Here is a 46,255-nt window from a genome sequence, read left to right on the forward strand (position 1 = left end):
GCCACAAAAACAATTTGGAAGTCCACAAAAACAATTTGGAAGTAGTAGCTGCAGATATAAATTTAAAACTATACGAAGGAGAACTTGTAGGATTAGTCGGTGCGAATGGTATTGGAAAATCTACTCTTCTAAGAACATTATCCAAAGTACAGCCAGCACTTCGCGGAGATGTCTTCTTATCAGATAAAGAAATAAAAACCTATAAAACTTCAGAACTCGCATCACAACTAAGTATTGTATTAACCGAACAAATCGCTTCAAAAAATCTAACGGTGCAAGAATTAGTTGCTTTAGGCAGACAACCTTATACCAATTGGGTTGGAAAGCTGCTTGATGAAGACATCGAAAAAGTTCAAAAGGCAATTGAAGTTACCCATATTTCAGAGTTGGTAAATAAAAAATGCTTTGAATTAAGCGACGGTCAATTACAAAAGGCACTTATTGCTCGTGCTATTGCACAAGACACTCCTTTTATTATGCTCGACGAACCAACTACTCATTTAGATGTGTATCATAAAGCATATATCTTAAAACTTCTTAAACGGTTGGCTTTTGAAACTCAAAAAACCATTCTTTTCTCTACACATGAGATTGATTTTGCCATACAACTGTGCGATAAAATGATCGTAATGAATACGGATGGTTTCGAATTTGGGAGACCTAAAGAACTAATTCAATGTAGAGCATTTTCTTCTTTGTTTCCTGAAGATCTCATACTATTTGATCCAAAAACAGGAAGCTATAAAGTAAGACACTAATTTTTTCTAACCTTTATAGCCTAATGAATATCAGATTCCCTTTTGATCCTTCTATAAAACATCACTTATTGATAGCATTAGGATTAGCTATATGGATATTTATATTCTTGTATTTCACAGAACCATTAGATGTAAATGAATTTGGCCCATCAGAAAAACTTATATATCTCCCATTTTACGGAATAGTTGGTGCCATATGTTACATCAGTCTTTTACCTATTCAACAAGTTTTATTCAAAAAAAACAATGACCATTGGAGCCTATTACAAGAAATAATTTTTTTATCCTTATTTATCATTTTGGGACTTATATTAAGCAGAAGCTTTTATCTATATGTGGTGATGCATGATGAACAAAATCCATATACTTTATGGTATCATCTAAAACGTATTTATGTACCAGCAGTCATTACTATTCTTCCAATTGTAATCATAGGAAGATGGTCTTTTGGAAAATACAAGAATAAAAAACTAGAAGATCAAAAAATAGAAATCAAAGGTGCTGGCAATTACGAAAGCTTAAGACTTTTCTTTAATCAAATTTTATGTATTCAATCTTCTGATAATTATATTGAAATTTCATATTTGGATGCAGATCAAATAAAAAAACAGTTAATCAGAAACAAGCTTTCTTCTATTGCATCTGATTTTCCAGAATTACTACAAACACATCGTTCTTTTTTGATCAATCCATTTCACTTTAAACAATGGAAGACGGAAAAAGGTAAGATCGGTTTACTCTTAACACATCACATTGAAATTCCAATTTCTAAGACGTATCTACCCAAAGTAAAAGACCAGCTAAATTCTACCACAAAATAAACACAACTCACCACAAGCCCATATTTTCAAGGGGATAAATCAATTATAGCTAATAGTTTTGATCATTGAATTAATTTTAAAAAAAATGAAAACTGTAATCATTACTATCATTATTATTAGCATAAACATCGTATCCGCTTTTTCTCAAGAAACAAAACCTGAAATATTTATCATAGGCACTATGCATAATGTTCCTAAAATTGTGAAGCATAGTTATCGTCCACTTCTTAAAATTGCAAAATCGTATAAACCCGATGCCATTTATGTGGAACGACAACGACCAGAAGATACATTAAGCCTAAAAAATTACGAAAGTACTTGGTTCATTCCATATGGAGATRGCATTAATACTATATTTAAAAATGATAGTAGAAGAACTTCTAAGTTACGAAATACTGCTGTCAGCGTTATGAAACAAGATGATTTTGAATATCTAAAAAACTACTATGCAGTAAACCGTGATAAGGCAAACTGGTATTATTATGCTTACCTAACTAAATATGGATTAAACGGAAGTAAGAAACCTGTTAGAAATGAAAATGGAGATTTGACTTCAAAATTAGCAATCGCCATGGATATGAATTTTATCTATGCTATGGATCACCAGCATGAAACCAAGAAATACACTAAATTATCCAGAGCTTGTATCAAACAAAGTAATAAAGATGGCGAGATAAAACTATTAAAAAAACAACACAAAAGAGACTACAATAGAGCGATCATCCCTGCACTTTTTGGAAAATTAGCCTATTATACCAACAAACAAAAAACAGTAAGAGGCTATGAAATATCAAATCGGTTTACTTTTAGAAAAACAGATTGTACTCCTTGCAAAGAAGCTGCCGCGGTTTGGGATCGAAGAAATGCCGGAATGGCAAAAAATATTGGAGAACAAGTCATAAAACAAAATCATCAAAAGGCCATTGTTATTGTAGGAGCTGGTCATCTATTAGGTCTTAAAGAAGCGTTGGAACAACAATATCCTCAATTTAGCATAAAAATAATGGATGAATAGATAGCTATAGTTTAAAAATTGTTGGTTAGTTTTGTTTGAAAACATCAGATCTTGACTAATTTATTATCTATAATTGAACCTATTATTGATTGGGGAACTAGTCCCAAACTAGATATCCCTAATAAAGAACTTGTATTAAAACAAACACTGATATCTTTATATCAGGAATACCTTGCTATAGCTGACAATACTCCAGCAGACGAAAAAGAATATCCTGATCCCCCTGATTTTAATTTCGAAAAAATCTCCAATACTATACGATCTAATTTTCCTAAACTAGGGTTTTATCAGATCATTTTAGATCCTTTTGAAATGACCAAACCCGATACTGAATTAGGTGATGCTAATGATGATTTATCAGATATTATCAAAGATCTCATGGAAGTACAATGGCGATTTCAAAATACAAGTGAACAAGATGCACTATGGTATTTTGAGTTTATCATGCGTAATCACTCTGAACGTCATATTGTAAATCTTTTAAAAACATTAAAAGATCTAGAAGAGGAATTATAATTTTGATATTATATACGCTTCTTATCGTCTTATACAAGCGAAATTTTTATCTTTGAGTATATAACTCTTAAGGTAACTCCTAGAGTAATCATAGTAAACTTATTTATTGTTTTTGGGGTAATTCTCAAGAAATGAAAATCTCGATTATCGAGTAAATTAAAATTACATGTCAGAATACATATTACTGCTTATTGCAGTGGTCGCAATCATCATAGGTTTTTTTATAGGCAAATACGTTTCATCATTAAAAAACAAAAGTGATCAAAGTGCACTTAATGAACGTAGCAACCAATTGCAGTTACAATTAGAAGAAGTAAAAAAAACAGCTTCTCAGCAGTTGGAACTTACAAAACAACAGCAACAAGTCCAAAAAGAAGCCTTAGAAAAGCAGCTTTCTGAAATTAGTAAAGAAAGGGATGAAATTCGACGAGAAAAAGACTTTTTAAATACCGAACTCACAAGACGAAATACAGAATTTGAAAACCTGCAACTCAAAAATCAAGAGCAAAAAGAGGAAGTAGAAAAACTACAGGAAAAATTCACCAAAGAGTTTGAAAACCTTGCTAATAAAATACTGGATGAAAAATCCAACAAGTTTACCGAGCAGAATAAGGAGAATATCAAAAATATTCTGAATCCTTTACAAGAGAAAATCAACACTTTTGAAAAGAAAGTAGAACAAACACATAAAGAAAGTATTGACTATCATGCAGCTTTACGTCAACAAATATTAGGACTCAAAGATCTGAATGAACAAATGAGTAAAGAGGCCACTAATCTTACCAAAGCCCTGAAAGGAGATAGCAAAATGCAAGGTAATTGGGGCGAATTAGTATTAGAACGTGTACTAGAAAAATCAGGACTTGAAAAGGATAGAGAATATTTTGTACAACAAAGTTTTACAACTGGAGATGGACAACGAGTGCTGCCAGATGTTGTGATTCATCTTCCGGATAGTAAAAAAATGGTAATTGACTCTAAAGTTTCACTAACTGCTTATGAAAAATATGTCAATGAAGATGATGAAACATTAAAGAGTACCTTTCTAAAAGAACATATCACTTCGCTAAAGCGTCATATTGATCAATTATCTGGAAAAAACTATCAGGATTTGTATGATATTGAATCTCCGGATTTTGTATTGCTCTTCGTTCCTATTGAACCGGCTTTTGCCATTGCGATTAATGAGGATAACAAATTATACAATCAAGCGTTTGAAAAGAATATAGTTATCGTCACTCCTGCTACATTGTTAGCTACACTTCGTACTATAGATACAATGTGGAATAATGAAAAACAACAGCGTAATGCTATTGAAATAGCAAGACAAGCTGGCGCGCTGTATGACAAGTTTGAAGGTCTTATGAAAGATCTTACCGGAGTAGGCAAAAAGATTGATGATGCAAAGAAAGATTATGCTGCTGCAATGAATAAGTTAGTAGAAGGACGAGGTAATTTGATAACAAGTGTTGAAAAACTAAAAAAGATGGGGGCTAAAGCTAAAAAGGCTTTACCGGAAGCAATCATTAAGAGAGCTTCTGAGGATAACGAAATTTAATTTTTAGAACTATGGAATTAGGCAATTCTCAAGTATTAATTCAGGCAATTCTAGGCCTACTATATGCGATACCTACACTTCTCTTTGTTATTATCAGCATTTATTATATTAGAAAAACAGGTCCCGAAATTGATGCAACACTTATACTAGTTGGAAATGTAATTATCTTCCTATGTATAGTTGTCGGAAAAATTTTATGGATTCAATTTGTCTTTTATCGAAAATGGCCAGGAGAAGCATATTCGTATATGACTGCTGCAATTAGCGTCTTATCCGTTCTTGGCTCTTTATTTTTTGCAGTAGGAACTTTCTTGTTGGTAAAAAAAGTAATCAAAGCAAAAGCCGCAAGCGCATGAGAAGTAAAAACACACAAATCTTAACATTCTTTTTTGGGCTCCTCACTAGCCTTGGAATTACGCAAGAATTATATTTCCCTGATCGTGGAAATTGGGAAGAGAAAAATCCAACAGAATTTAATATTAATGCTACTAAATTAGATGAAGCCATACAATATGCAAATGCTAATGAACACTCTGGATCCAAAGATCTACGAATAGCCATTCTAAAAGGTTTTGAACACGAACCCTATCACCAAATACTTGGTCCAACAAAAAAAAGAGGAACTCCAGCTGGTTTGATCCTGAAAAATGGATACATAGTTGCCAAATGGGGAGATATAAACCGTGTAGATATGACTTTTAGTGTAACTAAAAGTTATCTATCTACTATAGCAGGGTTAGCCTTAGATGCAAAACTAATACAATCGGTCGATGATTTCACTTATCAATATGTTTGGGATCATACTTTCTCTGGCGCTCATAATAAAAAAATTAGTTGGCGCCACCTATTAACACAATCATCTGATTGGTCAGGGCAATTATGGGGAGGATATGATTGGGCAGACCGACCTCCAAAAACAGGTGATATTGACGACTGGAAATTCAGGAAATTACAAGAACCAGGTACCGTTTTTGAATATAATGATGTAAGAGTTAATGTATTGGCATATTCTCTTCTCAATGTTTGGAGGAAACCATTACCTCAAATACTTAAAGAAAAGATCATGGATCCAATTGGTGCTTCTTCCACTTGGAGATGGTATGGATATGACAATTCATGGGTTACAATCGACGGTATGAAAATGCAATCTGTTAGCGGTGGTGGTCATTCTGGTGGAGGACTTTTTATAAACACCTTAGATCACGCTCGTTTTGGATTACTTTTTATGAATAATGGTAGTTGGAATAACCAACAATTAATTTCAAAAAATTGGATACAAGAGGCTATCCAGTCCTCTAAAGCAAATTCGAACTATGGCTTTATGTGGTGGCTTAATAAACAAGGATCACGTCACTGGGAAGGACTACCAGAGCATCTTTATTATGCAGCAGGTTTTGGTGGTAATTTTATTGTTATAGATCAAAAACAAAATCTCGTAATCGTTACCAGATGGTTAGAACCCAATAAGATCGATGAGTTCGTTACCAAGGTTTACAATGCATTTTAAAAAAAATTACGTATATATTTGTAATAACTTAAAACTTATACACATGACATCTTTTGCACTTATTTCTAAAAAAAGTAAATCCGGTCTTATTTGTCTTTTGTTAATCTTAAGTATTTTAAGTTGTACAAAAGATGGTGATAATCTGAATTTGATTGCCCTAACAGAAATTGAAAGTATTTCTCCAACCAGTGGACCTGGAGATACTGAGGTTACCATTAATGGTATCGCCTTTGACACTAACGCTAGTGCTATATCTGTATTTTTTAATGATGTTGAAGCTGTTGTAAATTCAGTTTCAGAAACCGAAATAACCGCCACAGTTCCAAGAGGAGCACAAACAGGTGTTGTAAGGGTTGTATCTAACGGAGAAGATATTGAAGGACCTGTATTTACATATGTTATTACTCCTGCTCAAGTTTCTACGCTTATAAGAAGTGAAATGCCAGGAGATATGGATGGCCCCATTGCGGATGCTAGTTTTTCTGCTTTATGGGGGTTGCTAACAGATCAGGAAGGATCTCTATTTGTATCGGATTATGGAAATAATAAAATACGAAAAATCGATACTGATAATATTGTGAGTACCGTGACAGGTATGACAGGAGTATTGGGGGATATGGATGGAACGTTGGCCGAAAGTACCTTTAATAATCCTAGAGGTTTAGCCATGGACTCCAACAGAAATATTGTTATTGCTGATTTGGGAGCTCAAAAAATAAGAAGAATTAATCTCAGTGCGGGTACTGTAGAGACAATAGCCGGGACAGGAGATTCAGGATTGGTAAATGGCGATGGTAGCATTGCGCAATTTGCTGCTCCAATTAGTGTAGTTGTTGATGCTACAGACAACATTTATGTATGTGAATTAGCAAATGCTACAATACGAAAAATAACTCCTGATAACATCGTTAGCTCCTTGGTTGGTACAGGAATGGTTGGTTTTGTAGATGGTCCTGCGGACACGGCTCTTATCAATTTTGCCGCTGGAATGGCGATCGATGCAAATGGTGATATTATTTTTGCAGACGCTGGAAATCATAGTATTCGAAAAGTAACACCACAAGGTTTTGTTTCTACAATTGCCGGTAATGGAACAATGGGAGATGTAAACGGTACTGGTGACGTAGCTCAATTTAATGCTCCTCTAGACGTAGGCGTGGATTCTCAAGGTAATATCTATGTTGTAGATTTTGGAAATCAAAAAATTAAACAAATTACTCCCGATGGTGTAGTGAGCACGTACGCTGGAACTGGAGATATAGGATCCATGGATGGAATTCCTTCGATTGCAACATTTAACAACCCTAGAAATCTTTTTGTAGATGAAAATGATGTCATCTTTATAGGTACAGATGATGCTATACGACTCATCACTCCTGAATACTAGCGCTACTATAGATACATGAAAAAAATTCTTTTACTTATTATTGCAGCCATCATATTGTTATTTGTAGCATGGTATACAACGGTCTATTTTAGCACTTATAGCGAAGGTGTTCGAAGTGGAGAACTTATTAAATTCAGTAATAAAGGTATACTTTTTAAAACATGGGAAGGAGAAATTAGTCAAGGAATTTCTGGAGCTCAAATATTTAGTTTTTCTGTAGAGGACAAAAATGAGGACGTCATCAAAAAACTAGAAGAATATCAGGGTAGATATGTAAAATTAAAATACAAAGAACGCTTTGCAACAGTATCCTGGTTAGGAGATTCGAAATATTTCGTCATCGGTGTCGAAGAAGAAGAATCTCCTCATTTTAGAAATAAATAATTATCTTATTCATTTATGGAAAAATATAAAACTGCCAAAGAATCTAGAGTTGTTATCTCAGAGTTGATGCTCCCTTCACACTCCAATTTTAGTGGAAAAATTCATGGTGGTTATATTTTGTCCCTAATGGATCAGATCGCGTTTGCTTGTGGATCCAAACATTCTGAAGCGTATTGCGTAACGGCAAGTGTAGATAAAGTAGATTTTAGAAAACCTATAGAAGTTGGAGAACTCGTTACTATGAAAGCGTCTATCAATCATGTTGGTACAACTTCTATGGTTGTTGGAGTTCGTGTAGAAGCTGAGAATATAATGACGGGTAAAGTGAAGCATTGCAATTCTAGTTACTTTACTATGGTTGCAAAAAATGATGAAGGCAAAAGCATTTCGGTTCCTGGGTTAATTCTTGAAAATGAAACTGCTGTTCGTCGTTTTGTAAGAAGTATTATTAGGAAAGAAGATGCCAGTGCTAGAAGAGACCGATTCAAAGCTTCTGAATTTAAGCTAAATGATCATATAGAACTACTAAAAGAATACAATGTAAAAGTAGAATTATAATCAATTTATACCTGGTTTGTAAAGCTTTACAGTATTTGTATTTCTGAGAGATATTTCCCAACCTCTTCAGCCACCTGTCTCTGAGAATCAATGATTAGCCCGTAGATGATAACTGCTAATAATCCTTTTTGGGTTATTCGATTCACCACACTGCTTGGAGGGATCGGATGGATTTCGATGGCACTACCACTAATCAAGTTAATTTTGGCTCCAGCAGTGGCACTTTTTTTAATCACAAGACATTTTTTACCAGGAGTGAGTAGTAAGGAACCATCAGTAACCCACTCGTCAGGTTTGATAGATAATTCATAGTTGGTTTTCGTTTGTAAGTATTTAATGATCTCTTCTAGAGAGTTATATTGGCTTTTTAATTTTTTTTTCATTAAAATTATTTTTAAAAGTATTGTTTTAGCAAACTTATATCTTACTCTATGCTTTCTTAATCAATCTCTTAGCTGAAAATCGTTTTTATTCATAAAATATTCTGAAGATGTATATATCTGCAACTAAATTGATTTTTATACGAAATGAAATAGTACAATACTTAAGAATATATATAGCATTGCTAATACTATAGGCAATCGTATTCTTTCCCACATTCTCTGCACTTTTTGAGTAGTCATTTAGATTGTTAAGATATTGATCGTACCGAGTTTACTAAAACAACCAAATCATTCAATTGCATTCGTAAACTCGGTCTGATAATTATACGCTGTATATTATAAACAGTCTTATCATTTTAACAATCAACATACTGCGGTTTTATTGTTTGATTAACCTTTTAGTAATAACTCCTAATTCTGTTTGTACCTGCAACAAATATACTCCACGACTCAAGGATGAAATATCTACAGTCTGATTTTGAGAAAGATCTTGAACATCCATTAATTTTCCTTCCATACTATATACAGTCACTTCTTTTAAGATGGAGTTTTGTCTAAAAGTAATACTATTAGTAGCAGGGTTTGGAAAGAAAACGACATCCTTAGCATCTAATTCAAAGTCCTCATTACTTAAGGTTGGCGAATATTCTATGCTAAACTGAGATGAAGCTTCATTACCATTCCCTGAGGCATCTGTAACACCATTTTCATTTAGGGTTATCGTTATGGTCTGAGGTTGTCCTACAGTAATGCTCATAGTAAAAGTATAGGTATCTCCAGATCCTTGTATAGCTGATGAATTAATATTACTTCCGCCGATCGTAAGATCCGTAAATTCAAAACCAGTTACCGGTTCAGAGAAGGTAATGGTGATGGGTATGGTGTTTTCTGCTGTTGGGCTACTTAGCGACGATGTTATAGTTGCTGTAGGACGAGTTTGATCTGCAACAGTAATGGTGAAGGTTTGATTAGCAGAAGTGTCTACTCCTCCGTTCACTGTTCCTCCATCATCGGAAAGATTTACAGTTACCGTAGCTATGCCTAAAGTATTTGCTGCTGGAGTATAAGTTAGATTTCCTGTTACTGGATCAATTGAAGGTTGTACACTAAACAAAGAAGTATTGTCGTTAGACACATTAAAAGTCAAGGTTTGTACTTCATTAGCATCTCCATCATCAATTCCTGTGGCAAATGCATTCACAATTTGAGCTCCAGAATTTTCTGCTATAATTTGATCTGGCATTGTTGGTAACGCAAATACGGGCATATCGTTTACTGCATTTACTATGATCGTAAATGTTTGATCGGCTGAAGTATCCACACCTCCATTAACGATACCACCATCATCTGATAAATTAACTGTTACGATAGCAGTCCCAGAAACATCATCGAATGTTATATAGTTTAGATCACCTGTTGCTAGATCAATAGTAGGTTGTACACTAAATAAAGAAGTATTGTTGTTAGAGACATTAAACGTTAATACTTGCGTCACTTCTGCATCCCCATCATCAATATTAGTTGCAAGACCTGGTACTCGTCCAGTTGTGAATTCAGAAGTGGGAACAATTGTTCCTACAGGAATATCAAAAGAAGGTGCATCATTCACTGCATTTACTGTAATGGTAAATGTTTGGTCAGATGATGTATCGACACCTCCATTAACTGTACCTCCATTATCAGATAAACTAACGGTTACAGTTGCCATACCATTGGCATTGTTCGCTGTAGTGTAGGTCAAGTTTCCTGTCGCGATATCAATTGTTGGCTGTACGCTAAACAAGGCATTATTATCATTAGAAACATTGAATGTAAGGACTTGTGTCATATCTGTATCTCCATCATCGATTCCTGTAGCAAATCCATCTACTGTTTGTGCACCTGCATCTTCATTTACAGTTTGATCGGCTACTGCTGGAAGGTTAAATTCTGGGCGATCATTAATCGACAACACTTCGATTGTAAAAGTTTGGTTTGCAGAAGTATCAACACCTCCATTAGCTGTTCCTCCATCATCTGATAAATTAACAGTTATGATCGCAGTCCCGGAAACATCATCTAATGTTATATAGTTTAGGTCACCAGTTACTGGATCGATAGTAGGCTGTACACTAAATAAAGCATTATTATTATTAGAGACATTAAATGTTAATACTTGTGTTATTTCTGCATCCCCATCATCAATATTAGTTGCAAAACTAGGTATTTGTCCAGTTATGAATTCAGAAGTAGTAACAGTTGTTCCTACAGGAATATCAAAAGAAGGCGCATCATTGATAGCATTTATTGTAATAGTAAAAATTTGATTTGCAGAAGTATCCACACCTCCGTTAGCAGTACCTCCATTATCGGATAGACTAACGGTTACTGTTGCCACACCATTAGCATTGTCAGCTGTGGTGTAGGTTAAGTTTCCTGTTACTATATCAATTGTTGGCTGTACGCTAAACAATGCATTATTATCATTGGAAACATTAAAAGTTAATGTTTGCGCTCCAGAATCTCCATCATCCATACCTGTAGCAAATCCGTTTACGGTTTGATCACCTTCATCTTCATTAACCGTTTGATTTGCATTTGAAGGTAAGTTAAATGAAGGCACTGAGTTAATAAATGTAGGATCATACTCTATACTAAACTGAGACGAAGCTTCATTACCATTTCCAGCAGCATCTATCACGCCATTTTCATCGATTACTATAGTTATAGTTTGTGGTGCTTGTGTAGTAATTGTAATATTAAAAGTGTAAATATTACCAGATCCTTGTATATTTGATACAATAAAATTACTAGCTCCAAAAGTGATATCTGCAACTTCAAAATCGGTTACCGGCTCAGAAAATGTCACCGTGATTGGAATGGTATTTTCTACTGTTGGACTACTCAGTGAAGATGTTATGGTTGCTGTAGGACGAGTTCCGTCGAATTCATAAACGCGAACTTGACCATTATTACCAAAACCTTGCGAGTCATAAAATTCAGCACCTACAATGAGTCTAGACCCTTGAGCATTAAGACTAGTTTTACGTCCAAAGAAACTGGATGTTTGATCTCCTAAAATAGCGGAGCCAACTAATATCCATTCGTTACTAGTATCTAATTCATAAACTCGCACTGCTCCTGCATTTTCAAGAGCTGAATCATCATTGAAACTTCCAATAGCAATTCTTGTACCATCACCGCTTATAGATACATCAAACCCTAAACGGTCATTTGCACCTCCATTAAAATCTGAGCCTAATTGTTCCCATTGGTTACTGCTATTTAGTTGAAATACTTGTACTTCACCGGTATTTAATCCTGCATCTCTATTAGCATCTGCTCCAACAATAATTCTGGAACCGTCATTGCTCATTTCTATATCACTTGCAAACCTTGAGTTAACTCCTGTTCCATTTAAATCATTTCCAACTTGTATCCATTGATTGCTTGCATTCAGGTCATATATTTTTACTTGTCCAGAACGGTTAGTATTCCCATCTAACGCGCCAATTGCAATTCGATTACCATCACTACTAATACTTACTGATCGACCTAAATTTTCTTCATCGTTAATTCCATCAAATTGTGTTCCTAATTGTACCCATTGGTTACTACTGTTTAGTTCATATACCCTTGCAAATCCGATACTATTTGGACTTCCGAAACTTGGTCCTGGCGCTCCAATAACAATTCTATTTCCTGTACTGTTCATAGCTACAGAAAAACCAAATTCTGTGTCAGCAGCTTCTGTAATATCTAAGCCTATCTGTACCCATTGATTATTGGCATTTAAGTCGTATACTGATACTGTATTTTGATTTGACTTTCCTATCACTACTCTGTTACCATTTTCTGTGATATCTAAAGATGTGGAATTTCCTATTTTACTAATGTCATTTCCTATTTGTGTCCATAAACCAGAAGTATTTAGTCTATACATACGGATACTATTAGTACTTGCAACCGCTATGGTATTTCCATCATCACTTGCACTTACTGCATTTCCCAAACGATTAAAAGCTCCTACTCCATTTAAGTCTTGCCCTAATTGCACATAATTTTGAGCTATCGTGGTGCTTCCCACTAAAACTGTAGTAAGGAAAACCATTAAAAATTGTAATTTTCTTTTCATTTCTTTCTATTTGTAAATTAAAGTTTATGTTAGACTTAATAATTAAATTCTTCCAATACACCCTGAAGATTATAGGTGAAATGGTAAGCTGTCCCTCCGTTTTTAGGTTCCAAGGTGATATTATATGCTAGTTTTGATAGATCACCATCATTGGGAGCATTGATATTAGAGACACTCAAAACGCCATCAATATCTTTTTCTTTTTTTAGTTGCTTTTTGGCTTGCTCAATCAACTCTCCTAGTTTTACAATGCTGATTTTGTTGTCTACTTGAAACATGAAGTCTTCTGGTTTGCCTCCTGTGATTTCTAAGGTAACTTCTGCCTTTTGAGTCCATTTATTTTGTACCCAATTCCATTCTTCCATTTTTAAGGAAGCAGGATTATTTGTAGTTGTTACATTAAATAGGATGCCTAATTCTTTAGTATAGGATATGGTAATCCCTGTGTAATAAGCGCCTTCTCCAAACTTACCTTTAAGTTCTTCGGCTACCTGTTCAAACCCTGCTTTATCATCAGTCAGTGGTTTACCGCACGAACTGAGGATCAGAGCAACAGTTATGGCAATTATTGTTCTTTTCATGATATATTAATTTAGTTTATATACTTGCTAAAACACTGTGGATATGACTTCTACTCTTTCCAAGATTAAATGTTGATAATCCAAAAAAATATTATAGAAATATTATCATCTTATACTCACATCCAAGCATTTCAAATAAAATCTGATAAGTGTCTATGATATGAACGTACGCTCCAATTTTTAAAAACTAGAACATATCTATGTGCACTCATATCAAAACTCCTTACTTCATTTTGTTCGAAGCAAAACTAAATAGAACGGCAAGTGATAGGTATTACAAATCTAGATTCGTAGAAGTTGAATCAATATTCGTAAAGATGAGATATACCGAAGGATAATAATACTAAAGCTGAAGAAAAATTAACTAACCGATGTGGCAACAAGGTATCATTCTCGATTTAGTAGTCGTACAAGAAATTCTTCCTTTTTACGAACAGATACCGGAATCTTATGATTATCCTTTAGAATAACCATCCCGCTTTTATCATAACGATCTACATAATCAAGGTTCACCAGGATGGATTGATGTGTTCTTACAAACTTTGAACTGGGTAATTGATCGATGAAAAATTTAATGGGTTTTGACGCCATAAACGATTTACCGTTGGCCAAATAAAATGTGGTATATCCCTTATCAGATTTACAAAATTGAAGTTCGTCTATATTAATCACCTGATATCCTTCTTGTAAACTCACCACTAATCTATTGGTATCTAATTGATCTTTAACCAAACGGATTTGTTCTTTTTGGTTTGCGGTTGACAATTGGGTTACTTTATTGATCGCTATTTCGAGCTCTTCGATATCGACAGGTTTTAAAATGTAATCCACCGCTCCCATTTTTAGTGCTTGTAAAGCATATTGATCGTATGCGGTAATAAATATTACTTTAAAATGTAGATCTTTTGTTTGCTCCAAAAAGTCAAAAGCATTACCATCGGGTAGATTAATATCCAAAAAAACCAGTTCTGGGCTACAAGCTTTCACCACTGTAACTGCTTCTTTCACAGAACCACATTCTCCAATAATCATGATATCATTTTCTAATGTATCAAGCAAGGATATTAAACCTTTTCTGATATAGGATTCGTCTTCTATAATGATTGTTTTAAGCATTATCTATTTTTTATATGGTAGTGTTAACGTAACTGTGGTTCCTTTTTGTTGTTTGTACTTTTTATCTTGGATGGTTATGTTGGTTTCCACTTTAAATTCTTTGGCCAACATTTGCAAACGCTCTTTGGTAATGGTGGTGGCTAAAGATTTTTTTTTAGAAAATTCTTTATTTACCTTAGACTCAATCCCAATGCCATTATCCTCAATAATACAAATTAATTGGTGCCCTTCAAATTTTAGAGAGATATTGATCTGTTTATTTATATCATCTTTATGGAAGGCATGTTCAATCGCATTTTCCACGAAAGGCTGAATCATCATCGGAGGTACCCAAATTGCTTTTTCATCTAATTGATCTGCTATTTTTATGGTATACTGATAAGGAATCTCAGCTCCTAAATTTTGCACTACTAGGTAGTTTTCGATAGCTTGTAATTCATTTTTTAGTGATACAATTTTATCTCTGGAGTTTTCGAGCGTGATACGCAGTAGTTTGGAAAATTTAGAAAGATATGTGATCGCTTTTTTAGATTCTTTATTTAAAATAATCCCTTGTAAAACAGATAAAGAATTGAACATAAAATGAGGGGTCATCTGTGATCGCAATAACTTTTGCTCAATCAGGATATTTTGATTGATTGATCTAATATTTTTAATACGATACATTAAAATTCCACCACCCAACATAATTCCTAAGATTAAAACCCCAATTACAGCCCATAGGGTTTGCTTTTGTGATATAGCAAGGTTTTTATCTATTTTTTCAACTCTTTTGGTTAATGTTATCTGTTTTATTTTAGCTTCGTCTAACTCTTTTTGATATTTGTATTTGTATTCTACTTCTGTTAGTTTTCTAATATTGTCTTGATTGTAGATGCTATCATTCAGGGTTTTAAAAATCCGATGATGCGTTATGGACTTTTTATAGTCTTTCATTTGATAATAAATATTTGAGAGTAGTTCATTATTATCATTTTGAATATCAACCTGTTTAATTTCCAGAGCTATTTTTTCACTTTCAAGTATGTTTTTTAATGCCTTATCATACTCTTTTAAAAAATAGTAGACTTCACCTATACCTTGATACGAGATCGCTATACCCCTTTTGTTATTAATTTTTAACCTTAACTGCAATGCCTTTTTGTAATAATCAAGCGCTAACTCATACTCCTTTAACAGTGTGTAAACGCTACCTAAATTACTGTAAATCACACCTATGTGCAATACATTATTTATGCTTTCGCTTATTTTTAAGCCTTCTTTAAAATATTTTATCGCTTTTGAGTATTCGCCTTTTGTTTTATATATAACACCAATATTTCCTTTTATTTGTGCAATACCTCTCTTATTGCCAAGTTGTTGCATAAGTATCATCGATCTTTTATAGTAGGAGATAGCTTTATCGTATTTTTCTTGGTGCCTACACATGATTCCAATATTATTTAGTGATTTAGCTTTTCCTAGACTGTCACCTATTTTTTCGGAAATCACAATTGATTTGTGATGGTATTCTAAGGCACGAGGATAATCTGATCGATCGTGATACAAAGTAGCCAGATTGTTATAAATATTCGCTATACCTCGGTCGTCTCCAGTTTTTTTGGTAATTTCTAAAGCCTTATTATACTGTTCTTCCGCTTCTTCATTTTTACCAATTTCGGTATTGATGGCAGCCAAAATATTTAGAGTTCCCGCTAATCTTTGTTTATCTCCTATTATTTTATATTGTTCGATTGCTTTTTTCGCATATGTTACTGCCTGATCATAATCATCTTTTTGGTAGTATACTATGGCCATCGCCCTAAAACATTTGGCAAAGCTTTTGGGACTATTTATACTTTCATAAGTTAGATATGCCTTGTTAAATTCCTTTAAAGCAGCATCCAAATTTGATTTTGAAACCTGAATCATCCCATTAACATAAAGATATCCTGCTTGTCCTTTTTCATAATTAAGCGAGTCTGCTAAAGATTTTGATATTTCCAAATACTTAGCGGTTTTTTTTATATCGCTTCGATAATATAAGAAAGCCAAATCATTAAGTAGATTAACCTTTGTCGTATCTAATGCTGGATGCTTTGCTAAGACATTTTCTAGACTATCTATTTTACTTGTTTGTGCATTTGTTATGTAGGTATTTATAAGAATAAAGAGCAAAGTGATTCTTAAGATTAAAACAAGACTCCTTTTTACTTTTAGATTAAAATCCATATATAAAGTTGAAATAGATATTCGACAATAAACAACTTGATCAGAAAGAACAATTAATACATTGAGTGGCGAAGATACATTAGTTGATTGATATTCTCATTTTGATTGTAGTAAAATGATCTTACAAGCGTATTCTTGACAAAATGATGTAAGGATCACGATAGCGAAATTTAAAATACTCTTACCTTTAATGCTTGAATTAGAATGTACGTTTCTACACTCCTATATACAATTCCCTACATAATTTTGTTTTAAGAGCTAAAAGTAAGTGAAATAGGGTATAGTAAAGCTCATAAATTTATATTCGTAGGGGTTGAATCAATATTCGTAATGATGATGTTATGATAATTCGGATTGAATAATCAATTCACATATTTCAGGGTAAGCCTGATTAACTAATGTAGTCTTACAAATTTTCAAGTTAAAAATTGATCAGCAAAAAGTAATAAGCTACAATAGAAACTTCTTCTTATACAGAACCATTGCTCTAGTAATGATTAAATCTTTATCCAGTATATTCAATAAGATTGCTAGCTCTTTACTAAAAGCAAAAGGCATGTGTCTAATCCATTTTTTTTATAAGTTACATGATATAAAAAATAAAACTATAATTTATTAGAAAACTCTACGTTATTTCTAACGAAGATTATCCTTATATACTCTTCAGAATTTTGCTATATTGAGAAAAAAATTGAAAATTATGAAATCCCCAACTTTACTAGTATTAGGTCTATTCACTTTTGCTTTGCTAATAGGATGTAGCAGTAGTGATGATGGAGGTGGTGGATCTGATCCTGATGTGACTCCTGTAGATCCAGATCCAATTCCTACACAAACTTCTACATATATTGGTCATGTAAAAACAATTATAGATACTAATTGTTTAGATTGCCATGGATCACCAGTTCAAAATTCTGCGCCAATGGAATTAGTTTCTTATCAACAAGTGGTAGATGCTGTAAATGACAGAAATTTATTTAGTTTTATTAGTACAACGAACGCTTTCAATGTAATGCCCCCATCGGATGAAGGAGGAAGAATGCCACAAGCTACTATTGATATTGTTGAAGATTGGATTGCTGATGGTCTTTTAGAACAATAACCTTTATACTTAGTGTATCAGGCTTATACTAAAAACTGGAATAAATCAGGCTTATCGTTTAAATAATCTCCGAAAAAGCTATACTTCTTCATTCTAGAAATTAATGGCTCTAGATCGTTTTTATCTTTAAGTTCGATTCCAACCACAGCTGGACCATTTTCGCGGCTGGACTTTTTGGAATACTCAAAATGGGTAATATCATCATTGGGTCCTAAAACTTCTCCCACAAACTGTTTTAATGCACCAGCCCTCTGAGGGAAACGAACAATAAAATAGTGTTTCAAATCCGCATATAATAATGCTCTTTCTTTAATTTCTGCAGTACGCGTAATATCATTATTACTGCCACTTACGATACAAACAACATTTTTACCTTTGATTTTATCCTTGTAAGTTTCTAGAGCAGCTAACGTCAAGGCTCCAGCAGGTTCTACCACAATAGCATCTCTATTATATAGATCCAAAATAGTTTGACAAACCAATCCTTCAGGAACAGTTATCATATCCGATAAATAGGACTTACATATATCAAAATTCAGATCTCCCACCTTTTGAACAGCAGCGCCATCTATAAACTTATCAATATCTACGATCTTAGTATTCTTATTTTTCTGAATAGATGTAAGCATGGAAGGAGCGCCTTCAGGTTCAACTCCAATAATCTTTGTCTTAGGAGATAATGCTTTCATAGCTCCACATAAACCGGAAGCCAAACCTCCTCCTCCAACAGCTACAAAAATATAATCAATAGAGTGATCTACTTGTTTAAAAATCTCCAATCCAATTGTTCCTTGTCCTTCTATGGTTTTAGGATCATCAAAGGGATGCACAAAAGTTTTTCCTTCCGTTTCACAGATATTTCTAGCAGCTTTGGAAGCATCATCAAAAGTATCTCCTTCTAATACAATTTTCACCTGATCACCTCCAAACATTTGGGTTTGTTCTACCTTTTGTTTTGGTGTAACAGAAGGCATATAAATCGTACCTTCAATTCCTAAATGATGACAGGCGAAAGCAACACCTTGTGCATGATTACCAGCACTAGCACAAACCACTCCTCTATCTAATTGTTCTTTGGTAAGTGAACTAATTTTATTAAAAGCACCACGAATCTTATAGGATCGAACTCTCTGAAGATCTTCCCTTTTTAATAATATATTAGCATCATATTTCTTCGAATACCGTATACTATTCATCAAGGGTGTAACCATAGAGACCTCCTTAATTGTGGAGGCCGCTTTTTGGATATCTTCTAATTCCGGAAAATATGTGGTTACTTCAGTATCCATATTCATTTTTAAATCATAGTGAATTATCTGCCAGTCTGAGTCCATCAAAGATTACACAATACACATCTCAAAAAAACTTCAACAGACCCAGCTAGACAAATAAAACATACTATTATACTATTGGTTTCATTGCTGTCATAGAAGCTCTTAACTTTGCTCCAATAACTTCAATTGGATGCGTTCTTAAGGCTGTATTTACTTCTATCAACTTTGCATTATCAACACCATTGTTTTTGTCAGCATCAAAAGCTTTCCCTATCACATCTGTATCTATCTTCTTCATAAAATCAGCTAATAATGGTTTACAAGCATGATCAAATAAGTAACATCCATATTCGGCAGTATCAGAAATCACTCTATTCATTTCGAATAATTTCTTACGAGCAATCGTATTCGCAATTAATGGCGTTTCATGTAATGATTCATAATATGCAGACTCTTCAATAATACCTGATGAAGTCATCGCTTCAAAAGCCAATTCTACTCCTGCTCTAACCATCGCAACCATAAGCACTCCATTGTCATAGTATTCTTGTTCAGAAATTTCAACTTCTCCTGCTGGTGTTTTCTCAAAAGCTGTTTCTCCGGTAGCTGCTCTCCAAGACAACAGATTTGCATCACCATTGGCCCAATCTTCCATCATCGTTTTAGAAAAATGTCCTCCAATAATATCATCCATATGTTTCTGGAATAAAGGACGCATGATTTCTTTTAATTCTTCTGAAAGTTCAAATGCTTTTATCTTAGATGGATTTGATAGTCTATCCATCATATTAGTAATTCCTCCATACTTCAAACCTTCTGTAATAGTCTCCCATCCATATTGAATTAATTTTGAAGCATATCCAGGATCAATTCCCTTTTCAACCATTTTATCAAAGCAAAGAATAGATCCCGTTTGTAAAAGTCCACATAGAATAGTTTGTTCTCCCATCAAATCCGACTTCACTTCAGCCACAAATGATGATTCTAACACTCCAGCTCTATCTCCACCAGTTCCTACTGCATAAGCTTTTGCCTGATCTAAACCATGTCCTTGCGGATCATTTTCTGGATGTACAGCGATTAATGTAGGTACTCCAAATCCTCTTTTATATTCTTCTCTTACTTCAGAACCAGGACACTTTGGAGCTACCATGATAACCGTTAGATCATCTCTAACTTGCATTCCTTCTTCTACGATATTAAATCCATGAGAATAAGACAATGTAGCACCTTCTTTCATTAAAGGCATTACGGTATTCACTACTTGCGTATGCTGCTTATCAGGTGTAAGATTAATTACCACATCTGCTTCAGGAACTAATTCTTCATAAGTTCCTACAGCAAATCCATTTTCTGTAGCATTTTTATAAGATTGTCTTTGCTCTTTAATAGCAGCTTCTCTAAGCGTGTAAGAAATATCTAAACCAGAATCTCTCATATTAAGACCTTGATTTAATCCTTGTGCTCCACAACCAACAATTACTATTTTTTTTCCTTTAAGTGCATTAACTCCATCTGTAAATTCATCAGCGTCCATAAATCTACATTTTCCTAACTGCGTTAATTGATCTCTTAATGATAGCGTATTAAAATAATTTGCCATTTCCTTCTTAATTTGTGGTTACTTCCGCTCTCGCGAAAATCTATTTAATTTTGATTTTTAGTTGTTCTTTCTACTTACATCGCTTCTACCGTAAAGCTTTCCAATATTTTGGAAATATGCATTTTTTCTTTGGTCACTGCTATTCTTCCAGATCTTACAAATTGCATTAACCCATAAGGTTCCAATTGATCATACAACTTCTCAACTTCCTTACGTCTTCCCGTCTTTTCCAGAACGAAAAACTCCGGAGTTACCGTGACAATATTAGCGTTACTTTCTTTAATAACATTTTGTATTTGTCTTTCTTCGAATAATAACTTAGAAGCTACCTTAAACAAGGCTGTTTCCTGATAGATTGTTTCATCATCTTTATGATAAAACGCCTTGATCACTTCGATTTGTTTTTCGATTTGACCTACTAACTTCTTTACTCGTTCTTCTGTTATTTTTACAACAATTGTAAATCGAAATACATCTTTTATTTCTGACACAGAAGCTGTCATACTATCTAAGTTGATATGACGTTTTAGGAAAATTGCAGAAATTCTATTCAACAATCCTATATTATTTTCAGTATATACTGATATGGTATAACTTTCTCTTTCCATAACTAACATAATCTTATATCTGAAACCGAAGCTCCTGTTGGAATCATAGGGAATACATTATTCTCTTTCTCTACACATACTTCTAAGAAATACGGTTCTTTAGAAGCAAGCATTTCTTCAATTGCAGATTGCAATTCTTCTCTTTTCGTAACTCTTTTTGCTGCGATATGATATCCCTTAGCAATCGTAATAAAATCAGGATTTACCATTTCTGTAGATGCATATCTTTTATCAAAAAACAATTGTTGCCATTGACGCACCATTCCCAAGAAATCATTGTTCAATACCACGATTTTTACAGGTACTCTTGTTTGAAATATGGTTCCTAACTCCTGTATTGTCATCTGGTAACCACCGTCTCCGATAATCGCCACGACTTCTCTTTCTGGAGCTCCCATTTTAGCACCAATAGCTGCCGGCAAGGCAAACCCCATAGTTCCTAAACCTCCAGAAGTAACATTACTTTTGGACTTTACGAACTCTGCATATCGACATGCAATCATTTGATGCTGCCCTACATCAGATACGATAACCGCATCTCCTTTGGTTTCTTCGTTGATTCCTCGTAAGACTTCACCCATGGAAAGCCCTTCTTTAGAAGGATACAGTTCATCTTTGATCACTTTATCATATTCAACAGCATCAAAATCTTTAAATTCCTGTAGCCAATTTTCATAGGTATTAGGCTCTACTAATGGAAGAATTTCGGCAAGCGTATGTTTTACATTACCCATTACGGCAACATCCACTTCTACATTTTTATTTACTTCTGCTGGATCAATTTCAAAATGAATAATTTTTGCTTGTTTAGCATAGGTCTCTAAATTTCCAGTAACCCTATCATCGAATCGCATTCCAATAGCAATTAGTAGATCACATTCATTAGTAAGTTTATTAGGACCATAGTTTCCATGCATTCCCACCATTCCCACATTTAAAGGATGAGCGGTTGGTAATGCCGATAACCCTAGGATTGTCCAAGCAGCTGGAACACCTGATTTCTCAATAAAATTTTTCAGTTCTTCTTCCGCTTCTCCTAAGATCACACCTTGACCAAAAACAATCATAGGTTTTTTAGCACTGTTAATTAATTCAGCTGCTTGCTGTAGTGTTTTCGGATCTGTTTCAGGAACCGGCTTATAGCTTCGTACACCTTTGCACTTTTCATATTTGAAATCCAATTCTCCGAACTGGGCATCTTTTGTTATATCAATCAAAACAGGGCCAGGACGACCTGAACGAGCGATATAAAATGCTTTGGCTAACACAGAAGGAATATCCTCAGCTCGAGTAACTTGATGATTCCATTTCGTGATTGGTGTAGAGATTCCAATAATATCCGTTTCCTGAAAGGCATCAGATCCTAATAAGTGAGATCCCACTTGTCCTGTTATACAAACCATTGGTGTAGAATCAATTTGCGCATCTGCAATTCCGGTAACAAAATTAGTTGCTCCTGGACCAGATGTGGCTATCGCAACACCGACTTTTCCACTGGTTCTTGCATATCCTTGAGCTGCATGTGTAGCACCTTGTTCATGTCTGGTAAGTACATGATGTAATCTGTCTTGAAACTTATACAATTCATCATATACTGGCATGATCGCTCCACCAGGATATCCATAAATCAAGTCCACACCTTCTGCTAAAAGACAATGTATTACTGCTTCAGCACCAGTCATTGGACCGGTTGCTGTTTTAGTTTCTTTTGTTATTGTTTGCGTTTGTGTTTCCATTACGCTATATATTTTTCCTTCAGTTTTTACTGAAAAGTTTTTTAGAATTCATCGGTCACACAACCTTGTGAGGCAGATGAAACTGTATTGGCATATTTGTATAAAACTCCTTTTTTAAATTTCAACGGTGGTTGAACCCAAGCAGCTTTTCTTCTTTTTATTTCTTCTTCTTCGACAGCTACAGTTATAGAGTTTGATTCTGCATCGATTGTGATCATATCACCATCTTCTACTAATCCTATCAAACCTCCTTCTTGCGCTTCGGGAGTAATATGACCTACTACAAAGCCATGTGTCCCTCCAGAGAATCTTCCGTCTGTAATTAATGCAACATCTTTACCAAGGCCCGCTCCCATGATCGCCGCAGTTGGTTTCAACATTTCTGGCATTCCAGGACCTCCTTTAGGACCTTCGTACCTAATGACGACTACATCACCTTTTTCAACTTTTCCATCTCTAATTCCATCATTTGCATCATATTCACTATCAAACACTTTAGCTTTCCCAGTAAAACTTAATCCTTCTTTTCCGGTAATCTTTGCAACACATCCATCTTCTGCTAAATTTCCAAACATAATTCTTAAATGCCCTGTTGCCTTGATTGGGTTTTCCAGAGGTTTAATAACGTCCTGTCCTTCTTCTAAATCAGGAACGTCTAATAGGTTTTCTGCTAAAGTTTTTCCGGTAACGGTTAAGCAGTCTCCATGCAACAGCCCCTTCTTTAAAAGATATTTTAATACTGCCGGAATACCACCAATATCATGAACATCCTCCATAAGATATTTACCACTTGGCTTTAGATCCGCCAGGAATGGTGTTTCATCACTTATTCTTTGGAAATCTGCTAAGGTAAAATCTACATCCGCAGCTCTGGCAATTGCTAAGAAATGCAATACAGCATTCGTAGAACCTCCTAATATGGTTACCAAACGGATAGCATTTTCTAATGATTTTTTAGTAACAATATCTAAAGGCTTAATATCTTTTTCCAGAAGAACACGCATGGCTCTACCAGCAGCAATACTTTCTTCTTCTTTATTATTACTAATAGCAGGATTTGATGAATTGTAAGGAAGAGACATTCCTAAAGCTTCTATTGCCGATGCCATAGTATTTGCCGTATACATTCCACCACAAGCTCCTGCGCCAGGGATTGCTTTTTTAATAACACTTTTATATTCCGTATTCTCCATTGTTCCAGCAACTTTCTCTCCCCATGCTTCAAAAGCCGAAACAATATCTAGTTTTCTTCCTTCATGACATCCAGAAGCAATTGTACCTCCATATACCAAAATTGAAGGTCTGTTTAAACGTATCATTGCCATTAATGCTCCTGGCATATTCTTATCACATCCCACTACAGTTACCATTCCATCATAAGACATTGCTTGCACTACTGTTTCCATAGAATCAGCAATTACATCTCTAGACGGTAATGAAAAACGCATTCCTGGAGTTCCCATAGAAATTCCATCACTTACTCCAATCGTATTGAAAATCAATCCTACTATATCTTCTTCCCTTGTTCCTTGTTTCACCAATTTAGCTAAATCATTAAGGTGCATATTACAAGGGTTTCCTTCATATCCTGTACTGGCGATACCCACTAATGGTTTGTTAAAATCTTCATCAGTCAAACCAACAGCATGTAGCATTGCTTGCGCAGCTGGTTGTGTATCGTCTTGTGTAACTCGTTTACTATATTTATTAATACTCATCCTCTTATGAATGTTATTTTTTTATCAATTTCTTATTTTTTTAACCTATTTATTAACATATTCTCATGTATCTAAATAAACCACAGTATAAAATTATTTCGTAATGACTAAACCGTTAAATTTAATTCAATAAGCTTACAACATCCAACCATTACCAAACCACCCTTTAACACTGATTTACAAATACTTACACTTATTCTATTTACAATCACTACATATCATATTTTTATTTTTTTAGTTAAAAAAAATCCCTTCTGACGATAGAAGGGATTTTTAAATTATATATTATCAATGCCCTTATCATCCTGACGTAATAATCACGATGTTGATAATAATTTGGACAATAATTGTTTGCTGTAAATTCATTATAACCTTTTAACCATAGAACTGGTTTAAACATTTCATAAAAAAAATCCCTTTACGAATGTAAAGGGATTTTAATATAAGTTTTTATCATATAATATCCCTTTATCAAGGCGAAATAATCACCTCAATACTAATGACATTACTGATATTTAAAATTGTTTTCTTCATTTGTGGGATAAATATATGGAAATATATTTATGAAAAACAAACACTTAGCTAAATAAATAATTAATCTAGTTTAAACAAATTGTTCTTCATACAGTAAATCACAAGGCCTACTCTTGTTTTTACTTGCAATTTTTTAAATACCGATTCTCTATAGTTTTCTATTGTTTTCGGACTTAAATTCATTTCTCCCGCAATATCCTTATAGGTAAGTTCAGAGCAAGCATATTTTAAAAATGTCCATTCTCTATCGGTTAATTTTTCAGTAAGATCCTGAGTAGTCTTTACATCTGCTTTTTCGGTATACTTTAGAGCAGTCTCTATCTTACTCGAATAATAAAACCCTTGTTCGATGACCATTTTCATAGCAAACTCAAAGTTCTCCGGATGGATATCTTTTAGCAAATATCCTCTTGCCCCTGCTCTCAGCATTTTGATGATGGTTTCTTCATCATCTTCCATGGTAAGTGCTAATACTTTTTGCTCTGGCTGATTTTCTTTTAACCACTGCATGGTTTGGATACCATCCATGACAGGCATTTTTACGTCTAATAAAATAAGCTCTGGTTTTTTTCTTTTATGCAGATAATATTGTGTGAGTTCTTTTCCGTTTTTTAGAATAGCCAAAACCTCATATCCTTCGAGATTTGTAATAAGACTTTCTAGAGATTGAGCGAATAGAAGATGATCATCTACAATGACAACAGTCTTTTTCTTCATTTTCGATTAAATTTTGTTATACCTTATCTTCTTCTTTAAATGGGTACTGCAAGGTAAGCAATACTCCTTTATCAGGCTCCGAAATACAATCTAAAGTTGCATTTACCAAAGCTGCTCTACTTTTCATATTTAATAATCCAGAATTCGCTTGTACAGATTCCATATCATAGCCAACCCCATCATCTTTGATCGTAATCACTAAATCATCTGGTGAATATGCTAGTTTTACTAATAGATGAGAAGCTTCTGCATGTTTTATGGTATTGGAGAAAAATTCCTGTACAATACGATATATAATGATTTCATCTTTGGGGTTGATGAATATTTCATCTCCAGTTATTACGAGTTCTGGAGTTAAGAAATTTAATTTTTTAAAACGATCCAATTCTACCTGAATAGATTTTATCAAACCTATATTCTGAATCACCTCATGATTTAGGGTTTTCGAAAGGTTTCTGATTTCTTGGAGGCTATCACCCACCAAACCACGGATATCTTGTACTGAATCTTTAATTTTTGGTTCTAGATTGGTGCTTAAAATATTGATTTGCATCACTGCAGTAGATAGTAACTGACCAATATTATCATGTAGTTCCCAGCTAACATTTTTAAGGGTTTGCTCCTGGATTTCGAGCTTAGAATTTTGGAGTTCTTCTTCAAAGCGTTGTTTTGCCTTTAAACGATCCAACAGCAGTTTATTTTTTCTTTTTTGAAAAGCTACAAAGAATACGATACCGAATATTAAGAAAAAAAAGATAATTACGGTGAAATAAAATATAAGAAAGACTTGTTCTAATACGATTTGTTCTTTTTCAAGCATATCCAAAAACCTAAAGTATAGCAAGTATACACAAAAATATTAGCTATTGTAATAAATATTTGACGAATCTCAACGAATTTAGGGCTAACTGAAACGCTAAAATATTTCCAATATATAAAAATAGGTGTTGTTGTCAGATGATAAACTAAAATTCCTACTGAAATATAAAAAGTCATCATTTTGTAAAAGTCCAAAATTTTATCACTCATTAATAATTGAAAAAAGTACAGAATAACTAAAAGAAGTAATAAAATAGAACCAAATATAAAATTTAAAGATACGATACCTTCATAAAATTCATTGGAAAAAGAAGCATTAACTATAGCAAATAACAGAAATAAAAAAGCAATCAAAGTACTGGCTTTTTTGAAATTCGTATTATCATACAAACGAATAATTATAAAAGAAAGAAGAGCAAAACTGACTATATCATAGATATTATAAATCCAATCATTTTGTACAAAAACAGTTGTATTTAATGGAGAAAAGAAATCAATTTTTTCTATACATATTGACAACCATCCAAAAACTAATTCTACAAACACTGTTAGCCATAGAAAATAAACAAAATATCGGGACGATAAATCTTCCCGATATTTTCTTATGTAAAAAGTTCCTGTAATAGCTGCTAATAATTCAAAAATGTTTGTAATTACAATTGAATACATCTACTATTATGAAAATTAATATTATTAATAAGCCTTTGGTGGATGTCCACTACCACCTCTATTTAATGGTGCTATACCATAATTATTCTCCATATCACCTCCATCTTTACCAGAAGCTCCTGGGCGCGCACCTGTAGGTGCAAAAAATAATGTAGAATATCCACGTCCCATTTTACACTTTGATTGTGAATATGCTCCCATATATACTCGTATTCCAGGATTTAGAATTCCTTGTTTAGATGATTCTTGCTTCACATACGCTAAATATTCTTCTAGCTCAGCAACCGACCAATGAAATTCTCGAGCATCTTCAAAGCCTAAACTTTTTTGAAGACCAGGTCCTCTTTTTTTACACCAGTTATCATGAAGCTCCTTTGCTTCTTCTACATTAATACACTTTTGGGGTTTTTGTATTCCTTTTGCCATAATAATAATGTTTATTGGGTTATTGTTGCTAATATATCCAAAAATCAGAGTTTCTCACAAATACCCCTAACCTTTTTTATCACTCTTTTACGGTAAAACCACAGTATCAAAAAATTGATTATCAGTTATTTAATAAATTTTAAAGAAAAGCAAAAAAACTAACATCAGGGGGTTTTCCCCCTATTCAAAAAGGGTAGTTTTACCCTCTTAAATGTCTTGTAAATACAGCCTTAGAAGCTAATTATAATACAAATAGCATATTTGTTTATCATTTACAATACATACGAAATCTCATTTATCTATTGAAAAAATAACCAACAATATTAATAGTTGAAAAGATTTCTTGTTTATAAAGAAAATTGAAAACATCCACACCTTTCCAAAGCAACGACTCGCCAAACGCTATCACAAGGTCATTGTCAAAAGAATGAGAACAAGTACTCAACTAGATTAAAACTCTAGATGAAAAAATCGACACCACATTTTTTTAACTGAATCAAAAACCAGTTTTATCAAAAGCATCCGATTCCAAAGAATCAACTAAAAAGACCGCATACTAAATCTTACTTCTTCATTAGTACGTTTTTGTGAAATGATATTTATAGCTTCTTCAGAAAGTTGAAGAATTCTTGGATATCCACCCGTAGTTTGGCAGTCTCTCATTAGGACAATCAATCTTCCAGAAGGAGTTAGTTGAACCGTACCTGGTAGGACAGGAACAGAAATCATAGAATCGAGGTCATTTTCTAACTCTTCATTCAATGAAATTGCCATTCTACTACTTTCTGTTGAAATAGTAAAACTCCCCGTTTTTAGCAACTCCTTTTCATTATTAGAAAGTTGATCATATTCTGGACCTGGAAAAACATCTAATTCACCTTTATCCCACCATGAATCATCAATTTTTAAAGATGAATATTGTGTCCAAAAATCAACAAATTTATTATAAGAAATAAAACTACCCTTACTTAAACTTTCGGAATCAGTTACATTTTTGTATTGAGATCTGCTATTTAAAACATCATTCTTACAAAAACCATTTTTTATTCCTACATATCCAAACACCCGTTTTATTATATTTTTAAACTTTAAAACGCTCCCTTTTTTAATTATAAGTTGATGATTACATTTTACTTTTTTGTCATCAACAAAAGGATCACATTGCACACCAGTGATTGCAATAATTGAATCCTCATAAAATTTCAAAACCGGCGGAATCAACATCCATTCGATCACTGCACAATCAGGATCATTATCCAACAAAGCATTTGCCAATTTATACGACCTCTTATCCATTGCACCACTTTGAGGCACTCCATATTTCGAGAAACCAAAACGTCCTTCATCTTGAATTGTAGTATACATTCCTGAAGATATAATTTCCACCATAACGACTATAAATATTCAGGAATTAACTGAAAATTATCTTTAGAAATATTCAAACTTATATCGACATATACTTTTTCGTTTATCGATATAAATTTTAATTGATCACCTGGTTTTGCAAAACAACAGGGATCCGAATTCACATCAAAAAAAGACACAGGCGTACTACCAATCACATGCCATCCACCAGGACTATCAGATGGATAAATTCCTGTCTGATTTCCACCAATTGCTACAGAACCCTGTTGAACCAAACGACTAGGATTTGATTTTCTCGGAGTTATCAGCTTTTCATCAAGACCACTCAAATATAAAAACCCAGGTAAAAATCCGATAAAATGAATCGTATATAATGGAGTAGTGTGAAGCGAAATAATTTCATCAACACTCATTGATTTTCGATCAGCGAACGAAATGATTTCTGGACACACATTTTTATCATAACAAACAGGTATCGTCCACAGACGTTTTTTTTGACTCTCTTTTAAAAAGTCATCAGAATACAATGATTTTAGTTCAAAAAACCTATCATAGATATTCTCTATAGTGGATACGTATAAAATTAATAACGAGTTATATGTTAAAATCACTTCAATAATTACTTTACCGTAAAATTCCTCTATAGATTTTTTGTAAAAAATCAATAAATTCAGCAAATTTTCATCAACTTTTGCATACGTTTGAATCAAAATTGCTTTCTCACTGTATTGTTTATACTCAAATTTTATGTCATAATTTTTCATTTCAGTACAAAATTTTCAGCCAGCAACTCCTTATATAGATACTTCAAAATTTCAACAGATTTTGGATTGTCTCCATGAACGCAAATCGTATCAAAAAAAACAGCCACCTCTTCTCCTTCGATCGTTTTTATTTTTTGTTCAGAAATCATTTTCCAAACATGTTCAAATACTTCTTCAGGATTTTTGATCACAGCATTAGATTTTGATCGAGGCACCAACGTCAAATCTTTGTGATAATTCCTGTCAGCAAAAACTTCATATTTCATTTCCAAATCATCCTTACAAAGAAAAGAAATAAATGAATCTTTTGGCGATATTATTAATAAACTTTTATCAATATTTTTAACAGCAGCAATAATCGAATTTGCAACATCATTATTTTTCATCGCATCATTATACAATGCCCCATGTGGTTTCACATGATGTAATTCTGCACCTGCTTCTTCGGTAAACTTTTTAACTTTTAAAATTTGATCGGTCAAGGTTTCAACTAAATTCTCATTTGGAATTTCCATGGAGACTCTTCCGAAATTTTCTCGATCTGGATAGGAAGGATGTGCTCCAATTTTAACATCATGTTGGATAGCCAAGTCGATAGTTTTTTTGATCACCTCATCACTACCTGCATGAACACCACAAGCTATATTACACCAAGAAACATACTGCATGATTTGATCATCAAATCCTGCCTCCTCTCCTACATCTGCATTTAATATTACTTTTTTCAATTTCTTACTTTTAATATCTTATTTTCCTACAAATTTTCAAACACTTTCCATATACCTCTGAATCCTAAAAAACAAGTAATTATTACAATCAAAATTCCCATCAGATTTTGCAACATAGAATTAGTAAAATTCCCCAAAATTTTCTGTCGATTCATTACCCATAAAAGGAAGACAGCCACGATAGGTAACAACACTCCATTTGCCACCTGAGCAAACTGAATAATTACGATCGATTTGATTCCTAAAGAGGAGAATAAAACACCCAAAAAAAGGATAAACATCCAGACAGCTCTGAAGGATGTACTCTTCAATCCATCTTTCCAACCAAGACATCCTTTTACTACATAAGCTGCTGCTAAAGGAGCGGTGATTGCAGATGTAATTCCAGCTGCAAATAACCCAAGTGATAATACATATTTTGCCATAGAACCAAATACCGGTTCTAGCCCTTTTGCCAAATCGGCTGCATTGTTTATTTCTGATTGTTGAATAGCAGCTCCAGCAATAATAATAGCCATAGAAACTAATCCACCTAATACGATTGCTACCACAGTATCTTTACGAACTTCTGACAAGTCATCCTTTGATTTCCATTTTTCACTTACTATAGAAGCATGTAGAAATAAGTTGTATGGAACTACTGTTGTTCCTATTAATCCAACTATAGTGAGTATTTTTTCTGATGAAAAATCTGGTATAAAACCTTTTACTAAAAGAGATAGATCTGGTTTTGTTACGATCGCTGCGATGATAAATGCAATACTCATGAACAATACCAAGACAATCAGACTACGTTCTAGAATCTTATAATTCCCTATATACAATAGTAAAAAGGCAATAATTCCAATCAAAACACTGATATAATTGAAAGATATACTTCCAATTTGAATGGTAGGAGAACCTATAATTGTTGACAATCCAAGTACTCCTCCACTAATGTTTCCAGCTTCATATGCTGCGTTTCCAATAAAAATAGCTGATAACATTAGGGCGATGAGCGTCCAACGAACCACCTTATTCGTAAACTGGGATTTTAATACTTCACTCAATCCTTGTTGAGTCACTACTCCTAATCGAGCAGACATTTCTTGTAAAACGATACAAGCTATGATGGATAATACCACAGCCCAAAGCAGTGCAAATCCAAATTGCACTCCTGCCATTGTACAAACTGTAACTGTACCAGGACCTATAAAAGCTGCTGTCACCAAAKTACCAGGACCAATCTTAGGAAACCATTTCTTCATATAATTTATGAATTTGAATATTATGAAACCATGAATATTCTATCAGAATATTCATTTTTGTTTTTAGTTATATTTTACTACTCTATTCTTGAAGTGCATAGATTGCAAAAGAACCTAACCAATGACCTCCTTCATAACTATCTCCAACAAGGTTTGGTAGCGAATAGTTGACATGTTTATTAGCAATATTGATTAGATGTTCGTACTCTGAGTATTGATTTGCTAAGCCATACAAAACCCATGCTCTACTAAAATTAAGTCCATCTAAGTGTACAAGTTTACCATCGGTTCTATCAGACACCTCTCCTACTGGAATATCAAAATCTTTATTCTTTAACTGTGGCATAAAATCTTGAATCCAAGTATCAAAAGATGATTTGGATAAGATCCTCCTCATAATATCCACCTCTTCAAAACAAGGGGATAAAAAATCATACCCACTTGGTTCCCAACCAACAGGACAAGATGTATCGTTCATATAAAATTCTTTAGCTCTTTTACTAATAGCATCTTTTAAAGGTTGATGATCCAAGCTTACCGCATAATCATAAGCAAAAGAAAGCCCAAAAGCAGTATTCGTATGTTCTCCTACTCGAATTGGATATTTTAGTTTTGGTAGAAAATCGATATATCGTTGTATAATGAGATTTGTTAAAGGTTGTAAATTTTCTTCCAGTTCCTTAGCTACAGGATCCTTCCATGAATGAATTTCTTCAGCTAGTTTTAGCAACCATGCCCAACCATATGTTCGTTCGTAGGATTTGTTGTGTTTACCTTCAAAATACAAGACTTCGGATTCAATATTCTTTTTAGATATATTGGTTAAAAGTTGGGCTTTAATTTCTGCAGCATTTTCCATATCAGGGAAAGATTTCAACAATTTTACTAAAGACCAGTGTCCGTGTACTGAAGAATGCCAATCAAAACAGCCGTAAAAAGCAGGATGTAACGCACTAGGTTCTCCAATATCTTCTTTACCACCAATGGTTTGCCCTAATTTATTGGGATATTCTGTATTAATACAAGCTAATGGTAATTCTAATAAAGAAACAGCTTGCTTTTTAGTTAACTTTAGTGGTTTTTCAATAACTACTTTAATAGTATCTGATGCTTCTACTATGGATTCTTTTAATGATTGATTAGATGAGGATTCAGAGGTGTTACAAGAAGTTATTAGTATTGAAAAAAATACTATAATTAATCGATTCATGTGCCAATATTTTTAATTCTTGATATGCCTAAGTATTTGAAAAAACTCAGGTATCAAAAAACGATTGTTTTTAAAAATATTGATTTCCTCTTTTTAATCTATAGGATTGTTGATAACATGAATAAATAGTTCATAAACTATTAAATTGTAATCATTTTACCTTCTTTTAGGTATTCTTTTTTAATTCCTTCTAAGATGGTTTCTAAAAGAATTTCGGAATGTTTTGATGCAACAGTTTTCAAACAAACAAACTGTATTACATTAATAATATTTGCACCTGTAAGAGCATACTTTTTGGAAACTTCTTCTAAGGATACATTATTGGCTAATGTTATTTTATTGGGCAGGTTATTCTTCCATAATTCCAGTCTTTCCTTATAAGATGGATTCTCAAATTCTACAATAGATTGAAATCTTCTGGTAAAAGCTGTGTCGATATTATTCTTGAAATTTGTTGCAAGAATGACTAGTCCAGGATGCGCTTCGATCCGCTGAAGAAGATATGAGACCTCTTGATTTGCATATTTATCATGAGCATCTCTAACATTCGTTCGCTTTCCGAAAATGGCATCCGCTTCGTCGAAAAACAGAATCCAGGATTTATTTTTGGCTTTATCAAAGAGTTTTGACAGGTTTTTTTCCGTTTCTCCAATATATTTAGATACAATCATAGAAAGATCAATACGATACACATCTGTTCCTGTATACTTTCCTAATAAGGTTGCGGTAAGCGTCTTTCCTGTTCCTGGAGGACCAGAAAATAAGATACGATATCCTGGTTTGATTCTGGATTTCATATTCCATTCATTCAAAACAATATCATTAAAATTAAGCCAAGATTCTATCTCTTTTATTTGTTGTAAAGTTTTGGATTGAAGCACCAAATCTTCCCATTCTAATTGCGTTTCTATTCTTTCTGCAGGAAAATCTTTGCTCATTGTTGGTTTTAAAATTTTTCCTGTGGTAAATAATTCGATATACTCTTCATCCATGATCAAACACCCACTCATCCTAGGTTCTCCTGTAGGAACGGTATCTAAATACAGAATACTTTCTTTTCTAAAAATATGATCTTCATGAAATAGCTCAGTTAGCTGAGTTCTCTTTTGGATATCAACACCACCAAGAACAAATTGTACCGTTTCTCCGGTTGGAATAATTCCTCTATGATTTTTTCCTTTTACGCCTCCAAATTCAGGTAATTCTCCTCCATTTGGCAAGAAATCAGAGATAATAGCAGTAAAAAAGTTAGGTATTAGATGAGGAACGATTGCTAACAATAAGGTAATTACCTCATCCTCTGATAACTGTTTTGCCCTTGCAAACTCTGAAAACAAAGAATCATCTGAGACAATTTCATCAAACTTTGGAAAAATAGGAGCATCGCTTGTATAACTATCCTGTAATCGATATGATATTACTTCTCTTAAGTAGGATAACTTACTATCAAAGTGTGCTGTGTTTTGAATCAATATCTTTGTCATACTTTCTTAAACTAAGGGTTCGATTGAAAACACATCTATTTTCGATCTTCTAAAACTTCTCGTTCTTTTCATCACTGCTACTCCATTTCTAGAACCCTGATGATTTGTGTTTCCTTCTATGGTCTCAATAACGTCATCATCTACAGCTATGATAACTCCTGTGTGTGTCCAATCCAATCGTGATTTTTGAATTAAGAAAATATCTCCTGGTTTTATAATCGTTGGATCTTGTCTTATTTTTTGATATCTAGATAATAAACTTTTTTCCAATCCAGTATTCCCAACAGTATCACAACTATAGGTTAATGGCATTAGGGTTTTAAAATTTTTACCCAAAGCACTTGCTGCTTGATCTAAAATGGCTTGTGCAAATCCCATACACCAAAACCACAATGCACCATCATTGCCATCCATATAGCTTCTCACCCAAGGCCCACTATTAGATTCTCCTTTTATGGTTAATTCAAAAGGATGTTGATGTAAGTGATTTTCTGCAACCTCAACCATCAAATCTCTCAAATTGGTACTAATTAATGGTTTTTCAAAAGCTTCTTTTAATCCAAAACATAACTTACTGAACAATTCTTGGTCAACAATTCCAGTAGTTTCGAGATTATGGAATCTCTGAAAATTCTTTACAGCTCTCTCTGTTGCTGGGCCAAAATCACCATCAATTTCTGTAGCGGTTCCACTTCCAGGATTTGGAATAGAAAACAATGTTAACCAGGATTGAATTTTCCTTACTTCTTTCCTACTATTATTAACTCCTCTTCTTTTCTGAGTAGTCTTAATAACCAATTCTTTTTGATATGCTGTTTTTTTCATTGTAACACACTTTAGTGAATAATTGAGATTTAAACATTCAGATTTGGCTTGGTAATTTAGACCCTAAATTTACTCTTAATTAACTGATTTTAAATAGGGTTAAAAACTAATCTTTAAAGGGGTTTTTACCTGTGCTCTTTATGCAAGAACCTTCATCTAAAGCTGTTATTCTTTTTCAGAACATTTATCATTGCCTAGAACACGTATAGCTTCTGCATATACTTTAGCTTTTAAAGCTGCTCTTCCTAAGAATTTTTCTTTTTCTTTTAATTTATTAATATCATTACCCGCTACCCAAGAGGATTCTGGTCCTTTTCCTTGAAATGATGGATTTCCCTTAACATTTCCCGAAACAGCTACTCCACCCGCCATATGCATATATGCTGCAGAAAAAAGAAACGTAAATTCTGGATCTGAAGCTTTAGCAACATCTTTTTTAATAGCTTCGGATGCTCTTTTAATTGTTTTTTTATCTTCTTCTGAAATTTTTTCATTTTCCAACAACGCATCGAGATATGCGAGTACTCTTACATAACCATCTTTATGCGTAGTATGAAATGCTCCTCTTCCTCTAAACTTTTCACCACCTCTATAATTGGCCATCCATTTGTTTTTAGTTTCCGTAAGACTCATAAGGTTATTGCTTTCTCCTGCCGCATGTGCAAGATATACTGCTTGAGCCTTTACAGTATCTATTCCCAAAATTCTAAATGCGTTATTAAGGTGATCAGCCACCTTATTATCTACTAAAAACTTCAGATATTCCTCTTCACTTTTTAAGCACTGATTATTTTCGATTTCTTTGCAAGTACGGCCTTGTTCATTTGTTTTTAACTGATCTAGAAGATCACCTTCTTTAAAAATTGTAACCAAGTCAGTTTCAGAAATTACTTGACAGGGTTTTTTGGCGTTTTCATTCCACTCACTTGCACTTTTAAAAGTTTTATTTTTTTGGGATAGAATTTTTATCATTTTTTTTGGAAGAGTTCCATTTCCAATTGCCTTAACTATTAATCGAAAAATATTTATAATAGCATCCTTACCTCCTTGAGATGTTAAAGCATGAATCTGCTCCACCAATATATCTTTCCATTCTGTAAAAACATCCTTTTCTTCTTCAGGAATTGTATAAGCACTATTTTTGTCAATATTGTTAAAAATTACCTGAACCTCATAAGGCATATGATTATTCCCTGAAAATGTGTCTTCATACCATTCCTTATCTTCTTTTTTTTGCACCGGTTTTTCTGGTTTTTTTTGAACTATTGGAGTGTTAAAAAAAGAAATAGGATTCATCTTTTGAGATGATGTATCATCCATTGCGACTTCTGGTTCTTTGGTTTCTTCTGACCTATCAACATTGATTTTAGGCTGAATAAAAGCTAAGCCATTCCCATTGCCAAAAACTGATTGTTGACTTTTATATTTATGGGTTATATGTTGGTTTCTATCTTTGAACATTGTTTGTTTCTTTTCATAGAAATTGTTTCATTCTTTTATAGAAGTCAAGATGTCTCATTTCAGGAAAAAAATTCAAATATGACCTTAAAGAATCTTTAAGCCCTAATTTTATTCCTTCATTTTCTGGAGAATTTAAATCTATATCTGTAAATAAATACTGCCAACCCCAAAAGCCTTTTGTTTGGCATAATTTATCCACGTATTGAGTAATATCTATATTCAATGGAATTGGAGTATAACCTCCACGAAATATCCACATTTTAGGAGTTAACATGTTATCTAAGGATAATTCTAAGCATATACAATGAACGTTGTCATTTTCGATATAATCAAAAACTTTTAACCTTTTATAAAAGGAACTTATCTTTTCCGAAGTATTTTGACTCCATATTTCACCTTCCCAGAAATTACCATCATAACCCGAAATCATCTGATAGAATGGTAAAATTTTAGTGTTTTCCGAAATAATGGTTTGATTGCTTTCAACATGTCCGGAAATATAATTCCAACTTAACCTCAGACCATCAAACTCTGAATAAAAAGATTTTATTTCATCCGATATCGTAATTGTATATTCTTTGGAGTAATCCAAAAAATCTTCAGTAGATATTCCTAATCCACTTTCAAAATTGACATTTGAAATAAAGGAAGACGTTTTTAATTTCTCAATTAGCTTTTCTATTTTATCAAAATTTACTTCCATAATTTCTTAGAATGCTCTTAATTTATTTGCTCCAACTGCAGCTCTAAACCAACTTTCTAGTGAACCATTGTATTTTGAGTCTGCAATCATAAAAGCAGAAGAACTGGTAAACTCTGCCCATGTAGTATAATTGCTAGCACCTCTATTTGTTACCCATTCTCTATATATTGATCGACTTGGAGCTCCCGGTATATTCTTTAATTCTGAATCCCAATAATTAAACGGTGTATTATTAATTGATGGAATTGGATCATTACTTCCTGCAGGATCTGGTTTGCTTACTGGGAAAACATTATCATAAAGCACATCACCTACTCTTACCCATTCTCCATTTTCATTTTTCTCTTTAAAACCGTAAGTAACTCTTATTGCTTCAGCAAAATCTGTATATCCTGTTTCTGTTCTATATCCAGTTACCTCAGCTCGATACCATAATACTCTATTTTGATTATGCACCAAATCCACGGCATTACTCTCCGCTTGATTATACATATTTTGATTTTCAGTCTTTCTTCCAGGTGTTACATTTCCTGTATCGCCGCCAGGTCCTCCTAAATCAAAATGAAGCAGATGTAATCGAACGTAGATATTACTGTAATTGTTAATAGTTTTTATATGAGTTGCCCAACCATCCGGTTCTGCAGTAACTCTAGGTGGTTTCCTACTTCCATTTTTAGTTAAGGGATCTGCCTCAGAGTAAGATGCTCTCCCTCCAGTTCCGCCAATTGATACCTGTGTATTTGGTAATCTTCCTCTAGCTCCTCCTACACCTAAAGTTACTAAAAATGGGACTATTTCATCAAACTTTGTATTTAGTTCAGCCTCTAATTCATTCTTTCTATCATCAGTAAGGTTATCAGCAGATAGTAAATTAATTATTCTCGAAATATCATTATTATATATACTTGAGGCATTATTATATGCATCTTGTTTTCTGTTTTTTGCTGCACCTTCAGACATTTCGTTAATTTCTGTTTGCTTAGTGGAAAGTAAAGTCACAAAAGGCATTTCATCACTTGCTATCCACATTTGGACATTTCTTGCTGAACCTCTTAAAAATATATTATGAGTTTCTCCTTCTGTAGTAAATCTTTTTCGTAATCCTAACCATCCTAATACCGCATCACGTGCGCTTGCGCCAGCTGCCATCACTCTATCCAACAGAGCCATACCGGTATCTACAGCTTTGTTTACCAACCATGTTAACGCCTCGTCAATTAGTGCCCTTACAGATCCTATGATTTCTGCTATTCTAGCACCAATTCCTCCTAATCCTACTTGATTCGCTAAAAATCCTATTACCACAGGCATGGATTGTCCCATAGTTCGCTCCAAATAATCCGCAGCAGTAGCCACATTTCCTCGTGCGATATCCGCTACTCCGTTAACAAAAGAGTTGATTACTTCCAGCATTTCTCTTAAATACTGAATAAAACTTTGCACTGCATTAAAAAATGCTATCGCTCCATTTACCACTGCCATAATTCCGGTTGGATCCAACATACTTAATAACCGCGTAGTAACTTGCGTGATAATTCTGGTCATTACAAAATTCTTCACCGCATCGATTACCACATTCCAAAGGTTACTAAGTTGTTCCTGAATCTTATCCCAAATTGCTGCTATACCGCGTTCTTGTACATCTTTAATAAAGGTCCAAATTCCTTCTAAGGTATTTATCGCTCCTCGTATTCTAGCTACACGTTCTGGTCCAATACGTGGATGCTCTGCAAGCTTTTCCCAAATACGTTCCATGGAAAGTCCTAAAACCTCTAATACCCAACTGATAACACCTTGTAATGAGAAATCGGTTAACTCTGGAATTCCTGCATCTCTTAATTCTCGCATTAACCAACCCATTACTCCATTGATCAAGTGGGTAACAATGTTATCAAAGAATTTTATAAACCCTTCTTTAATTGCTCTCAGTATATTCTTAAGGAATCCAATAGGGTCTCTTTTGATATCTTCAATAGCCTGTAAGGATCTGGTAATGATATTTCCTATCAAATCGAATGGAAAATTCATGATTTCCAAAATCCCTACGATTACAATTCGCACAATCTCTGCTACAAAAGCAATCAATCTACCTATAGGTTCTCCGAATCGTTCTATAATCCTCATAAATGCATCTATAGGATTTAACAGATCATCTATGGTGAAAGAATTCCACAAATCTGTAAAGAGCTGAACTATAGATTGTGGAGTCATATTCAAAGTCTCTACAGCAGCTTCAATCTCTCCTACAATTCTGGCAATTGCTCCTGTTTCTACCATTTGAGCATATTGTGCTTCTCCGCCTTCCATCAAACTCATAAAACCACGAATAAGATTCGGAACTGTTCTGGGAACATGTTCATCGGTGAAAGGATCTTTTCCTATAATAACTTTCACTAATGAGAATCCTCTGGTTTCATTGGCTACAGAAGACAGCCAACTTAATAGTGCTTTCTTAATGAGCTTTAACACCTCAATTGCTACTGTTGATGCAAATGCCCAAACTCTTTCCAGGAAACCTGTCACTCTGCCTGATAATGCTGTTAAATTAGTCGCAATCTCTGTTAGATTTGCTGGGCGAATAGCTTCCCAAGCAGCATTGATCAAACCTCTTAATTCTCCTAGTAAAGACATAAACGTTCCTACCTGAGTATCTAACCAATCAGCAGTTTCTTGTAAGGTGCCTCGTTCTCGCATTTGCTCTAACTCTGTTTCCTTACCAATAAGTATTAGAAAATCTTCCAGAATTTCGACAGTTGTTGCAGACACTTCTTCATCTCGTAATGGATCGTAGTGTATAATCTTTTTAATAAGAGACCAGGCTCTATTTTCTGCTAAAATGGGCTCTGCTACATCTATTAATGCTTCTTTAATCCAATCAATAATTTGATCGACTAGTGAACTTGCAAATGTGGTTATTCTATCCACGAGATCACTAAACTCTTCTCGTAGTGCTCCAATAAATGAGGTAACGGAGTTGTTCTCCCAAGTCTCCTCTACTAGATCTAATAGCGCTCTGGTCGTCAGGTTTAATTCACTTAACTTCCCAGTTACCCAATCGAATACTCGTTGAAGAATTGCGTATTCCTGTAATTTATCAAAAATGGCAACTCCAAATGGTACTAAACCTATTAAACCTCTTAAAAGATTTGTCGGTGTAGGTTCTACTCTTTGCCCTCGCAAAGGATCGTATTGAATAATTACCGTAAACAATAAATACCCTGGTATATTGCGAGCGTTATCCAATATCCAATCTGGTATCCAATCTAAGAATGATCCTTGAACCATCTGGGGAGCTGATGTCACTTCTACTGGTTTTTTTCTTACAGTGGAAGCTCCTTGTTGTACCGTATGAGTTAATTCATGTGCTAGCAGATGTTTTCCTGAGTTCGAAGAAGTATCAAACTTACCTTCGTTAAAATAAATATCATTTCCATGGGTAAAAGCTTGTGCCCCCAGATCCTGACTCATCTGTTTGGCATTCGAATCCGTATGTACGCGTACATTGCTAAAATCCCTGCCAAAACCAGATTCCATTTGTGTTTTGGTATCTTTTGGTAAAGGTGATCCGCTACCTTTGGAACTTTGTAATCGAGATTCTATAGAACTTTCTGTATTGGGAACAGTATAAGACTTCATTTGTACCAGTTGTACATCTTCTTCTTCCTCTTCTTTTTCCTGAATATCTTCTTCTTGTTTCTGAAGTTCTGTAGTTATATTGGTACTTTCTACTTTTGACTGCACCAAATCTTCGGATACCTCTTGCTTTTGGATTTCATCCTCAGGTTTTTGTTGAATTTCTTCTTGTTCTTCTTTTTGCTGTATTACCTCGTCTTCTGTTTGTCTTTGAATGAAAGGAGTAATAGTATCACCTAAAGGTTTTTGTTGCACCGTATTTTCAGTGATTTCCTGTTTTTGAACGTCCTCTTCTTGTTGTTTTTGTACTTGAGGAGCAGGACTAAAAAATGGACTTGTTTGATCATTTCCTTTGGCAACAACGGTATCAGCAACTTTATCTGCTTCAATTTCATACTTGTCTCCAGGTTTTCCAATATTTAACTTTGGTTGAATGAAGGCACTATCTCCATTTTCTTTTTGAAAAAGAGAACTATTATTGGACTTGGTCGTTGTAGTATTTCTTGTTGCTGTTGTAAACATGTTACTTTACTCTGATACCCGTTTTTTTTGTAATGGTTTTAATTTTTAATCTTTAAATTTTCGAAAGCTTTTCTTTTTATAATTTTTTTGGTTCCTACCAACTCTTTATCCACTTTTAGTTCATTGATCTTAGCATTTAGCACAGTCGTATCCACATCTTTACTTTTCATATTTTGTATCCGTGCTAATTGCTTTAATTGATTTGCTTGAGTAGTAATTCTTATTGTTTGAGAGGAATTAGCAGGATCATTGGTAGTTGGATCTTCTGTTTCTGATGCATTTCCTGAATTGACTCTCTCTTTTTCGATTTTAATAGCCTTGTTAGCATATTGAACCGCTTCTTTAGTATTTCCTAATAATAATTTTGCTTTACTAATCTGTATAATATCTTCTGGAGAATGTGCTCGTTCTTCCAATTTTTCGGTAAGTTTTTCAAGATTTTGCTTCGCAATAGTATCCTCTGGATTTTCTATATATTCCTCCTGATATTTTGAGAATGCTATTTTATCCGATGAGATCGTTATTTCCTTTACACTTGGGTATCCTATCATTAAAATAGGAATCGGGAAAAACAATAATAATTTTTTAATCTCTTCTTTTTTAATAATATAATACACCAAGCCCGCACTTAGAATCAGGAACAAAAAAACACCTAAAAACAGTAGTACAAGTTCGTATAGATATAAATCCTTAAATAGCGCTTCCATGATGATTAGTTTTAGTTATTATTTAAAAAGTTACTTTACAAAAGAGCTTGATCTCATAGTTTTAATCTCTTCAGGAGTTAGTTTTTTGGGGTTCGAAGCTGTGTCATGCATTAAATATGTATTGTCTGGAACTACATGTGTCCCTCTATTTAATAGTACATGCCCCATTTCATGAGATACAGTATTGTCAGTCCCTATATTACCAACTACTACGCCTAAAAGTCCAGTTCCTGTTGCTGGCCAAAATGCTTCTCCTAAGCTACCATCACTTAATTCTTTAACAAAAAACAAGGTGATTTCTCCAGATTTTTGATTTAAAGGCAATAATGCTTTTTCCTCACTGGTAGGACTTGTAGGATTAGGATATTCATCCAATACCAAATCATTACCAATAATCAATTTTGATATAAAAGTTGGCAGACTGATTTCCTTTCCTTTCTTTACTTTAATGTTGGCTTGATGATAGACCTCATTATTTGCATAATGAATGGCGCTTGATATATTGCCACTACTACCTTTTACATGTACCACATTCAGTGTTAAAGTCTTTTGTTTAGGTTTCTTTTTCTTTGGAGTTGGTGGTGGAACAGTATTAGGAATCGTTACTACTGCTCTTCTGTTAGGACTTAGAGATTTTGAAAATTGATTGGTCTCACCATTTGCAAAAGTTTTGATATTTGCCATTGGAATTCCTTGAGATCCATCTGATGGATTCATTAACTCTTCAGCTACTTTTTCCGCACGATCACATGACAGTCCCCAATTAAATCTTGGTTTACCATCGATACTTGCAAAACCATCGATTCGAATAACATCTTTACCTCCAGAGGCATGCCAATTCATTGCCAGATTTGATAGCATTGCTTTATCTGATTCGGTTAAATTACTACTTCCCACGCCATGATTAATACTCATTTGCATTCCAAATGCGCTATCATTAGCAACACTACACCCCATTCCTGATGGTGCGTCTTTAGGATCATTTTCTAATGTATGCTTCTTTTGAATTTTCTTATTTACCATACCACTTTGTTGAACGGTATGTGTTAATTCATGTGCCAATAGGTGCTTCCCTTCTGTAGAATTGGGATTGTATTTCCCTTTATTAAAATATACATCATTTCCATGGGTAAAAGCTTGTGCTCCCAAATCCTGACTTAACTGAACTGCATTTGTATCTGTATGAATATTTACATTGCTAAAATCTGTACCAAAACCTGCTTCCATTTCATTTTTGGTACCTCCAGACATTTTATTCCCTTTACCTTTACTGCCTCTTAATCTGGATTCTATGGATGAATTTTTATGGGATTGTGAAGAAGTCAGATTATTATTTGACTTCGTTTGTACAGATTCTTCCTCTTCCATCTTTTGTACACTTTCTTCACTTTCACAATCATCACATTTGGACTGAACCGTCTCTTCTTCCTCCATTTTCTGAATAGAATCTTCTTCTTCCTTTTGCTGTACAGTCTCCTCCTCTTCCATTTTCTGCACAGATTCTTCTTCTTCCATCTTCTGCACAGATTCTTCTTCTTCCATCTTCTGCACAGCACCCTCATTTCTATCTTTAAACATACTTGTTTGTACCAAAGGAGTTATTGTGCTAGCCAAAGGTTTTTGTTGTACTTCTTCTTCTGAACTTTTCTTCTGAATAGCACCTTCAGTATTAGATGAAGATTTGTTAACGACCTGATCAGCCATTTGATCTGCTTCTACCTCATACTTATCATCTGGTTGTCCTACCTTTAATTTTGGCTGAATAAAAGCTTGTTCTCCCTGATTTTGAACTCTTGGTTTTTTCTTTCGCTGTAATCTCATGCCGTATCTATTTTATTATTTCATCTCTAATCCTATTTTTTATTCGAAAACTTCCAAAAACTGTTTAACCAATAGGTTTTCGCTTTCAAATTCACTTCGACATTTGTTGGTTTTAGAATGAAGTTCCATAGAACAACATCCTCTTTTTCCAACACCTCAACTCGCCCATCGCAATTGCGACGTCGTTTCAAAGGAGGAAGTAAAAGTTACCATTCCACAAAAATCAGTTGTTCAAACCATGGGAGTTTAACCATATTCAAATTCCATGGTAGTTTTTCTAATAGCAGATCTTGAGTTTTTCGCTCCACAACAATTCGATGTTTATTCGAATCTTGATCTAGTATTAATTTACCAGCTCTTTTTATAAAGTTTTCTCGTAATCCATCAGCAGAAGTGTTTTTTAATACCTGCCAATTTTTTATTACAGAGCTCAGTAGTTTTTCGCTCTCATCTTTAAAGCTTTTGGGTAATTTTATGTGCTTCCGAATTGGTTTATCTAGCGGATAACCACATAAGAATTTTTCAAAAATTAAGCTTCCCTCCTTTGGTTTCTCTTCTTTTGTAGCCAAATAGTGTAATAAATGAATAGCCAATTCCATTTTTTCCTGTGCTATTGCTCCTTCATCATCCAAAAGATTCAAAGCAGCAAACAAAATTTTGATATAAGGATGAAGCAATACCAAACCGGCATTGTTTATATAGAGTGCCGAATCTTCAATTTCATTTGTTGTTTCTTGAATACTTTCCTTTTCTTTTTCGAAGTATTCAAAGATTTGATCTTGACTTATCTCAAAGTCTTTTAAACTCTTATCCGCTACAAGAGTTATGTTTTCTTTTACTAATTCATCAGTGAATGATTGTATTTCTGATCTAAATCGATTACTCTTTTCATGAAAAAACTCAACTAATTGTTTAACAATTTGTGTGATTGATTCTTCCACAACTTTATAGTCTACATACTTTTTGAATGTATCATCAAGATATTTTTCAATTGTTTCAAGTGACAGCTCTAATGTTTTATTTGTTTCTAAAGCTAATTTGAGTTGTTTCGTTATAACTTTAATAAAGACTTTCTCTATGCTAGTTTGTAATCTATTTATTTCCAGCAGTTTGTTTTCTTTCTGAAGTACATTCTTCTTTATGACATCCTTTAATTTTGAATGCTTTTTGATAAACTTAGACACATCTTTTTGAATAGAATCTATTCTTGTAGAATAGTAGAGCTTATTCAATTCTTCAGTAAGTAGTTTCTTATTTTTGTGAATCTGAAACTTCAATATAGACTCCCAAAAGTGTTCTCGCTGTTTTTGCTTTTCGAGTGTTTTTGGTAGTGGAACATTACTTTTCTTTTCATTTAAGATTGTAATTATTGTTTCATCAGAAAATTGATATATCAATCTTTTACGCACATTCGAATTACGAATCAATTGGAAAAACTCATTTTTAAATTTCTTATTTGAAATTAGGGTCTCTATAAATGATGGATCCTCTACATCTTCTTCAGAATCCCACCATGGATTCCTTCCGGTTTTTAGAAAGTGGAAAAATGCATCTACATCGCTTTTTTCTTTTGTAGTATTTAAAAATGAATAATCTTTTTTATCTAAAATGGTTTTATCATCTATACTAACCAATTTCTTTTGAAGTGCTTTGACAACATCCAACTGGAG

38 protein-coding genes are annotated in these 46,255 nt (G+C 33.9%); 11 read left to right on the top strand and 27 right to left on the bottom strand.

What is annotated here, in order from left to right; genetic code table 11:
* The first annotated feature begins 35 nt into the window (after positions 1-35).
* The 10 genes from GBO31_RS17785 (at position 36) to GBO31_RS17830 (ending at position 8,504) form a co-directional block, all read left to right on the top strand.
* The gene (locus GBO31_RS17785; RefSeq protein ID WP_343211324.1) at positions 36-758 is read left to right on the top strand and encodes an ABC transporter ATP-binding protein; all 723 of its coding nucleotides are present in this window, start codon (positions 36-38) and stop codon (positions 756-758) included.
* Positions 759-781: 23 nt separating this feature from the next.
* On the top strand, positions 782-1,579 hold the full coding sequence (locus tag GBO31_RS17790; protein WP_219009813.1) for a LytTR family DNA-binding domain-containing protein: 798 nt from the start codon (positions 782-784) through the stop codon (positions 1,577-1,579).
* Between the two features lie 85 nt (positions 1,580-1,664).
* Positions 1,665-2,594, top strand: a complete 930-nt coding sequence (locus GBO31_RS17795) for a DUF5694 domain-containing protein (RefSeq protein ID WP_219009814.1) — start codon at positions 1,665-1,667, stop codon at positions 2,592-2,594.
* Between the two features lie 51 nt (positions 2,595-2,645).
* The gene (locus tag GBO31_RS17800) at positions 2,646-3,110 is read left to right on the top strand and encodes a DUF5063 domain-containing protein (RefSeq protein WP_219009815.1); all 465 of its coding nucleotides are present in this window, start codon (positions 2,646-2,648) and stop codon (positions 3,108-3,110) included.
* Positions 3,111-3,276: 166 nt separating this feature from the next.
* Entirely contained in the window at positions 3,277-4,668 is a 1,392-nt protein-coding gene (rmuC, locus tag GBO31_RS17805; RefSeq protein WP_219009816.1) for a DNA recombination protein RmuC, read from the top strand.
* Between the two features lie 11 nt (positions 4,669-4,679).
* Positions 4,680-5,024 (top strand): hypothetical protein, encoded by a 345-nt coding sequence (locus tag GBO31_RS17810; RefSeq protein ID WP_219009817.1) that lies wholly within the window; start codon positions 4,680-4,682, stop codon positions 5,022-5,024.
* Entirely contained in the window at positions 5,021-6,175 is a 1,155-nt protein-coding gene (locus tag GBO31_RS17815; RefSeq protein WP_219009818.1) for a serine hydrolase domain-containing protein, read from the top strand. The genes GBO31_RS17810 and GBO31_RS17815 overlap by 4 nt, the downstream gene beginning before the upstream one ends.
* Before the next feature lie 43 nt (positions 6,176-6,218).
* Positions 6,219-7,562 carry an IPT/TIG domain-containing protein gene (locus tag GBO31_RS17820; RefSeq protein WP_219009819.1) on the top strand — a complete coding sequence of 448 codons (1,344 nt, stop codon included), beginning with the start codon at positions 6,219-6,221 and terminating at the stop codon, positions 7,560-7,562.
* A gap of 15 nt (positions 7,563-7,577) precedes the next feature.
* Positions 7,578-7,946 (top strand): 6-phosphogluconate dehydrogenase, encoded by a 369-nt coding sequence (locus GBO31_RS17825; protein WP_219009820.1) that lies wholly within the window; start codon positions 7,578-7,580, stop codon positions 7,944-7,946.
* A 15-nt stretch (positions 7,947-7,961) separates the two neighbouring features.
* Positions 7,962-8,504: an acyl-CoA thioesterase gene (locus GBO31_RS17830; protein WP_219009821.1), complete on the top strand. Its 543-nt coding sequence runs from the start codon at positions 7,962-7,964 to the stop codon at positions 8,502-8,504.
* 26 nt (positions 8,505-8,530) lie between these two features.
* Here the strand turns inward: GBO31_RS17830 and GBO31_RS17835 are convergent, their stop codons facing one another.
* The 5 genes from GBO31_RS17835 to GBO31_RS17855 all read right to left on the bottom strand — a co-directional run bounded on the left by GBO31_RS17835 (position 8,531) and on the right by GBO31_RS17855 (position 16,909).
* Positions 8,531-8,887: a hypothetical protein gene (locus GBO31_RS17835; RefSeq protein ID WP_219009822.1), complete on the bottom strand. Its 357-nt coding sequence runs from the start codon at positions 8,885-8,887 to the stop codon at positions 8,531-8,533.
* A 379-nt stretch (positions 8,888-9,266) separates the two neighbouring features.
* Positions 9,267-13,001: an Ig-like domain-containing protein gene (locus GBO31_RS17840; protein ID WP_219009823.1), complete on the bottom strand. Its 3,735-nt coding sequence runs from the start codon at positions 12,999-13,001 to the stop codon at positions 9,267-9,269.
* Positions 13,002-13,036: 35 nt separating this feature from the next.
* Complete coding sequence (locus GBO31_RS17845; protein WP_219009824.1) at positions 13,037-13,582, bottom strand: hypothetical protein; 546 nt, start codon at positions 13,580-13,582, stop codon at positions 13,037-13,039.
* Positions 13,583-13,969: 387 nt separating this feature from the next.
* Positions 13,970-14,698, bottom strand: a complete 729-nt coding sequence (locus tag GBO31_RS17850) for a LytR/AlgR family response regulator transcription factor (protein ID WP_219009825.1) — start codon at positions 14,696-14,698, stop codon at positions 13,970-13,972.
* Between the two features lie 3 nt (positions 14,699-14,701).
* The gene (locus tag GBO31_RS17855; RefSeq protein ID WP_219009826.1) at positions 14,702-16,909 is read right to left on the bottom strand and encodes a tetratricopeptide repeat-containing sensor histidine kinase; all 2,208 of its coding nucleotides are present in this window, start codon (positions 16,907-16,909) and stop codon (positions 14,702-14,704) included.
* 700 nt (positions 16,910-17,609) lie between these two features.
* On the opposite strand from GBO31_RS17855, the gene GBO31_RS17860 reads away from it, so the two are divergent.
* Entirely contained in the window at positions 17,610-18,011 is a 402-nt protein-coding gene (locus GBO31_RS17860; RefSeq protein ID WP_219009827.1) for a hypothetical protein, read from the top strand.
* Positions 18,012-18,034: 23 nt separating this feature from the next.
* Here GBO31_RS17860 and ilvA read toward each other — a convergent pair whose 3' ends face one another.
* The 22 genes from ilvA to GBO31_RS17970 all read right to left on the bottom strand — a co-directional run.
* Entirely contained in the window at positions 18,035-19,300 is a 1,266-nt protein-coding gene (ilvA, locus tag GBO31_RS17865; protein ID WP_219009828.1) for a threonine ammonia-lyase IlvA, read from the bottom strand.
* 112 nt (positions 19,301-19,412) lie between these two features.
* Positions 19,413-20,888: a ketol-acid reductoisomerase gene (gene ilvC / locus GBO31_RS17870; RefSeq protein ID WP_219009829.1), complete on the bottom strand. Its 1,476-nt coding sequence runs from the start codon at positions 20,886-20,888 to the stop codon at positions 19,413-19,415.
* Positions 20,889-20,962: 74 nt separating this feature from the next.
* Entirely contained in the window at positions 20,963-21,496 is a 534-nt protein-coding gene (ilvN, locus tag GBO31_RS17875; protein WP_219009830.1) for an acetolactate synthase small subunit, read from the bottom strand.
* Positions 21,497-21,498: 2 nt separating this feature from the next.
* Positions 21,499-23,232 (bottom strand): biosynthetic-type acetolactate synthase large subunit, encoded by a 1,734-nt coding sequence (gene ilvB / locus GBO31_RS17880; protein WP_219009831.1) that lies wholly within the window; start codon positions 23,230-23,232, stop codon positions 21,499-21,501.
* 41 nt (positions 23,233-23,273) lie between these two features.
* Positions 23,274-24,950 (bottom strand): dihydroxy-acid dehydratase, encoded by a 1,677-nt coding sequence (gene ilvD, locus GBO31_RS17885; protein ID WP_219009832.1) that lies wholly within the window; start codon positions 24,948-24,950, stop codon positions 23,274-23,276.
* 594 nt (positions 24,951-25,544) lie between these two features.
* Positions 25,545-26,201 carry a response regulator transcription factor gene (locus GBO31_RS17890; protein WP_219009833.1) on the bottom strand — a complete coding sequence of 219 codons (657 nt, stop codon included), beginning with the start codon at positions 26,199-26,201 and terminating at the stop codon, positions 25,545-25,547.
* 16 nt (positions 26,202-26,217) lie between these two features.
* Positions 26,218-26,889, bottom strand: a complete 672-nt coding sequence (locus tag GBO31_RS17895; protein ID WP_246615913.1) for a sensor histidine kinase — start codon at positions 26,887-26,889, stop codon at positions 26,218-26,220.
* 104 nt (positions 26,890-26,993) lie between these two features.
* Complete coding sequence (locus tag GBO31_RS17900) at positions 26,994-27,689, bottom strand: hypothetical protein (protein ID WP_219009835.1); 696 nt, start codon at positions 27,687-27,689, stop codon at positions 26,994-26,996.
* Between the two features lie 24 nt (positions 27,690-27,713).
* A complete protein-coding gene (locus GBO31_RS17905) occupies positions 27,714-28,115 on the bottom strand; it encodes a hypothetical protein (RefSeq protein ID WP_219009836.1) in 402 nt (133 codons plus the stop codon).
* A gap of 540 nt (positions 28,116-28,655) precedes the next feature.
* Positions 28,656-29,504 carry a biotin-dependent carboxyltransferase family protein gene (locus tag GBO31_RS17910; protein WP_219009837.1) on the bottom strand — a complete coding sequence of 283 codons (849 nt, stop codon included), beginning with the start codon at positions 29,502-29,504 and terminating at the stop codon, positions 28,656-28,658.
* Positions 29,505-29,509: 5 nt separating this feature from the next.
* The gene (pxpB, locus tag GBO31_RS17915; RefSeq protein WP_219009838.1) at positions 29,510-30,244 is read right to left on the bottom strand and encodes a 5-oxoprolinase subunit PxpB; all 735 of its coding nucleotides are present in this window, start codon (positions 30,242-30,244) and stop codon (positions 29,510-29,512) included.
* A complete protein-coding gene (pxpA, locus tag GBO31_RS17920) occupies positions 30,241-30,972 on the bottom strand; it encodes a 5-oxoprolinase subunit PxpA (protein ID WP_219009839.1) in 732 nt (243 codons plus the stop codon). Before pxpA ends, pxpB begins: the two co-directional genes overlap by 4 nt.
* Positions 30,973-30,998: 26 nt before the next feature.
* Positions 30,999-32,219, bottom strand: a complete 1,221-nt coding sequence (locus GBO31_RS17925) for an Nramp family divalent metal transporter (RefSeq protein WP_219009840.1) — start codon at positions 32,217-32,219, stop codon at positions 30,999-31,001.
* An 82-nt stretch (positions 32,220-32,301) separates the two neighbouring features.
* Positions 32,302-33,429: a DUF2891 domain-containing protein gene (locus GBO31_RS17930; RefSeq protein ID WP_219009841.1), complete on the bottom strand. Its 1,128-nt coding sequence runs from the start codon at positions 33,427-33,429 to the stop codon at positions 32,302-32,304.
* A 140-nt stretch (positions 33,430-33,569) separates the two neighbouring features.
* On the bottom strand, positions 33,570-34,913 hold the full coding sequence (locus GBO31_RS17935) for an ATP-binding protein (RefSeq protein WP_219009842.1): 1,344 nt from the start codon (positions 34,911-34,913) through the stop codon (positions 33,570-33,572).
* Positions 34,914-34,919: 6 nt separating this feature from the next.
* Positions 34,920-35,738 carry a peptidoglycan-binding protein gene (locus tag GBO31_RS17940; protein WP_219009843.1) on the bottom strand — a complete coding sequence of 273 codons (819 nt, stop codon included), beginning with the start codon at positions 35,736-35,738 and terminating at the stop codon, positions 34,920-34,922.
* A 165-nt stretch (positions 35,739-35,903) separates the two neighbouring features.
* Positions 35,904-37,199: a hypothetical protein gene (locus tag GBO31_RS17945; protein WP_219009844.1), complete on the bottom strand. Its 1,296-nt coding sequence runs from the start codon at positions 37,197-37,199 to the stop codon at positions 35,904-35,906.
* Between the two features lie 13 nt (positions 37,200-37,212).
* Positions 37,213-37,902 (bottom strand): hypothetical protein, encoded by a 690-nt coding sequence (locus tag GBO31_RS17950; protein ID WP_219009845.1) that lies wholly within the window; start codon positions 37,900-37,902, stop codon positions 37,213-37,215.
* 6 nt (positions 37,903-37,908) lie between these two features.
* Positions 37,909-42,057: a DUF4157 domain-containing protein gene (locus tag GBO31_RS17955; RefSeq protein ID WP_219009846.1), complete on the bottom strand. Its 4,149-nt coding sequence runs from the start codon at positions 42,055-42,057 to the stop codon at positions 37,909-37,911.
* 38 nt (positions 42,058-42,095) lie between these two features.
* The gene (locus GBO31_RS17960) at positions 42,096-42,764 is read right to left on the bottom strand and encodes a hypothetical protein (protein ID WP_219009847.1); all 669 of its coding nucleotides are present in this window, start codon (positions 42,762-42,764) and stop codon (positions 42,096-42,098) included.
* A 30-nt stretch (positions 42,765-42,794) separates the two neighbouring features.
* Positions 42,795-44,585 (bottom strand): eCIS core domain-containing protein, encoded by a 1,791-nt coding sequence (locus GBO31_RS17965; RefSeq protein ID WP_219009848.1) that lies wholly within the window; start codon positions 44,583-44,585, stop codon positions 42,795-42,797.
* Between the two features lie 206 nt (positions 44,586-44,791).
* Positions 44,792-46,255 (bottom strand): contractile injection system tape measure protein (locus GBO31_RS17970; protein ID WP_219009849.1); only part of this gene is annotated, 1,464 nt, incomplete at its 5' end.

Origin of the sequence: Aquimarina litoralis, from assembly GCF_019295435.1 — a bacterium.
Taxonomy (GTDB): Bacteria; Bacteroidota; Bacteroidia; order Flavobacteriales; family Flavobacteriaceae; genus Aquimarina; species Aquimarina litoralis_A.

Excerpts from the sequence above, each read along its gene's own strand:
- GBO31_RS17955 (WP_219009846.1), bottom strand. The coding sequence starts at position 42,057 with ATGTTTACAACAGCAACAAGAAATACTACAACGACCAAGTCCAATAAT.
- GBO31_RS17940 (WP_219009843.1), bottom strand. The coding sequence starts at position 35,738 with ATGAAAAAAACAGCATATCAAAAAGAATTGGTTATTAAGACTACTCAG.
- ilvB (WP_219009831.1), bottom strand. The coding sequence starts at position 23,232 with ATGGAAACACAAACGCAAACAATAACAAAAGAAACTAAAACAGCAACC.
- ilvC (WP_219009829.1), bottom strand. The coding sequence starts at position 20,888 with ATGGCAAATTATTTTAATACGCTATCATTAAGAGATCAATTAACGCAG.
- ilvA (WP_219009828.1), bottom strand. The coding sequence starts at position 19,300 with ATGGATACTGAAGTAACCACATATTTTCCGGAATTAGAAGATATCCAA.
- GBO31_RS17900 (WP_219009835.1), bottom strand. The coding sequence starts at position 27,689 with ATGTATTCAATTGTAATTACAAACATTTTTGAATTATTAGCAGCTATT.
- GBO31_RS17790 (WP_219009813.1), top strand. The coding sequence starts at position 782 with ATGAATATCAGATTCCCTTTTGATCCTTCTATAAAACATCACTTATTG.
- GBO31_RS17965 (WP_219009848.1), bottom strand. The coding sequence starts at position 44,585 with ATGAGATTACAGCGAAAGAAAAAACCAAGAGTTCAAAATCAGGGAGAA.
- GBO31_RS17845 (WP_219009824.1), bottom strand. The coding sequence starts at position 13,582 with ATGAAAAGAACAATAATTGCCATAACTGTTGCTCTGATCCTCAGTTCG.
- GBO31_RS17930 (WP_219009841.1), bottom strand. The coding sequence starts at position 33,429 with ATGAATCGATTAATTATAGTATTTTTTTCAATACTAATAACTTCTTGT.
- GBO31_RS17935 (WP_219009842.1), bottom strand. The coding sequence starts at position 34,913 with ATGACAAAGATATTGATTCAAAACACAGCACACTTTGATAGTAAGTTA.
- GBO31_RS17945 (WP_219009844.1), bottom strand. The coding sequence starts at position 37,199 with ATGTTCAAAGATAGAAACCAACATATAACCCATAAATATAAAAGTCAA.
- GBO31_RS17815 (WP_219009818.1), top strand. The coding sequence starts at position 5,021 with ATGAGAAGTAAAAACACACAAATCTTAACATTCTTTTTTGGGCTCCTC.
- GBO31_RS17890 (WP_219009833.1), bottom strand. The coding sequence starts at position 26,201 with ATGAAGAAAAAGACTGTTGTCATTGTAGATGATCATCTTCTATTCGCT.
- GBO31_RS17960 (WP_219009847.1), bottom strand. The coding sequence starts at position 42,764 with ATGGAAGCGCTATTTAAGGATTTATATCTATACGAACTTGTACTACTG.
- GBO31_RS17910 (WP_219009837.1), bottom strand. The coding sequence starts at position 29,504 with ATGGTGGAAATTATATCTTCAGGAATGTATACTACAATTCAAGATGAA.
- pxpB (WP_219009838.1), bottom strand. The coding sequence starts at position 30,244 with ATGAAAAATTATGACATAAAATTTGAGTATAAACAATACAGTGAGAAA.
- GBO31_RS17860 (WP_219009827.1), top strand. The coding sequence starts at position 17,610 with ATGAAATCCCCAACTTTACTAGTATTAGGTCTATTCACTTTTGCTTTG.
- GBO31_RS17810 (WP_219009817.1), top strand. The coding sequence starts at position 4,680 with ATGGAATTAGGCAATTCTCAAGTATTAATTCAGGCAATTCTAGGCCTA.
- GBO31_RS17825 (WP_219009820.1), top strand. The coding sequence starts at position 7,578 with ATGAAAAAAATTCTTTTACTTATTATTGCAGCCATCATATTGTTATTT.
- GBO31_RS17830 (WP_219009821.1), top strand. The coding sequence starts at position 7,962 with ATGGAAAAATATAAAACTGCCAAAGAATCTAGAGTTGTTATCTCAGAG.
- GBO31_RS17820 (WP_219009819.1), top strand. The coding sequence starts at position 6,219 with ATGACATCTTTTGCACTTATTTCTAAAAAAAGTAAATCCGGTCTTATT.
- ilvN (WP_219009830.1), bottom strand. The coding sequence starts at position 21,496 with ATGGAAAGAGAAAGTTATACCATATCAGTATATACTGAAAATAATATA.
- GBO31_RS17905 (WP_219009836.1), bottom strand. The coding sequence starts at position 28,115 with ATGGCAAAAGGAATACAAAAACCCCAAAAGTGTATTAATGTAGAAGAA.
- GBO31_RS17850 (WP_219009825.1), bottom strand. The coding sequence starts at position 14,698 with ATGCTTAAAACAATCATTATAGAAGACGAATCCTATATCAGAAAAGGT.
- rmuC (WP_219009816.1), top strand. The coding sequence starts at position 3,277 with ATGTCAGAATACATATTACTGCTTATTGCAGTGGTCGCAATCATCATA.
- GBO31_RS17840 (WP_219009823.1), bottom strand. The coding sequence starts at position 13,001 with ATGAAAAGAAAATTACAATTTTTAATGGTTTTCCTTACTACAGTTTTA.
- GBO31_RS17855 (WP_219009826.1), bottom strand. The coding sequence starts at position 16,909 with ATGGATTTTAATCTAAAAGTAAAAAGGAGTCTTGTTTTAATCTTAAGA.
- GBO31_RS17835 (WP_219009822.1), bottom strand. The coding sequence starts at position 8,887 with ATGAAAAAAAAATTAAAAAGCCAATATAACTCTCTAGAAGAGATCATT.
- ilvD (WP_219009832.1), bottom strand. The coding sequence starts at position 24,950 with ATGAGTATTAATAAATATAGTAAACGAGTTACACAAGACGATACACAA.
- GBO31_RS17950 (WP_219009845.1), bottom strand. The coding sequence starts at position 37,902 with ATGGAAGTAAATTTTGATAAAATAGAAAAGCTAATTGAGAAATTAAAA.